Here is a 57671-nt window from a genome sequence, read left to right as displayed (position 1 = left end):
TACCAACGGGGCGCACTTCTGAGCCGCCACCGGATACGACGTGAACCAGGTCATCCCCATGGAATTGATTGTGCTGAAGGTCGTGCTCGTGCCCAGCTATATAAAGGTCCACGCCATGTTTGTGAAAAATGGGCTCTAATACGTCTCTAATAGCCTCTGTTTTGCCATAGCGTTTACCACTTGAATAAAGTGGATGATGTCCAATGACAACTTTCCACGTGTAATCATCTTTGGCCAACATAGTATTTATCCAAGCAAGTTGCTCAGACGCCCCTTGTAAATAGGCTGTCTGATATTTAGCTTCATCTGCATAGTCGGGGTTTAGCGGGGACGTATCGATAAACAACAAGAGTGCTAAGCTTCCGTCGTCAAGCTTTAAATTCTTACTGTAATACTGCGCCGGCATTTCCCATCGTCGACTTTTAGTGCTGTAGTCTATTTGTGCCTGCCAGTTTCCTCGATAGTCATGGTTACCCAGCACAGGGTACCAGTCGATAAATAGATGGGGTTGATGATAAATGTTTTCGTAAGAAGATAGCCAGTAAGGGTCGTCAATTGACGCAACGCCATTGTCGTAGAAGTTATCGCCAGTGGTTGCGATAAATTCGGCATCTAGTTGGTAGCTTGCAATATCTAGCCATTTAGCAACGTGTTTTTGATAAAAGTGACCGTTGCGGCCCCAGTCACCTAGCGTTAAAAAAGAAACAGCGTCATCCGGTACCGATAAACCTTCAATAATGGTATGCGCATAATAATTATGTGAATATTGCTCGTTGGTAGCCGTTGCATTATTAATAGCAGCATCAATTTTAGCCGCAGGATAAGTGGGGCTTGTCTGCTCTGCCTCTACAAGCTCTGAAGTAAGGCTGCAGGTGAAACAAAACACGACCGCAAACAAGGTTACGAATGTTGGCTTCGTGGTAGGGAGAAATGTGGGTAAACCGTGCATGAAAGACTCTCTAAGCAGGTGACGCAAGCGCCAAGTTAGACACCCGCGAACACCTGAACATTAACAACAAATAAAATTGACTAGTTTAGCTGCCAAGTAAAACCTAGCTCGAAGGTGCGACCATACTCTTCGTATTGTGCGTTTTGATTGCGCGTATCAAAGTAGTTATAGAAAGGCTCGTCACCTAAGTTAATGCCATTGAAATACACCTGCATACTATCGTTAATGTAATAACGGGCCATGAAATCAATCTGTACGTGGTCATCTTCAAATCTGAGCATGTCGCCATCAATCTCTTCGAAGTTTTCACTTTTATATGTGGTGGCTAGGCGGACACTGAAATCATTCGCTTCGTAACCAATGGTTAAGTTACCAATGCGGTCTGACTGATTCGGTAATTGGGTTTCAAATTTTTCGCCGTCTAGGAAGGTCGTCGCTTCAGAGTCGGTAAAAGTCGCGTTGGCAGACACAATAAAGCCATTATTGAAAGCTTTCACCCAAGAAAGTTCTAAGCCGGTTAAATCGGCAGAGTCGCCGTTAATCGGTTGTATAACTTCTTCAAAGCCTTCCCAACCGGTGGTACCTGCTACATCTGCGTATACAACAAAGTTGTCAATATTCTTGTAGAACAGTCCAGCTGAAATTACACCAATGTCACCCGGATAGTATTCAATTGATAAGTCAACGTTTTGCGCTTCATATGGCTGAAGCTCAGGGTTGCCAACTTCAGCTTCTCGTTCAGTTACAAACGTGCCGTCATCTTCCTCAGTTTTACTTTCAATAATTTGAAATGCCGCCACATCTTCAAATTTTGGACGTGAGATGGTTTGTGTGTAGGCGGCACGAAGCTGCAGCTTGTCAGAAAACGTGTATCGGGCATTTACACTGGGTAACCAATGATCGTAGTCACGCTCTGCTTCCCACGGCGTATTTACCACTTCTTCCACGTCAGTTTCTTCGTTTTCTACAAGCTCTACTCGCATACCCGATGTAGAAAAGTCAGTACGCTCATAGCGAACACCTGCTACAAGATGAAGTTTATTTATATCTACGCTGCCCATAATATAAGCGGCAAAGATGTCCTCTTCATTCACATAGGTCGCACCGCGAGATTCTACTTCAGAATTTAGGCTATCTAACTCCAGGCTCTCGCGATTATCGTTGAAGTAGTTACGCATTTCACTTCGATTAAGCCCAGGCCCAAAGTTATCAAGAGAATAATCTGGACTGGCAGCTTGGAACTGCGAAGCGTCTAAGTCATCGAAGTCTCCATCAAAAATAGCGATGCTGCTGTCGCGGTCTTTTTCTCGGCTTCGGTACTTCGAGCCAATTTTTAACTCACCGATATAGCCGCCAAGATTGATAGGGCGGGCCGCGTCGAATTTAATGCTGGTTTCGGTGTCTTTGGTGTAGTTATCTTCAAAGCTAATCTCATCAACCTCGTAAGTTGATAAATCCATGGCGTCAGCATTTTGTGCAACGGTTGGGCGTATAGTATTCAGGTCAGCGCTAATACTGTCATTTTCAGTCTTAAACACGTAATACAATGCATCCGGTTCGTCTTCGTCAGACTTTGCGTAGCCAAGCTGCCAGTTCGCTTTCCAGGTATCTAATTGGTGTTCACCACCTAACGCTATGGTAAAAATACTTTGGCTTTCAAAGCGGTCTTTACTTTCTCTTTCTATTTCTGAGTCTTCGCCATCGAACGTGAATATATTGCCTTGGCGGTATTCGTCGTCAGAAAACTCACTGTAAAGCGTTCGAAGAAAGTATTGGTTGTTGAAGTCAGGACGAAAATCGATATTTAACGCACTACCTAATCGCTCGCGAGTGATCGTGTAGTGACGTTGCTCAAGCTCATCGTCGCCGTTACTTTCAACATTGTCTGAACCAAAGTCTCTGTCAAAATAGGAGATGGCACCAGCCACGCCCCATTCGGAAGAAAGTTTCTTAGTAAACGTACCAGAAAGCTTTGGACTGGTTTGGTCTCGTAAATCATTTTGACTTGCCTGTACGGTAACGCTCGCGGTATCTCGAGCCTTGTCAAACGCACTCACGCTTTTCACCGCTACTGAACCACCAATGGCGTCGCCGTCCATATCGGGCGTAACAGATTTAGACACTTCTAACGTTTGGATGAGTTCAGAGGGAATAACATCAAGGGCTACTGAACGTACACCCGATTCTGGCGAGGGGATATTTAAGCCGTTAATAGTTACATTATTCAGATTGGGGTCGATACCGCGTATGCCGACGAAACGCCCTTCACCCTGATCTCGCTCAATCGACAAGCCTGGTAAGCGCTGTAGCGACTCTGCAGCATTTTGGTCTGGGAACTGTCCAATGGCATCTGCTGATACAATTGACGAGATACGATCTGAAGTTCGCTGCTGGTTTATGGCACTTGCCTGACCGCTTCGTTGACCACGCACTAAAATCTCATCGATAGTATCGCCGCTTCCAAACTCCACGGCTGCACGCGCAATACCATTGTCAGTTACTTTTATTGTTTGCGTGACGGTATCTTCACCAAGATAAGAGATTTCTAAGGTATAAGTGCCTTCAGGAATAGAAGGGAAGCGAAACGTACCGTCTCTGCCAGCTTCGGTTACAAGCCCTAGCTCGAGAAGTTTGATTTGAGCACCGGTATAGCTGCGTGCCTGTGCGGCATCTTTTACTGAACCGATAATTACGCCATCAGCAGCTGAAACAGGTGAAGCCACGCTAAGGCCTAATGCCGCAACGCAGGCAAGTGTAAGAGAAGAGTACGTGGTTTTAATTTTCATTTATTTTCCAATTAATTATGCAGTAAAAAATGCGAAGTAAATAAGTGCTAAACAAGTGAATGAGTACCCTAAGAATTCTGCATGACAGTTATATGACGATTTAAAGGAATAAGCGGGTCGCTTTCGGTAAATGTCGTCTGCTTGCAATTTGTTGAGCCAAATTGACCCTTGTTCAAGTTGCTGATTTTATTTGATATGTTCTTTGTTTTTTGCGTTTTTTGAGTGCATTGCCATCAAGGTGTCACATTACTGAGCCAAACTGACCCTCGACAATTTCATTAAATTTGGGCAAGACTCTCGTTTTGTTTTAAGCGTCGGCGGTCGCCGGGATAACGCGTGATGCTGCCATTACAAGAGATTTCCAAAGAGAACACTATGTTTACCTTCACAAATTCAACACAATTTAGACATCACAAACTTTGGTTAGTATTTACATTTTGCGTAGTAGCGTTGGCGATTTGTCTAGCGTTTATGTTTGGCAATGCAAAAGAAAGTGCGGTGATTTCAGGCCTTGATATTGTGGGGGAGGGAAGCATTGCGTTTTTAACTCTGGCGTGGATGCTAGCGGCACTTGCCAGCCGTCCTCCAGGTAAAGTGACTAGCCTTCTCACCGTAGGCCTTGGCTTCTTTTTATTTTCAGTTAGTTTAGATTTCTTAGACGAGTTTTTTCATTATCCCCAAGGGGCTTACTGGCTAAGCATGATAGAATCTTACCCTGCTGCTGTGGGTATGGTTGTGATGACCGCGGCACTTTATCTGTGGCACTTGGAGCAGCGTGCGCTAAATTTGCAATTACGGCGCAGAGAATGGGACTTTCGCGATCACGATGCCATCGATCCAATCACTCAACTTTATCGCGCAGAGTATTGGAAAGCACAAATCTATAAGTTACAGCAATCGGGTAAGCCGGCTGTCATCGCGATTATCGATATCAACAATTTCTCTCTGTTCAACCAAAGGCACGGGTATACAGAGGGTGATAGATACCTGCACGATATTGCGCAATTGGTGATCATGAATTTACGTCAGCAAGATTTAGCCTGTCGTTATGCCGGTGATAGGTTTGCTGTTTTGATGCCCGACGTCTCGCCCGTGCAGGCCGACGTTATCCTCAACGATATCAAAGTAAGTATTCAGCACCTTGCTTTTAGGCATAGCCAAAATGCAAACGCCATTTACACTACTGCTCGCAGTACTCAAGTGACTTTGTTACCTAACCAACGCCTTGCGACAGTGCTTAACACCATGCTGTTAGAACTTGAGCGCGCCCATGATAGCGCAGCGTAATTAGGCCGGTTTGGAGAGAGTAAACGGTGAAGACAAACGAAAATGCCTGCTTCGAGTAACTCATGGATTTAACGTTACCACGACTTAACGCACTACGAGATTCTGAGGACGAACCTACAACTGCAGGTGTCGAGCGCCGCTATTTAACACGTCTATCTGGTGAGGGTGTCTCTCAAATAGATGATGCTAATGAGCCTAGCTTGGGTGTCATCGATAGTGCTGGTAGTGATCATGTAGTGATGTCTAGCCAAGATAAAGTAATAGTTGGGTATTGGTTAGTGCAGGCGGTACTTAATGTAGCGCTCTCTCGTGGCGCTAATAAAAATAAGCTCTTGCGCGGTACAGGTATTTTTGAAGATGGGTTGCAACACCATTCACTATTAAGCACAAAACAATACTCATCGCTGTTAGTGAATGTTCAAAGCCAAGCGAGAGGAGGCGACGTTAGCTTTTTGCTGGGCGGCGCTTTAGTCTCACAATGGCGATCTAGTCCGCTCAATGTGCTTAAAACATGCGAAAATGTTGAACAGCTTCTTTTTCACCTCACTCAACTGCAAACATTCCGGTGGTGTAGCATACCGCTCTGCCAATTTCAGCGCTTTGAAAGCGTTAACAAAATAATGCTAGTGCCTCATTTTACTGGGGTAAGCAGCAAGCAATTTCAGTTCACCATTGAAGTAGCATTCGCAAGTGTAGTAGCACTTTTGAAAAGTATTGCGAATAAGCGAATACGTATGTCTTTTACTTTTACGGGAAGTCGGCCAAAAAATATCGCTGATTATGAAACCCACCTTGGGCTGAAGTTATCGTTTAATAGCCCTTTTAACAGTATTTGTATTGAAAAAGATGAATTACGCCACTCCTTGGAGCAAACAGTTCAATCTATACACACGATTGAATCGCAGTTTTCTTTGAAAGGTTTCTCAAGTTGCAGCGCAACGCTAACAAATGGAAAGACGTCTATTGAACTGCAAAACCGTATGCCCTTACCTGATTTTGTAAGGCGTTACGTTTATGTATCTTCCAACACCCAGGCAGCAAATATTGGCTTACCTGAATTAGCACAAATATTAGATGTCAGTGTGGCTACATTAAAGCGGAAACTAAAAGAGTACGGCACTAGCTATCGCGCGTTATCAGAAGAAGTACTGCGCAATCATGCACTCTTACTTCTGTCGGTACACAAAGTGAGTAACGAAACTGCGGCTAATGCGATGGGTATTAACGATTTGCCTAACTTCCGACGTACAGTAAAACGGCTTACCGGCAAAACCCCTAGCGAGCTTAGAATTTAACCAGAATTACTCAATAGTGCCTCTCTATGTAACTATGTTCACGTAGCGATGCAACATGAATTTGCAACAAGGCTATGCAGCAGAGCTATGCAAAATGACTAGGCGACGCACACCTCCAATCGCAGAATGGTTGAAATCTCACTCCTTCAAGAACTCCATATTCAATAGTGGCGTTTTGCGCAATCCGCATGGTACAAATCTTCATCGCTAATTGCTCACTCAGAAGGGCGAGCTTAACATGTCCGCATTCTTTGTTGCGTCACCTTGATGTAGTACCACTATATCTGCGGTAACACGCCGTGATAACAAACATTTTAGGTCTCGCTGATGGGGAAATATCAGCGCGTACTGTAATGAGTTGGTCATGGGAAAGTAAATCTCTTTTCAATACTGCAAAAACCTTTTATGCTTTTCAGCTTTAGCTTTTCACCGTTCAAGACCGACACAATATGGTTTCGTTGAAGCGTTTTTTTACGCACTTGCAACCAGTTGGTGGCTTTTGGCGTAGCTTTTAATCTTTTGCTAGTAGGCAATAAAACTCAAAAAGAGAGTGTTCTGTGCACGAAAATAATGACATTGCACCAAATTCTATTGCTCCCAACCCTTTAGGTTTAACACCCATTTTGCTCTTTGTGATCCTTGTTGTGGTCACCGGCGTTACCACAAACGACATCACCGCGATGCCTATTTTAGTGGCGTTTTTTATCAGCGCTGGCTATGGCTTATGTTTGAATCCGAAAGGGAAAAAGGTCAGCTTCTCTGACAAAGTACAAACGTTTTGCAAAGGCGGTGGCGATAAAAACATTATTCTTTTGGTGCTTATTTTCCTGTTAGCCGGTGCGTTTTATGCGGTGACGATTGATATTGGCGCTCGGGATGCTACGGTCAATATGGCACTACAATTTGTGCCTTCCGCACTTATCTTACCAGGCCTCTTTTTAATTTGCTGTTTCATATCATTTTCTATGGGTACGTCTATGGGCACCATCACTGCGCTTTCCCCAATAGGTGCAGGCCTTGCCACAAGCCTCGGGCTGCCGGTGGAAATGGCGCTGGGTATTGTGGTGGGGGGCGCTATGTTTGGTGACAACCTTTCGTTTGTTTCAGACACCACCATTGCAGCAACCCGTACACAAGGTGTACAGCTTAAAGACAAGTTCAAGGCAAATTTAATGGTGGCCGTGCCGGCCTGCATCGTTACCATGGCATTACTACTTATGGTCGATGTTGATACTTCTGGCATTGTTGAAGGCGGCAGTTACGATTTTTGGCGCATAGTGCCGTACCTGTGCATTATTGCTTTCGCGCTAACAGGGTTTAACGTCATCAGCGTACTTGCAGTGGGTATTGCCAGTGCCTGCGTAGTAGGGTTGCTACAAGGCAGCTTTACGCCACTTTCCATGATGCAAAGCATCCAAAAAGGGATGGGCTGGATGCAGGACTTGGCGATGATTGCCATCACCATAGGCGGCATTGTGGCGTTAATGCACGCTAACGGCGGTATAACCTGGTTAATCGAACGCTTAACCCGTAAAGTCACGTCTAAGAAAGGCGCGGAATTTAGTATTGCTGGCTTGGTCAGCTTTTTAGACATTACGACAGCGAACAATACCATTGCGATTGTTACCGCAGGCCCAATCGCTAAAGACCTAAACGAAAAATACGGCGTAGACCCACGCCGTACTGCCTCATTATTGGATATCTTTTCGTGCAGCTTTCAAGGCTTGGTTCCTTATGGCGCGCAGCTTTTAAGTGCAGCGGCCGTAGTGGGCATTTCACCTTTGGCGATTACGCCTTATTGCTGGTACCCCATGCTTATTTTTGTGTTTGGTGTGGCGGCCATTTGGTTCGGTTTTCCCCGTTTTAAAACGGCGCAAGGCGATGAATTAACCCAAAGCGCTTAAATTCTCGTAACGCTTAACACACTGGCTTTTTAGGGCGGTATCTTCTAGGATCACCGCCCGAATTTTATTGATGATTAGAAACTCGCTTTAGGATGTCACTTTGTCTTCACCACTTGCTATAAAACCTCTTTACAACAAATTAGACGATTGTTTAAGCGCAGATAAGTTTCGCTTAAAGCGGCGTATTACACAGCTTGCTCAAAAAGTGAATGATACATCTGGTGTTGAAGGAAAAGGCGCGGAGAAAAAGGTATCCAATCCAAGAGGTTCGAAACGGGACAACGTTGTTAGCGAAGACAGCTTAAGAATCCAGTTTGAAAAGCTCAATGGCGACATTGACGCATCAATAGAAAAGCGCAATTGGCGCAAGGAAAACCTTCCTAAGGTAGAGTATCCGCCGCTGCCGGTTAGCGATAAAAAAGAAGACATCAAAGAAGCAATAGCTAACAATCAGGTCGTGATTGTTGCCGGTGAAACCGGGTCGGGTAAAACGACACAGCTTCCTAAGATATGCTTAGAGTTAGGCCGCGGTGTAAACGGCATGATAGCCCACACCCAGCCAAGACGATTAGCGGCACGAAGCGTAGCTAACCGAATAGCCGAAGAGCTAAACACGCCGCTTGGTGAAAAGGTGGGTTTCAAGATTCGCTTTAGCGATCAGGTAAGCGAACGAAGCTATGTTAAGCTTATGACCGACGGTATGCTGCTAGCTGAAATGCAGCAAGATCGCTTCTTAAATCAGTATGATACTATCATCATCGATGAAGCCCACGAGCGAAGCCTTAATATCGACTTCTTGTTAGGCTATCTGCGCCAGCTTTTGGATAAGCGCCCTGATTTAAAACTTATCATCACCTCTGCCACCATCGACCCAGAGCGTTTTTCTAAGCATTTTAATAATGCACCGATTATCGAAGTGAGCGGACGTACCTATCCGGTAGAAATTCGTTACCATGCGCCAGAAGATAATGATGACGACATTGATCAAAGTGATGCCATCGTAAACGCCGTCGACGAGCTAATGCGCGAAGCGCCGGGCGATATCTTAGTGTTCCTAAGCGGGGAGCGCGAGATACGAGATACCCAAGATGCTTTGAGCAAACAACATTATCGCAATACTGAAATTGTTCCGCTTTACGCGAGGTTATCGGCCGCTGAGCAAAACCGCATATTTCAATCGCACAGCGGCAGACGTATTGTACTTGCCACCAACGTGGCAGAGACCTCGCTTACGGTACCTGGTATTAAATACGTCATAGATCCGGGGTTTGCCCGTATTTCACGTTACAGCGCTAGAAGTAAAGTGCAGCGTTTACCTATTGAGCCTATCTCTCAAGCCTCAGCGAATCAGCGGGCAGGGCGATGCGGCCGTGTGTCTGACGGTATTTGTATTCGCCTTTATAGTGAAGAAGACTATTTAGGCCGCCCAGAATTTACCGACCCAGAGATCCTTCGAACAAACCTTGCTTCGGTTATTTTGCAAATGCTTGCGTTAGGGTTAGGCGATATCGCCGCATTTCCTTTTGTACAGCCGCCTGATAACCGCAATATCAATGACGGTTTCCGCTTACTTGAAGAAATTCAAGCTATTGCGAAAGGCAAAGATAACCGAAAAACCAAGCAAAGCGGCAAAATGCAGCTTACTCCGCTGGGCCGCCAAGTAGCACGATTGCCTATCGACCCTCGTTATGCTCGCATGGTGGTTGAGGCCGAGCGCACAAACGCGCTCAGCGAAGTCATGGTAATTGCGGCAGGGCTTTCAATTCAAGACCCGCGAGAGCGCCCACAGGAAAAACGCCAGCAAGCAGACGAGAAGCACAGCGAATACCACGATAAAGATTCTGACTTTATCAGCCTTTACAACTTGTGGGTGGCTTTTAGAGAGCAGCAAAACGCGCTGAGCCAAAACCAATTACGTAAATGGTGTAAGCAGAATTTCATCAACTATTTACGTATGCGTGAATGGCAAGACATTGTTAGCCAGCTTAAAAAGTCTATTGCTGAGCTTGGCTTTGGCATTTCAAAGCAAGAAGCCGACTACCAGGCTATTCACCAAGCCATTGCCAGCGGCTTGCTGTCGCACATGGGCTTTAAAGATAAAGAGCGGGAGTATATGGGCTCGCGTAATTCGCGCTTTCTCATTTTCCCGGGTTCAGGGCTATCAAAATCTCAGCCAAAATGGGTAATGGCCGCCGAGCTTGTAGAAACCTCTAAGCTGTTTGCCCGTATGGTGGCAAAAATAGACCCGGCATGGGTTGAGCCTTTGGCGGAGCACGTTGTGCAACGAAGCTATTCAGAGCCACATTGGTCGAAAAAGCGTGGCGCGGTTATTGCCTTTGAAAAAGTGACCTTGTTCGGGCTACCTATAGTGATGAAGCGTGCGAAGGTTTATAGCCTTATCGACCCGCCAATTTGCCACGAGCTATTTATCCGCGAAGCGTTAGTAGAGGGCAATACTAAGCTCAATTACAGTTTCTTACAGGAAAATCAGGCGCTGCTTGAGCAGGCAGACGAATTTGAACAAAAGACCCGTCGTCGCGATTTGATTGTTGATGATGAAGAACTGATAAGCTTCTATGCCAAGCGCATTCCCGTTGAGGCAAACAATGATGCGGCGTTTAAAAAGTGGTTTAGACAGCACGGAAGTAACGACAGTTTAACCTTTAAAGAAGAAGACGTATATCGTCAGCAGCCTGGGCAGTCAGTAGCAAATGCGTTCCCTGATGTATGGCGCCAAGGCAATATTACGCTGCCGCTACGCTATAACTTTGAACCCAACGCTGAAGATGATGGCGTAACTGTAGTTATCCCGCTACCTGTGCTTAACCAAGTGGACAACATAGGTTTTGATTGGTTAGTGCCGGGGCTAAGGCACGATCTGATAGTAGGTTTAATTAAGACCTTGCCTAAACGTTTGCGTCGTAACTTTGTGCCTGCGCCCAACTTTGCTGAAGCGTGCCTTGCTGATATTAGCGAAACGGATAAAAACAACCGGCCAGTGCCGTTGCTTGAAGCCGTAACCGATAAGCTACGGAAAATGACGGGGGTTATTATTGAAAGCGAAGAGTGGAATTTAAACCAGCTTGATAAGCATTTAAAAATACACTTTGCGGTAGTCAATGATAATGGTAATGATATTGCCAAAGGTGACGACCTGCACGCGCTTAAACAGCAGTGTGCAGGGCAGGTCAAGCAAACCTTTGAGAAAGCCGCAACACCAGAGCTAGAGCGTAACAATATAGAACAGTGGGATTTCGATAGTTTGCCAGAAACCTTTGTGCAGAAAGTGGGCGGGTTTGAAGTTCAGGCATTTCCGGCACTGGTGCAAAAGGGCGATAAGGTAGATATTGCGTTAATTGAAGAAGCGGATAAAGCCCAAGTGCTGCATAAGCAAGGCGTGAATGTCTTAATTAAAAACGCCATGCCGTCGCCCCTTAATTATTTGCAAAGCAAATTACCTAACAAAGCCAAACTGGGTTTGTATTTCAATCCATTTGGGCAAGTGAGAGCGCTAATTGATGATTGTATTTTTGCGGGTATCGACGCCATTGTCAGTGATTACTGCAAAACCAATAACACCGACATTCGCAGCAAAGCCGATTTTGAAGCCTGTTTAGAGATTGCTCGTGCAGACATCAATGACAGGGTGTTAGAGATTGCCAAACAAGTGGAGCAGGGGCTTACCCTTGCGCACCAGTGCCAGAAGCAAATGAAAGGTAACGTGCCGCTGACGATGATTAACGCTTTAGGTGATTGTAAAGCTCACTTGGCATCGTTAGTCTTCCCTGGGTTTGTATCTGAAATTGGCGAAAGCAGGCTAGATGACTGGAACCGCTATATCAAAGGCTTGGCTCGTCGCCTAGAGAAACTGCCTATCGACCCTAACAAAGACAGGATGCATCAGGTAACGGTGGAAAAGTCGATTAAAGAATGGGAAAAAGCGTGCAGCAAGTACCCCAAAGGTAAAGTGCCTCAAGCTCTTATAGATGTGCGCTGGATGATAGAAGAATTGCGGGTTTCTTTGTTTGCTCAACAGTTGGGTACGGCCTATCCGATTTCAGCTAAACGTATTACGCTTCATTTAGCTGACTTTTAGTACAATACGTTGAGTACCAGCCCAATCGCTTGAGATAATTCGTTTAAAAGCGCGCTGACTACGCAGATTTTTATACGAATTAAAAGGGCTTGAAAGAAGTAGGTTTGTTATATTTTTAAGTTGTTAAGATAGCTGGGATTAGACCAAAGTACATTTTTGTGGATTGTTAGTTAAATATTAAACCGTTAGATTGACAAGTTATCGGCATGGTCCTATAACAACAGAAGAAGTCGTCAGCGTAGTGCTAAAAATCAGGAGAAGTAGACATGTTGGGATACGACGATAAACGAAATTTTTTCAGGATGATGGTAAATTCCCCCTGTCAGTTGCAAATTACTGATGATGAGTCGAGCCGCACCATGCAGGCAATGTGTAAAGATATTAGCGCAACGGGAATGTCGCTTGAAGTTGATGAGCCATCAATTGAAGTAGGCACGCAGGTCAGTGTTGCAATAGAATCATCTAGCTCACAGATCCCTTCTCTTGCAGCGCTAGCTACTGTGGTACGGTGTGAACCTGAATCTGATTCAAGCTGCATTATTGGGGTTGAAATTTCACAGATGAAATAAACCCTTCCATTATGTTTAGGCGAAGCCATTCCTTCGCCTTATACTGTGGCTAATTACAGAGCGGCTCGCGCAGTACACTCAATTAGTTCTATTTTGATATAGTGACCCTTCGACAGTTTACCGGTATTAACCCCCTTTCCTTACTATTGTCATTCATAAAATCGAATAAGCCGTTCATATTTTTTAATTTTCTATCGCGTCCTTCATTGATAATAATTCTCATTAATGCGCAAGCAAACTGATTTTATTTTTTGAGAGAGAGTTGATTATGAAAAAGACGATTACTTTTGCAGTAATGCACTTTTCAGTAGCCTTTACGGTTGCCTACCTGCTTACGGGGAGTCTGGTGGTTGGCGGTGCGGTGGCACTGGTTGAGCCTGCCATCAACACCGTGGCGTTTTATTTTCACGAGATGGTGTGGAAAAATGTTGAAAGCAAAGAAAACGCAGCGCAAACAGAGACAAATGAGCATTCGCAACATTTATCGAGCAGTTTCTCGAGTAATAATGTTACCTTTGCTTCATAAAAAAATTAAGTCGGTTCGACGTTTTAGATATGGAGCGTCACAATAGAAACACGTTAAGCGCCCTGATTATCATATGTAATAATCAGGGCGCTTTTTTTAATTAGTCATCGGTAACTTCACAAACTAACCCTTTCAAATAATAGCCTTCTGGGTAGCTACCAATGATAGGGTGGTCTGAGGCTTGATTAAGTCTTGCGATAATCTTAATGGTGCGACCTGCATCAAGTGCTGCATCAGCCACAACTTTCTGGAATAAATCGGCGGGCATAAGGCCAGAGCAGCTAAAAGTAAGCAGTAGCCCGCCAGACTTAACAGCATGAATACCATACATATTGATGTCTTTATAGCCACGTGCGGCGCGATTCAGCGTCGCTTTACTATCTACAAACTTTGGCGGGTCGAGTATCACCATATCAAACTGTTTGCCCTGTTCGTGATACTCCCTTAGCGCTTTGAATACATCTTGATTCACGTAGTTGGCTTTGTTTTCGTCTAAATCATTAATGGCAACATGATGTTTGGCCAAATCTAGCGCAGGCTGAGATACATCTACGTTAGTCACAGACTTAGCACCGCCAGCAAGTGCGTAGCAAGAAAATGTACCGGTATAGCTGAAACAGTTAAGTACGTCGGCATCTTTAGCATAGTGTGCCGCAGCTGCGCGGCTGTCTCGCTGATCCAAATAAAAACCGGTTTTATGACCGTTCTCTATATCGACAACGATGTTAATGCCGTTTTCTTTCACCGTTACTTGCGTGGGTGGCTCACCGTGAAGCACGCCTGTTACTGGCTCTAAACCCTCTTTCTTGCGTACGTCTACGTCACTTCGCTCGTATATGTGTACATTAGGCATAAGCTTAGTAATCGCCCATACAATCTTGTCTCTGTGTTTTTCACCGCCTGCGCTTAAAAGCTGAAGTACCGCAACGTTGTCGTATAGGTCTATAGTAATGCCGGGAAGGCCATCACTTTCAGACGCTATCCAGCGAAACGCATTTGTTTTGCTTGGGTCAAACAGGCGCTTACGCAGCGCTAGTGCAGTTTCTAGCCGGCGCAGGAAAAAGCCATTATCGATGCTTTCATCTTTTTTAAATGTCCACATACGAACGCGAATTTTTGAGTTTGGAGAGTAAGCGCCTCGTCCTAACCAGTCGCCCTCAGAGTCAAATACCTCTACCGTATCGCCAACCCGCGCACGGCCCTTTAGCTCAGCTACGGCGCTTTCAAATACCCAAGGGTGTTTGCGGCGAAGTGATTTGTCTCTGGATGGCTGTAATATGACCTGTGCTGACATGAGGGCTCTCGTACTAATTCAATAAATGTGGAACTGTGTTAAGCGGATTTGCTCGCTTACGATAATGGCCGCGATTATACGCAATTTCATAAGTTCTGTGTTAATAAACACAAAAGAATCCCAAACTGATTGATATAAAAGTACGTAGACAAATTAGGATTAAGATTTAACACTAGGGTTGGATGTAATTATGCAATATGTCGATTTTGAAAAAGGATGCAGTCCGAGCGAACTCATTGTAAAAGAATGTGAAGGGCTATCGTTAGCATCAGGGACAGTGAAGGTTGATGTAAAAGTATTTGGAGTGAATCGTGCAGATACATTACAGCGTCAGGGAAGCTATCCACCTCCACCAGGGGAGAGCAATATTCTTGGGTTAGAGGTCGCTGGGGTGATATCAGAGGTTGCCAGTGATGTCAGTGCATTCAAAGAAGGTGATAGGGTATTTGGTTTGGTTGCAGGTGGCGGCTATGCCACTGAAGTCATTGTTAATCCAGCGCACTTAATGCTCATCCCAAAAGGCATGCCGTTTTTTGAAGCTGCGGGTTTGGCCGAAGTATTTCTTACTGCTTTTCAGTGCTTACGTACAATCGCGCATATAAAACCGGCTGAACGAGCATTAATTCACGGCGGTGCAAGTGGCGTAGGGCTGGCTGCCACACAACTTTGTCGCTATTGGGGTGTGCATAGTGCGGTAACGGCTTCAAGCCCAGAGAAGCTTTCGTTGTGTGAAGACAATGGCGCAGAACACCTTATCAACTATAAGCAACAACAGTTTGATGATGTGCTTAAAAAAGTATGGCCTGAAGGGGTTGATATGGTGCTTGATATGGTAGGTGGCGACTACCTTAACCGAAACCTTAAAGTATTAAAGCAAGACGGAAAAGTGGTTTATTTAGCCATGCTGGCAGGGAGGTATGCTGATAACCTCGATATGGCTTTGCTGTTAGGTAAAAGGGCGTCTATTATTGGCACGACCCTTAGAAGTCGAAGCGACGCGTACAAAGCGGATTTAATTCGTGACTTTACTACCGTATGTTTGCCTGCTTTTGAGAATAAAGAGCTTAAGGGGAATATCGATACTCATTATAGCATTGAAGATATCAGCAAGCCCCACGTGCGTCTAGAAAACAACGACACACAGGGTAAGCTAGTGATCTCGTGGTAGCCGCTTTTGATAAAAGCGCTTTGCAGTAAGCTGATCTAATTGCCAACGAAGCCTTCGTCAGGTTTCGTTGGATTTGCTTCTGCCGCGCCGCGAGCAAGATCGTCACAGCGTTCGTTTTCAGGGTGCCCCGAATGGCCCTTCACCCAATGCCAGTTTACTTTGTGCTTTTTTACCGCTTCGTCTAATCGTTTCCACAAATCTGCGTTTTTTACCGGTTTTTTATCGGCCGTGCGCCAGCCATTTTTTCGCCAGTTGTGGATCCACTGATTTATACCGTTTTTTACGTACTGACTATCGGTGGTTAGTTCAACATTGCACGGTTCGTTCAAGCTATTAAGCGCTTCGATAGGGGCTAATAGTTCCATGCGGTTATTCGTCGTGTGGGCAAAGCCATCGCTCAACTCTTTTCTATGCTGCTTGTAAATTAGTACAGCACCATACCCACCCGGTCCAGGATTTCCCAGGCACGAGCCGTCGGTGTATATGTGAATGGTCTTCTGAGCCACAGCATTTCCTTTAATTTAACTAACGTAATTTATCTTGTCTTTTCCCTTAGCGGAATGCGAAGGGGTTGATATACTATCAAAAAATGAAAGTGTAATTATAGTAGAGGTTCCATGCGCCAAATTGTTCTCGATACTGAAACCACAGGTATTGACCCCAAAGAAGGCCACCGCATTATCGAAATAGGGTGTGTTGAAGTTGTTAACCGCCGTTTGACGGGAAATCACTTTCACGTTTACATCAACCCAGGCCGTCACATTGAACAAGAGGCAATTGAAGTTCACGGTATAACTAATGAATTTCTTGCCGATAAGCCTACCTTTTCTCAAGTGGCTCAGGAGTTTGTAAGTTTTATCAAAGGGGCGCAGTTGGTTATACACAATGCGCCTTTCGACGTCGGTTTTATGGATCACGAATTTGGTATGGAGGCTTCCACCAAAGGTGTCATTACCAACCAGATATGTGATGTTCTCGATACGCTTACCCTTGCTCGGCAAATGCACCCAGGTCAGAAAAACAACCTCGATGCATTGTGTAAGCGCTATGGTATAGACAATAGTCATCGTACCCTCCACGGCGCTTTGCTAGATGCGGAAATTCTGGCAGATGTTTACCTGTTGATGACCGGAGGGCAAACCAAGCTCAAACTTGCGTCTTCTGGAAGCAGCGACGCCGATTCTACAGCTATTCGTAGAGTTGAACGCAAAGCAAATAAATTAAAGGTTATTAATGCCACCGCCGATGAATTATCACAGCATGAGGCTCGCTTGGATATTGTTGAAAAGGCGGGAGGCAAATGCTTATGGCGTCCTCAATCCGAAGAGGTGTCTTAGCTAAACAGCTTTTAATAGAAATAAAAAAGCCAAACAGTGCAGGAGCAGCGTAGCGTGAGAGTGTGGTTTTATTGGGTAGTTTTTTTATCATTGTTGATACACTTGAGCGCTGGTGCCCAGTCGCAAGAAGATGAGCGCGACGCTGCCAGGCATCTCGCAGATAGCGCCGTACAAAACCCTCAATTAAATAATCAAAATGTCGATACCTCACCGCTTACCGACTTAGGCGATAGCTACACAAATTCAATTAAACTCTTACAAAACCGATTTCGCGTCGATTATAACGTCAAAGAAATCACCATGGTTTTTTTCAGAGAGTACGGTTCAGCTCCCGTAGTGCTTGTTAGACCCGATGGTTCAAAGTTGTTTCAAGGGCGCATCGATGAAGAGAAAGTACAATGGTATGACGCCGATACCTTTGACATGATCACTATTAAAGAGCCTGTCCCCGGGCCTTGGCAAGCTGTAGGCCAAGTGTTACCGCAAAGTCGGGTGATGGTTTTATCCAATGTTGAACTTCATGCTGAGCCGTTGCCGAATATGCTGTTTGCCGGAGAGATACTTAAATCTACAGCTTACTTAACCAACAACGGTCAGCCTGTAGAGAATAAGCAATTTAGGGATGTAGTGGATTTAGAGATTGAGTTTAAAAGTACTAATAACCCCAACTACGGCAATTTTGGGTCAAATGACCAGCGTATAGCGACATTTAAAGACGATGGACGTGGGATGGATGAGCGACCGGGAGATGGTGTTTTTACCGGTCAATTTAACTTAAAAGTACCGGCTGGTGAATGGAAGCCTATTTTTCGTGTGAACACGCCGATGTACACCCGAGAGCAAATAGGTGAACTTGTCGTCTTGCATAAAAACCCAGTGACTGTCGACGTTGAAATGGATGGTGGAGGTGAGGGTTACCACAAAATTTTCATTGATGTAGACCGCGAGTTGGTCGACATCGAGTCGTTGCTAGTAGACGGTAAAGTGAAGTTTCCTAATGCCGATATACAGAACTTCTCGCTAACCGAAGGGGGGAGCGAGCCTCGAGAGCACTTAATCATCGCCTACGAAGAAGGAATATTTAGGGTAAAATTGACTGCTTACGGCACGACTATGGACGGACGGGATTTTATACTAGACGTTCCTGAATATAGTTTTGTTGCAGAGGCACCAGCCGAGGCTGAGGTTGAAGACGAGTTCGTCACTGGTAATGATGTTAACGCTGAAGGTACTAGCCCTTTAATGAACTCACCAGAATTAACACCGGACAATTTGCAGCCAGATATGTTGGAAGATGAAATCGATAATGGGACGCTTACGCTAATTCTGGTAGCTGTAAATGGATCGATTGTGATCATTGGGATAATCGCTGCTGTAGTAATTATTATTACGCGTAAAAGGGCCTCAGCACCTAAGCAAGTAAATAGCACTGTTAAATCGTCGGGACAAACTACCGATTCCGAGCTTACTATGGAGTCTGAACCTAAAGGATTTAAAAAACTGCTGGGAATATTTAAAAAGCGCGAGAAATCAGAATAAGGTTAGTCAGGCGATTCACAGTAATGGTTAGGCCGTTGTTAATTTGCTCACTTTGAATTTTATTTCGACATTATGCCTATTTAACAGGCAAACAAACCGCAGATGACAATTTTATTAATAAAAAGCGTTGACTCCACATAGGGGAATACGTATTATCTGCGCCGCAGTCAGGGGACAGGGCAACAACAGCCAAGTCAACTTACTGATAACATTGAAGATGTGGAGCGGTAGTTCAGTTGGTTAGAATACCGGCCTGTCACGCCGGGGGTCGCGGGTTCGAGTCCCGTCCGCTCCGCCACTCTTTCAATGGTATAATTAAATGTCTTCGGAGCGGTAGTTCAGTTGGTTAGAATACCGGCCTGTCACGCCGGGGGTCGCGGGTTCGAGTCCCGTCCGCTCCGCCATTTAGTTATACAGCGCAATCTTGATTATGTGGAGCGGTAGTTCAGTTGGTTAGAATACCGGCCTGTCACGCCGGGGGTCGCGGGTTCGAGTCCCGTCCGCTCCGCCATTAATCGAATTATGCGCGCTTCCCATTATGCGGAGCGGTAGTTCAGTTGGTTAGAATACCGGCCTGTCACGCCGGGGGTCGCGGGTTCGAGTCCCGTCCGCTCCGCCATTAATACTAAGCTTTTCTTCTCATGTAATCCCCTTTAAGGGGAAAATCTCGCAAAACTCATTGTTTTCGTCTTCAATTTTAGTTCTGATTGTCAGATGGTCATTAAATACACCCGTTCATTTAGCTATTGTGCAATGTGAAGTAAAAAGCACAGCTTTTCCTCAATTTATCGTCTCTCGCTAAGAAAAAGTAAATATTAAACAGTAGCTTGGCCTAAAGTTGTAGTGCCTTTTTTCTAATTTGTACTAGAGTTAGTTCGTTTACGCTAATGTGCAACGGAAATTATGAATAAAAGCGACCAAAAACAGTACTTTCTGGCTGATAACTTAAAAGCAACTGGGGTGTCATTGCTAAGCGTCGTTGGCGTAACGTTGTTACTTGCTATCGTTATGTTCGTTTTCGTTCGAGAACAAGAGGAAAGCCGCGCTTCTGAAATACTGGACAATGTGCGCATGGTATTCAGAGATGCAGAAATTACTCTCGACTATCTTAATGCACTGCCTTATCAAACTTGCGAAATGAATAACTTGGTAGAAATGCGAAAAACCCTGTTTCGTTCTCGGTTCGTGAAAGAGATTGGTTTTTATCAAAATAACGAGCTCTTATGCAGTACTTATTTGGGGATGCTTAATGAGCCTGTTAAAGAAGCTAAGCCTGATTTTTATACGCAACTTGGTGATGCATTTTGGATAAACACACCGCTTCAGCTTTTTGATAAACAAGCTACCGGTACCATAGTGAAACGCGGGCGATACAACGCGGTGTTGGACATGGATAGCGTCATAGGCTACAGCTATACACAAGATTGGCAGCTTTTTTATAATGGCGATCAGTTTTATCATATGGCAGGCAACCCCAGCCTTGTCGGCGCTACCCTAAGCCAAGATGACATGGCCGCCCGCGCGGGTTACTTTTCCTTGCAATTTATACAGTGCGACGAACGCTATAATCATACGTGTTTAAAAGTGCAGTCAGATCATGGACGTGTTTTGGATATGCACATGGGTAAGCTAGTATTGTTTGTGTTTGCCATGTTAATGACAGCAGCTTTGACGCACATGCTTACTTTTAATTATTTAAGGCGACGACGTTCCCTTGAATCTCGCGTCAGCAAAGGGCTACGAGAACATAATTTCTACTGCCTGTATCAACCTTTTGTGAACTTGGCGTCGGGGAAGGTCATAGGGTGCGAAGTGTTAAGTCGTTTTGAGGATGAATTTGGCCCGATTTATCCTGACGAGTTTATTCCTCAGGTTAAAGAGCAGGATATGACTTGGGAGTTTACGGTTAATATGATAAAACGCGCCATGAGAGAGCTGAATGAAAACCCTGAGATCCCTGAAGGTTTTAAGGTCTCTTTTAATCTCTTCCCGTCTGATTTTACCCATGAAGGCTTTTTAGACCTAGACTTCGTTCTTAACATGAACGTGAAGAATTTTACGTTAGTTCTTGAAATCACCGAAGATGAGAAAATCGCTACTCACAGTGCTATAAAGCATATTAAATATTTAAAAGGTAAGGGCTTTTTGTTCGCTATTGACGATTTTGGCGTTGGCTACTCAAATTTAAGTCAGCTTAAAACACTAAATTGTGACTACCTTAAAATTGATCGCAGCTTCGTCATGGATATGGAAGATAATAGCATCCGTTCTTCGCTAATTCCTCATATTGTAAACATTGCCAAAGGGCTAAATGTAGACCTAATTGCAGAAGGCGTTGAAAATATTGATCAATGTAAGGAGCTGAAAGGGTTAACGATTGGTTTTGGTCAAGGTTGGCTGTTTGGCAAGCCTCAGTCTGTAGATGCACTTGCTAAAAGCGTTCAAGATACACAATAACGCGTTATAGCGCTGTTATTTTTCTGTTGGTGTTGGTAGTGTTTAACGCTACCATTCACCGCTTGGAAAATATAGAAGAATACTCGCATGCACGACGTGCTAATTTGCCGCAATATTAATAAAACTTATCAAGATGGCAGTAATGCTACCCCCGTTTTACACGATGTCTCTCTTGCAATAAAAGCTGGCGAACACGTTGCTATTTTAGGAAGCTCCGGCTCGGGTAAAAGTACGCTTTTACATATTCTTGGGGGGTTGGATAAACCTTCTAGCGGCGACGTTGAATTCAATGGTAAATCATTGGGTAAACTAAGTGGTAATGCGTTAGCTAAACTTCGTAATGACGAAATGGGCTTTATTTATCAGTTTCACCACCTACTTGGGGAATTCACAGCTTTAGAAAACGTAGCCATGCCGCTGAGAATAAGAGGATTGCCGCCAAAAGTAGCGCATGCTAAAGCTCAGGTAATGTTAGATGAAGTTGGGCTTTCCCATCGAGTGGATCATTTACCTTCAACGATGTCAGGTGGCGAGCGTCAGCGTGTGGCAATAGCTCGTGCGTTAGTTACTGAGCCTTCGGTAGTGCTTGCGGACGAACCTACAGGGAATCTAGACGATACCACTGGCGAGCAAATTTATAAGCTGTTAACAAATTTAAGTGAGAAAAAAGGCACAGCCTTTGTGGTCGTCACTCACGATATTTCATTAGCCGGTAAAATGGACAGGGTATTGAAAATCAAAGATGGCAGGTTAGCCAGCGAGGCAATGTCTGTGGAGGATCAAAATGCTCGCGCTTGAACTGGCTAAGCGGTTTAGAAAGACACGTTCTGAACAGCGCTTTATTTCCTTCATCTCTATGTCTTCTACTATTGGTATTGGGTTGGGCTGTTTTGTACTTATCGTACTGTTAAGTGTTATGAACGGTTTTGAAAAAGAGCTGACGAGTCGTATTTTAAGCGTGGTACCCCATGGTGAGCTTTACAGCAAAAGCGAAAGTGGAATCGATAATCTAGATGCCCAGCTATACCGTTTCTCACAGGATAGTCGTATCGCATCCGTGACGCCTTACACTGGATTAACGGGTATGCTGCAATCAAAAGGAGCGTTAAAAGCGATTAATGTAACCGGTATACCGGTGGATAAAGTCGCCGACAAATATGCCGAAAGAGTGGCTCCACAGGATTGGGAACGTTTTTCAGTGCAGAACAATGGTCTCATTGTAGGCAAGGGGATTATGTCGTCGATGGGCCTAGCCATTGGCGACACCGTGCAATTATTAATTCCTCAAACTACCCATGATCTTACCTTTAAAGCGCCTCGTTCTATCACATTAACTATCTCAGGAATTTTGTCTATTGGTGGAGAATTGGATAATCAACTTGGGCTGATGCATTTAAAGACTGCATCAGAATCTATCGGCATCACATCTAAAGCACAAGGTATTCAGTTTACCCTTAACGACCCTTTTTCCGCTTACGACACGATGCGGGATATTGGTTATAGTTACCCTCAAGCCGTTTATATGTCTGATTGGACACGTACTCAAGGACACCTGTACAACGACATTCAGCTGGTTAGGGCAGTAGTATATATTGCACTTACGCTTGTTATCGCCGTAGCGTGTTTTAACATAGTATCATCGTTAGTTATGGCCGTAAGAGATAAACAGGCTGCTATTGCGATATTAAAAACAATGGGGGCAACAGACCGTTTAATACGCAGGGCCTTTGTATTGCAAGGAGTTATAAACGGGTTTACCGGCATTGTGGTTGGTGTCGCGCTAGCCTTAATAGTTGCTCCGAATATATCCAATATTGTACTTTTTATCGAAACAGCGCTAGGCCTAGAAATTATGTCCGGAGATATTTATTTTATCGACTTTCTACCTTCAAGCTTACATTGGCAGGATGTGGTGGTTACGGTTGTTGTCGCCATGCTCTTAAGCGTTGGGGCTACTTTATATCCGGCGCAAAAAGCCGTAAAAGTGTCACCTTCTTCAGCGCTTCATTAGTGAAAAAAATAAATAATAGGCGCTTTGACAACTCGCTCAGGTTTTACGGCTCAAAGGAAATGAAGAGCTAAAAGGTTAGCTGATACAAGCAATGTATCGCGTGACTATAAATTATACGTTCGTCCACGCCTTCGACGATGGATATGTACATATTAAAACAAACAAGGCCAGCAGTGATGCTGGCCTTGATTACCCTAAATGCTGTACCTTTGTTCGTATTGAGCTAGACGGGCATCAAACAATCGCTATTCATTTTTCTCAAAGTGTTCGAAATCTACATCTTCTTGTTTCAAACCTGCTTTCGGGTCGTTATAGACATTCTCATCCAATACGCCCTCGCTCTTAGCAACAATGCACGACACCATACAGTCGCCCGTAATATTAACCGCTGTACGTGTCATATCCAGTAATCTGTCTACACCGATAATAAGCGCGATGCCTTCAACTGGTAAATTGACTTGCTGAAGCACCATTGCCAGCATAATAAGGCCGACGCCTGGAACTCCAGCGGTTCCAATGGAAGCTAGAGTAGCGGTGAGAACGACCATCATGTAGTCACCAAGGCTTAAATCAACAGCGTAAACCTGAGCGATGAATACCGTCGCTACGCCTTGCATAATAGCGGTACCGTCCATGTTAATTGTTGCGCCTAGAGGCAAGGTAAATGATGATACTGAGTTATCTACGCCGAGTTTGTTTTTCGCCGTCTCCATTGTGACAGGCAACGTTGCGCTGCTGCTCGATGTACTAAAGGCAAATAGCGCCGCGTCACGCATTTTCTTCATCAAGACAACGGGGTTTAACCCCGATAGTAATTTTAGCAGTACGGAATAGGTTACTAGGCCGTGAAGAATTAACACACCAAATACCAAGAAGAAATATTTAGCTAGGCTCAGTATAGTCTCGCCACCAATCGTAGAGAAGAGTTTTGCCATCAACACGTAAACACCATATGGCGCCAAGTTCATAATAATAGTAACAAGCCTCATGATGACCGTATTGATATCTTCAAAAATAGCGGTGAGACGCTTTCCAGCATCACCGGTCATTGCCATTGCTATACCAAATAGTACAGCAAAAACAATAATTTGAAGCATGTTACCCTGCGCCATTGAGTTAATTGGATTGCTAGGAAACATGTTAACGATAACGTCTGAGAGGCTAGGGGCCTCTTTCGCTTGGAACGTGGTTTCCGTGGTTAAATTTAGCCCTTCACCCGGCGATACAACTAAAGCCATACTCATGGCTAGTGTTATGGCTATTGCGGTTGTGACAACATATAATCCCACTGACTTTGCGCCCAGCCTTCCCAACTTGCTTGGGTCAGACAATGTGCTGGTTCCGCAAATAAGGGAAACAAAAACAAGGGGAACCACTAGCATTTTTAAGCTAGCGATAAAAATTTGGCCGAGAGTGGAAAATATACCTTCGACAAGAATGTTATACGTTGAGAACTCTAAACCGAATATCGAAAAAGTAAAATCTCCGCTATCATCAAACAATAATTGGAGAAAGACACCAGTCAAGATACCGGCAGCCATGCCGATAAAGATTCGGGCGGTTAAACTATATTTATGTGCAGATGAAGACATTAATGTTCCCTGTGCATTTTTATATTTTTAATCTCCCGTAGTGTGCCAGATTCAGTTGATTTTTAAACATAAAAAACGACGCAATTGTCAATAAAAGAGGTTCAGGAACGAATTATGTCGACATTAGCGAAAGCGCTAAGCCTAATTAGCGCAATATTTATGCTAACAGCATGTGGTGGGGGCGGCTCTTCAGTCTCTCGAGATAACACGGATAACGGTGGCGGAGACGGAGACGGCGGTACAACCACACCAACCTATACGATCGCTTTGGCATTAGAAAATGAAAGTGGCGTGGGGGATAACAACCTTTCTTCTAGCAATGCCTTAACAGCAATAGCGACAGTAACTAATTCACAGGGTGAGCCTCAAGCTGACCTTTTGCTTTCCTTTACATTGAGTAACGATGAACTTGCCACCTTCTCAAACGACACTGCAACGGCATTAACCAATGCTGACGGGGTTGCAACCATAGGACTGTCGGTGGGAAGCGCATCAGGAGATGGTGAGGTAACGGCTACATTGCCAACTGGCGAGAAAGACTCGACAACCTTTAGCTCTGAAGGCAGCTCCACGGTGAGTGAAGAGCCTGCATCGCTTGAGCTTTTTGCTAATAGTATTCAATTGGCCTCAAGCGGCACTGATGATATCGAGCTTATCGCATTGGTCAAAAATGAGCAGAGCGTATTGATGGAAGGCGTTGATGTAAGCTTTTCCGCAGCGACAGGTGATGGTGTTGAGCTTCAGTTGACCCAGCCCGAAACAGCGGCAGATGGTACTGCTCGCGCAATATTAACATCTCGAAACGATAAATCTAATCGCACTATTACCATTACCGCAGGTGCAGGGAGCCTCTCTCAAACCGTTGACATAACTATTGCTGGAACCGAAGTGACGATAAACGGTTCGTCATCAGTTATTTTAAATGACACAGTGAACTACACCATTCGCGTGCAAGACTCAGATGGGACATCAATCTTGAACCAAAATGTAGTGCTAAGTGCTGTCAACGGAACATTGAATACAACAGCTGTAAATACGGGCGCTAACGGGCAAGCCACTGTATCGTACACAGCATCTAATTCCGGCGAAGATACTATTACTGCAGCAGCACTTAACGCTGAGACAAGCTTTACAGTGCAAGTTCAGCAAGACGAATTTAATTTTATTAACTTGCCTACAGAAGAAGTACCGTTAGGCCAGAATCAAACCATAACGGTTCAATGGCGTCAAAATAACACACCAGTAGTAGGGCAAAATGTAACCTTTAGTGCGTCACGAGGAGAAATGGTAGGTGACGCTACAGTAGCGACCGATGCAGAAGGGCGAGCAAGTATCGATATCAGTGCCGATAATGCAGGGATCTCTTCAATTACAGCGACAGCTAGAGATGGAAGCGGTAACGTGTTGGTTTCGGCGCTAACTCAGATAGAGTTTGTCGCTACCACGCCATATACGCTTATTGCAGACGCATCACTCGATATTTTAGGCCCTGATGGGCAAACCAGCACAATTAGTGCAGTGGTTCGCGACGTTGACGGAAACTTGGTGAAAAACAGCGTGGTAAACTTCAGTGTATCTGACGTATCTACCGGTTTTGTATCACCGTCTCAGGCAACAACAGACAGCAAAGGCATAGCTACAACTGTTTTTACTTCTGGATCGGTTTCTACCCTGGAGTCTGTGGTTATTACTGCATTCGTCGCTGATGACTCAGCGATTGATGATCAAGTTACATTAACGGTAGGCGCTCGCGCATTTGATATCTCTTTGGGAACGGGTAACGAACTTGAAGAGCCGACTTCTACATCATATTTGAAACGTTTCGGTGTATTTGTATCTGACGCTGCTGGACAGCCAGTTAGCGGTGTGAGTCTCACTGCATCAGTAGCACCGACAAAATATGTTGATAATGGAGAATATCGTACAGGATTCTGGAGATTCGATGACGAAGAGTCGCAATGGGTCGCGATAATAAATCAGAACTGCTTAACAGAAGATGTGAATGATAATGGCATGTTGGACGAAATTCCAACGGATGAAGACACTAACGACGACGATATGCTTACGCCAGGATTGGTAGGAACGATAACATTTGCTAATGGCAACGCTGAAACCGATGAAAATGGTTATGCAGAGTTAGAGTACCGTTATCCAAGTAGTTATGCGGTTTGGTATGATGCTGCTATTACTGTTTATGGGCAGTCTACGGGAAGCGAGGCTCGAGCTTCTATGAACTATACGTTAAGCATTTCAGCTGACGATCTTACCAATGAAGGTGCGTCTCCGCCGGCCAACCCGTTTGGCGTGACCGATCAATGTACGCTTGTTACACCGTAAAATGGAGCTAATTACTAAGCGTTAGAAAGCCGGCACATAGCCGGCTTCTCTTTGTATTTAACCCTAAAGTAACTTATGCCTGCTGGAACGGATAAACCGACCCAATCTTAAGGATCTGCGTAAGCTCATCAAGCGCAGTACGAGATTCAATTAATAACTGCGGATCGCGCAAGTCATCTTCACCTAATTCATCGCGATAGTGCTTATCAACCCAAGCGTTTAAGCGTGCGAACTGTGTGTCGTTAATTAACGTATTTTGATTAACTGCGGCAAGCTCTTGGTCGTTCATCGCAACGCGCAAACGCAAACACGCCGGGCCACCGCCATTACGCATGCTTTGTTTAACATCAAAATAATTAACCGACTTAATGGGAGTGCCCAGTGTTACCAGCTTATCTAAATAACGCTTAACGGCTTCGTTCTCCTGGCACTCAGTTGGTGCGATGATGGTCATTTCGCCGCTTGGAAGGGTGATAATTTGGGTATTAAACAAGTACGTTTTAACTGCGTCTTGAACAGACACTTCGGCAGTTGGCACTTCAATAAAGTGAAGTGGTTCACTGCCAAATTTGGCTTGCAGCTCTTTGAACCCCGCATCTTTTTGATAAAACGCTTGTTCATGGAAAAACAACACGTTTTGGTTACCAACAGCGATCACATCGTTGTGGAATACACCCTGGTCGATAACATCTGGGTTTTGTTGCATATAAACCACGCCATCGTCGTCTAGACCATGTAATCGCGCTACGGCTTGGCATGCTTCAAGCGTTTGGCGAGCCGGATATCTCTTCGGCGCTGGTTTGCTAGTATCAAATGCGTGACGACCGTAAACAAACAACTCTACGCCAGCCCGACCATAATTACTGCAAAGTCGCGTGTGGTTGGCTGCGCCTTCGTCACCAAAATGTTCGTTGTCTGGCAGGTGTTGGTGATGAGCAAAGTGCTTTTCGTTGGCGAAAGTACCGCGCAGAATGTTGCCTGTAACCTCAGGCTCTAGTGAACGATGAAACTTATTCGTTAAGTTTGCAGGGGTAAAGTGAATGCGACCATCAGCGGTATCGGCACTAGGAGACACAGTGGCGGCATTTGCGGTCCACATACTACTAGCAGAGCAACATGCAAGGAAAATCGCGCGAGATTGCTTTGCAGCGCTTTCTAGCACCCGAGCATCAGAGCCCGTGAAGCCTAATCGGCGTAGTGCCGCGATGTCAGGACGTTCTTGTGGGGCTAACACTCCCTGAACCATTCCCATGTCGGCCAGCGCTTTGGCTTTTGCCAGACCTTGCTTTGCCGCTTGTTTAGGGCTACTTTTCGCATTTGCATTGTTCAATGAAGCAACATTACCAAAAGACAAACCGGCATAGTTATGGGTAGGTCCAACAAGACCATCAAAGTTTACTTCAAACTGCTTCATACTTTCCCTCATTCTTGGAGTTTTGGCGCTTGGCCCCATATGCTACTTTTACATACTCACTGCGATTAAAAGAACAGCAGCGGCAGGGGTTTCGTTTTTCTAAAGGGCAAACGAGGCACTTCTTTAAACCTGAACTCGTCATCAGGCTAAGTTGGAATGGCTGGCATTATACGGCTTTTAAAGCCAATGCCAATCGCGCTGCTCAATTATCATACAGTTTTTGTGTGTGTTTAAAGCAATGAAAAGAATAAGTATGAAGAAGATCTTGTTTTCCATTCACTTTGTAGATATATGTTAAAAAAGAGCGGGTATCCTATATATAGTGCAAGGTTGCTCCAATTTTCAGAATTTGACGTAAATAGTCATTTAAAATCAATAGGTTTAGTTCAATTATATGGCAAAATCACTGGTCATAGTCGAGTCACCAGCCAAAGCGAAAACGATAAATAAATATCTTGGTAAAAATTTTATCGTAAAAAGTTCGGTTGGCCACGTGCGAGATCTTCCGACGAAGGCATTAGGTAAAGTAGAGCCTAAAAAACCGGCTAAAGAACTCAAAACTTTAAGCGAAGAAGCGCGTCAAGAATATCTTCGCCGTCACGAATATTTGAAGCTTGTAGACAGAATGGGGGTCGATCCAGAGAAAGACTGGAAGGCACACTATCAAGTGCTGCAAGGTAAAGAAAAAGTCGTTAACGAACTTAAAAAGCTTGCCAAAGATGCAGACACTATCTATCTCGCGACCGATTTGGACCGTGAAGGAGAAGCGATTGCATGGCACTTACAAGAACTACTCGGTAAAAAAGATAAGACCTACCAGCGAGTAGTGTTTAATGAAATTACCAAAAACGCGATTCAAGATGCATTCTCCGATCCGGGAGAGTTAAATATCTCTCGCGTCAACGCACAGCAAGCTCGCCGATTCCTAGACCGTGTTGTAGGGTTCATGGTATCACCACTTCTGTGGAAAAAGATTGCTCGAGGCCTATCAGCGGGGCGTGTTCAATCGGTAGCGGTAAGGCTTGTAGTAGAGCGTGAGCGAGAAATTAAAGCATTTGTACCTGAAGAGTTTTGGGACGTACATGCAGATTTAACCAGTCAGCAAAAAGCAGCACTTCGCATGTTGGTGGCGAAGCACCAAGGCAACGCGTTCAAGCCTAAAAATAAGGCAGAAACAGATAAAGCACTTGCTGACTTAGAAGGGGCTAGCTACACGGTAGAAAGCCGCGAGTCTAAGCCTACGCAAAGTCGTCCTTCAGCGCCGTTTATTACCTCTACGCTGCAACAAGCGGCAAGTACTCGATTGGGCTTTGGGGTTAAGAAAACCATGATGATGGCTCAGCGTCTTTACGAGGCAGGCTACATCACTTATATGCGTACGGATTCAACCAATCTAAGCCAAGAAGCGTTAGACAGTGCCCGTGCGTATATTTCAGATAATTTTGGCGATAAGTACCTACCGGATTCGCCAAATCGTTACGGCAGTAAAGAGGGCGCGCAAGAGGCGCACGAAGCGATCCGTCCTTCAAATGTGAGCATTAGTGCCGCGAACTTAGGTGATATGGAACGCGACGCACAGCGTCTTTATGAACTTATTTGGCGCCAGTTTGTAGCCTGTCAAATGACACCAGCTAAGTACGATGCAACTACCATCAAAGTAGCGGCAGGTGATTACGAGCTGACGGCAAAAGGCCGCGTACTTAAGTTCGACGGTTGGACACGCGTACAGCCACAGTTGCGCAAGAAAGGCGAAGAAGAGCTTATGTTGCCTGATGTGCAAAAAGGCGATGTGCTTGACTTAAAAGCACTTGATCCTAAGCAGCACTTTACTAAGCCTGTCGCGCGATTTAATGAAGCTTCTTTGGTAAAAGAGCTTGAAAAACGCGGCATTGGTCGTCCGTCAACCTACGCCAGTATTATTTCAACCATTCAAGACCGCGGCTATGTGCGTTTAGAAAATAAGCGTTTTTATGCCGAGAAAATGGGTGAAATCGTAAACGACCGCCTGATGGAAAATTTTGATGATTTGATGAGCTATGACTTTACTGCCAATATGGAGCAACATCTTGATGATATTGCTGAAGGCAAAAAAGACTGGAAAGACGTGCTCAATGACTTTTACAGCGGCTTCTACGGTAAATTGTTAAACGCTGAGAAAGATCCTGAAGAGGGCGGTATGCGCCTTAATCAGGCAATACCAGCCGGTATTGAGTGCGATAAATGCGGCCGTGAAATGAACGTAAGAACTGCGTCAACCGGCGTATTTCTAGGTTGTTCAGGTTATAATTTACCGCCGAAAGAGCGCTGCACGAACACCATGAATTTAACGCCTGGTGATGAAGTCGTGAAAGTGGACGATGAAGAAGAGCTTGAAACAGAAGCGCTTCGCTCTAAAAAGCGTTGTCCCAAATGCGGCACTGCCATGGACAGCTATTTGGTTGACGAAACCCGTAAACTTCATGTGTGCGGTAATACACCAACATGTGATGGCACTTTAGTTGAAACGGGTACATTCAAAATTAAAGGCTATGACGGCCCCATTATCGAGTGCGATAAATGCGGTAGCGATATGGAGCTTAAAAACGGTCGATTCGGTAAATACTTCGGCTGTACCAACGAAGAATGTAAAAATACCCGTAAGCTTCTTAGAAACGGCGAAGCGGCGCCACCAAAAGAAGACCCGGTAGATTTACCTGAGCTTCCTTGTGAGAAGTCGGACGCTCACTTTATGTTGCGCGACGGCGCTTCGGGTATTTTCTTGGCAGCGCATAACTTTCCGAAATCGCGTGAAACTCGTGCACCGAAAGTGGAAGAGCTTGCTCGCTTTAGAGACAGAATTTCGCCGAAATTCTATTATCTTGCTGATGCGCCAAAAACAGACCCTGATGGTAATCCTGCAATAGTCAGATACAGCCGGAAGACCAAACAGCAATACGTGATGTCTGAAAATGACAACGGTAAAGCAACAGGATGGTCTGCGTGGTACGACAATGGCAAATGGCAGGAGCAGGCCGCTAAAAAGCCAGCAACTAAAGCCAAGAAGAAGTAACGCCTTTAAATCGGAAGAAGGTAAAATAGACCTTTAATTGAAATTCACAAGCCCGACATTGCTCGGGCTTGTTACGTAGTTAAAAGACGGTAGACGTCTGCAAAGCGTATCAATAGATTCAGAAAAACAGAGAGTAATTATGGCCTCCTTACAAGACCAACTACTTAAAGCCGGTTTGGCCGATAAAGCAACTGCAAAACAAGCGCGTGCGGATAAACGCAAAAAACAAAAGAAAAATAATAAGCAAAAACAACCTGTTGTCGATGAAGCGACGATTGCTGCTCAACAAGCGGCAGAAGAGAAAAAAGCCCGCTCACGAGAACTGAATCAGCTTCAACAGCAAGAGCGTGAAAAGCGCTCAATTGTGGCGCAGATAAGGCAGCTTATTACTGTAAATAAGCAACCTCGCAACGGCGAAACATTGCTTAACTTTACACACGACAACGTCGTAAAACGTATGTACGTAAGTGAAGAAATACACAAGCAGGTGACGAAAGGTCGCCTAGCGATTGTACTGTTAGATGATGCCTATGAACTGGTTCCAATGCCGGTAGCTGACAAAATCGCGCAGCGCGACGAGGCTTCTGTTATTTATCGTGCTGATCTGGATAAAAGTGGTACCGATGGTAAAGACGAAGAAGAGGACGATTGGTATGCTGACTACGAAATTCCAGACGATTTAACCTGGTAGTCATTTTGAACTCTCTACCTTTTTGCGGCTACTTACCAACTTCTGGTAAAACAAATGCTTAGCACGCTTACTTATCAGGTGTGCCATTACTAGAATAATGATAGACGTTCTCTACCATGGCTAAGGAACTTTACTTCGGGTATTTGTAAGCTCCGTTTTTGGGTCGCATTAGGCGAGACGCAGTATTTTGTTAAAGCCGCCAATTCGTGCAAGATAATACAACACACGCTGTATTTACGTCGTTACAATTTAAAAAATTAAGCTTGGCTTCTGGTGGGTAGTACATAAACACGGATGCCAAGGTTTTGCACCAGAAGGTGAAAACATCTTGGTATAGGCAAAAGTGAGCTGATTTCTGTTATTGCTAAGCAATATTTTGATTTGTTAAAGGAAGTGAGGAAATATTAAAAAGGGAGGCGTGTGCTGTGAGTAAGGTGAATACAACACTCATCGGTTTGGTGCTTGCGGGCGGTCAATCGCGCAGAATGGGGCAAGATAAAGCGCTAATGCGTTATCACGGCCGCACTCTCATTGATAACGCTTCGTCACTTTTACAGGCTGCAAATTGTGATGAAGTGTTAGTTAGCCGCAACGCGCCAGGCTTTTTGAATGACAAAATTGTAGATGCCGGTCCGCTTAGCGGAGTCCACGCTGCAGTAGAGGTATTATCTAAATCTGATATTCACAACGACAATCATTGTGAACTGCTTGTTCTTCCCGTTGATATGCCGCAAATGGCGCCAGAGCTTTTGAGAAATTTGGTTTCATTGGGGCGGGAAGCTAAACGGGCATGTTATGTGGAAAATCGCTTTTTGCCTTTTTATTTGCCTGTTACGCAGAATACCAAAGCCATTTTAACTCACTATTTGGTTGAGCAAGGTAAAAGACGCGTTGTAGGTTTTTTGGAAAGTCTTAGTGTTGTTTCTCTTAATGAAATTGATCTTAAAAACGCACCGCGTACCGATGAAGGCGATAACGAAAAGCTTCTTGAAAATACGTCAAATGAAGACGACGCTCATTGGCTAAATGTTAATTCTCCAAGTGATTGGCCACATGAAAAGTAACATTGAACACCACGCATTAGTGTTAGATGCTGAGCCCTATAGTCAAACGTTTGCCCTTGCTGAAGAAGTGGCTTTAAGTATTAGTTATAACGGTGTTAATTATGCCGTGATGTTGATAACCCCCAACGACATTGAAGATTTCATTGTGGGCTTCAGTTTGAGCAACGACATTATCGAACACCCCCGTCAGCTTTACGGTATTGAATTAACGCATCACAAAGAACACATTATTGCCGAAGTTGAAATTTCCAATCAGACGTTTTGGAAGTTAAAGGAAAACAAACGTCAATTGGCAGGAGCGTCGGGCTGCGGACTTTGCGGTGTAGAGGCGTTGAACAACGCCTTGCCTCAATTAATGCCCGTTGAAGCATCGCCTTTGCCAGAAGTTAGCTGGTTTGAAGGATTGCGAAGCCTTATATCTAATGCGCAAGCATTAGCACAGCAGAGCGGTGCCGTGCACGGTGCGCTTTATGTGGATGCTAAGCGCAATGTACTCGCGTGCCGAGAAGATATAGGAAGACATAACGCATTTGATAAGTTAATTGGGGCAATCGCGGCTAATAAACTTTATCAGAAGGATTGCCTTGTAGTACTAACTAGTCGCTGTAGCTTAGAACTAGTACAAAAAGCGATAAGAGCAAAGCTACCCGTGGTAGTAACACTTTCAGCACCTACTGCATTATCAGTTAAATGGGCTAATCGCTATGGTGTTACCCTTATCCACGTGCCTAAATATGATCCGCCAAGGGCTTATTCACCACAATTTTAGAAAGGCGAGAGCTTAAAGAGATTTTAAATGGCCCCGTAATCGGGCCCAAATTGGATAAGCTCAGACTGAAGAGACCGCTATTCGTCCATCAGACTCAGATTTTGAAAGTTTTATTGCGATAAATTTCGACGTTGGCGTAAACGTGCCATCACCATAGCTTTCTAGCGGTACCAGTGGATTGGTTTCGGGGTAATAGGCTGCTGCTTGGCCTTGTGGGATGTCGTAAGCCACCAACATAAACTGTTTAACTTGGCGTATTATGCCGTCGTTCCACATTGACGTAATATCAACTTTGTCGCCATTGCTAAACCCCAGTTTCTCGATATCCCGTTCATTGACGAACAGCACGTTACGCGCGCCAAACACGTTTCTGTAACGGTCATCCATACCATAAATGGTTGTGTTGTACTGATCGTGTGAGCGCAATGTCTGTAAAATAAGATCTGGTTTTTCACCTCTTGTAACCAAGTCTGCATTTAACAGTGAATCAGGCAGAGCATTAGTGGCAAACTCAGCCTTTCCCGATGGTGTTAACCAGCGTCTTTCACTTGCCGCATTGCCTAAGTGAAAACCACCTGGTTGATTGAGTTTGGTATTAAAGCCTTTAAAACCGTCAATCGTGTCGGCAATGAGATCGCGAATATTGTCGTAGTCGCTTATTAAGAAGTCCCAGTCTACCGGCGTGTTGCCAAGCGTTGCCTTAGCAATACCGGCAATAATAGCGGGCTCAGAACGAAGTTCGGGCGAGCTTGGCGGAAGTTGACCATAAGAAATATGGACCATTGAAAACGTATCTTCAACGGTTACACCTTGCTGACCGTTAGTTTGCATGTCGATTTCCGTGCGCCCCAAGCAGGGTAAAATAAGCGCGTCTCTACCTGTAGTGAGATGAGAGCGATTTAACTTGGTAGCAATATGTACCGTTAAGTCGCATTGTGACAGCGCGGCATGGGTACGCGGCGTATCTGGCGTCGCTTGAGCGAAATTACCGCCCAAGCCGATGAAAACTCTAGAATCACCACTTTCCATAGCCTGAATAGCTTGAACCGTATTGTGACCTCTTTCCCGAGGTGCGGCGAAGTTAAACTTGTTCTCTAGCGCATCGAGCAAGGCTTTAGGCGGCACTTCGTTAATACCGACGGTTCTGTCACCCTGCACATTGCTGTGACCCCGAACCGGAGAAAGCCCTGCACCAGGCTTACCCACGTTTCCTCGTAATAGCTGAACGTTTACTATTTCCTGAACCGTAGCGACAGAGTGCTTGTGCTGTGTAATTCCCATTGCCCAGCACATGATAACCCGTTCTCCACGTTTGTACATGGTTGCTGCGTGACGTATTTCGTCTTTTGATAAGCCGCTCTGCGTTTCAATATGCTCCCAGCTCGTCGCTTCAACTTCACTTAAATAGTCGTCCATACCATTTGTATGTGCATTAATAAAGTCGTGGTCGAATACGGGAGGAGCATTGTTCGCTTTGGCTTCTTGTTCCCAGATTAGTAACCATTTAGCGATGCCGCGCATAACCGCCATGTCACCACCAAGAGCAGGCCTGAAATAGGCTGTATTGGTGGGGGTTGAGCCATTAGTTAGCATTTCTATGGGATGTTGAGGGTGCTGGAACTTTTCTAACCCGCGCTCTTTTAGCGGGTTAAAGCAAACTACCTGAGCGCCCCTTCGTACAGCATCGCGTAGAGGCTCTAGCATACGAGGATGATTAGTCCCTGGGTTTTGACCTATAACGAATATGGTGTCGGCCTTTTCGAAATCGTCAAATGTGACCGTACCTTTACCCACACCTATAGTTGGCTTCATCCCCTGGCCAGACGCTTCGTGGCACATATTCGAACAATCGGGAAAATTGTTGGTGCCAAATGCGCGTACGAATAACTGATATAAATAGGCGGCTTCGTTGCTCGCGCGCCCGGAGGTGTAAAACTCCGCTTGATGAGGGGAATTCAGGCCATTCAAGTGTTTGGCGATAAGGGCAAAGGCATCGTCCCATGATACTGGCTCGTAGTGGTCAGTCTGAGCATTGAAGCGCATAGGGTGTGTGAGTCTACCTTGTGATTCTAACCAATAGTCAGTGTGCTTCTTTAGCGAACTTACTGAATGGTTTGAGAAAAACGCTGGGTCGACATAACGGCCGGTAGATTCCCAATTCACCGCTTTAGCACCGTTTTCACAAAACTTTACTAAACCGCTTTCTGGTGATTCACCCCACGCACAACCCGGGCAGTCAAATCCTTTGTCTTGGTTCGTCTTAAGCATGGCCCGTAAATTTTTAAGCGGCTTTTCGCTTTGGATCCAGCTTTGGGTTACACTTTTTAGTGCCCCCCATCCGCCAGCGGGTTTGTTATACGTTTTGATGTTACGCTTATCACTCATATTCTGCCCCTTTGCCTGCGCGGGTGCTTGCTGATGTATACAAGACCTAGTAATAAAGCACCTTAACTATTTTTAAATGGTGTTCCAATTAATTACGCCGACTAAATTATAGGGTTCATCAATTAAACGCTTATTTCCAGTCGCCAGTCTGAAGTGCATAGGGAGACATGTCTGTTATTTCATGGGAGTACGGGTATATTCCTGCAATGTGTGTAACCGATATTACCGATAAGGACACAAAACGCTCTGCGCCTTTAAACATAGCGGCTTTAGAGTCAGTCGATTCGACCTTAGCTTTTGCTTTGACGAAGAGAAGGTCACCTGTTTCATTATCCCAAAATAATATACCTACACGAGGGTCTAATAAGATGTTACCCAAAGTATTGAAGAACTTATTACCGCTGAAGTCAGGAAAGGTTATCGTATTTCCCTTCACGTTAATAAAGCCGGCTTTCCCCCCTCTGTGAGAAACATCCAACCCTTCATTTGCCTCTAGGCTCAGAGAACTATGTCGTGAAGCAATAAAAAAGGTTTCGGCACTTTCTATTATTAAGCGTGCTCTAGCGTTAATTGTATCTGTCATGGTAGTAATCAAATTGACGTTGTCAGACGAGTTATTCTTTGACTGTCCATCTATGGCAAGCCATCGCTTTTTTGCCGTGTTTCGTTTATGAATATACTGAGGGCAGTTTCCGAAACTTTGATCTACCAATACTGAAAGGTTCCCATCGGCTGCGTGGCTTATCGTACCGTTTAGTCGATTTCTGCGCCTTGTAGCATATTCAATCCCGACTATGCCGATTTTGCTGCCTGCCATCATATCTAAGTTCAATGCGTTTTGTATCATGTTTAGGACTTCATCGGGCAGGTGAAACCTTAGCTGAGTGGGAGAGGGGCTTTCAATTAAGTTATCCTCTCCCCAAATTGGCATGGCTACAGGGTAGCCTTCGTCATCTACCAAGGCTAAGACAGTGAACGGACTTGAAGTAAAGAATTGTCTGTGTTGCTCTGGCATGTAGCTACGGATAAAACCATTGGTTCGCTCGCCTATTTCCTTATCAATACCCAGCGTTTTTTGCAAAGCGATTTCACCGTGGTGAAACGCAGGGTTTTTTGACGATAGCCTAGGTAATGACATAACGACCTCTTAATTTCGAGCTGGGGCAATATCTGATGATGGCATGGGAACAAAACCGTTTAAGCTTTCGATAGCCCTTAGCCACTCAGTAATGTGAGTGTAGTTATCCAGCGATATGCCACCTTCAGGGGCGTGAGCCATGTACGAATACATAGCGATGTCTGCAGCGGTGACGTGATCACCGACTAAAAAAGTACTTTTCGAATTTGATAAATGCGCTTCCATGTTTTCTAGCAATGTAGCGCTGGTGGCAAGAACTGTAGGAACATGAATGGTTGTGCCAAATACGTATTCTAATCGGGCAGCGGCGGGCCCTTTAGCAAGTTCACCTGCTGAAACAGAGAGCCAGCGTTGAATAAGCGCTTTTTCTTTAGCGTCCTTCCCTAGCCAATAGTCACTGTCTGCGTATGCGTGGATCAAATAAATTAAAATGGCATTAGAGTCAGCCAAAGTGATATCGCCGTCTGTTATCACAGGGACTTGATTGAACACGTTAAGTACACTAAAGCGCTCACTTTTGTGCTCGCCACTGGCCATATCAGGTTCAAGGGTTGTGTAGGGAATGGCGTTAAGCGCCATAAATAGCGAAACTTTATGACAGTGGCCAGACTTAGGGTTTTGAATCAAAGTAATACGGCTTTTAGGCATAACTTTACTTGTTGGGTTCATCACAAATTTTTCCTCACTGTAAAAATGTTTAAATGATTGGTGTTATTAACATTGCTTAAAGTTCAAGATCGGAAAGAGAGGGGAAGTCGTCTGGACGTCGGTTTCCATCCCAAGTGAACTTTCGGTCACTCTCTGCGATAGGGTGTTCGTTAATACTGGCAATACGTTTTTCCATAAGACCCTCAGAGTTGAACTGCCAATTTTCATTACCGTAAGCTCTATACCATTGACCGGAATCGTCTTTGTACTCGTAGGCAAAGCGCACTGCTATGCGATTTTCACTAAACGCCCATAGCTCTTTCACCAATTTATAATTGAGCTCTTTGTTCCACTTTATTGTTAAAAAACTCACTATTTGAGCGCGTCCGTCAATGAACTCTGCGCGGTTGCGCCAACGGCAGTCAAAGGTATAAGCACCTGCAACTTTTAGCGCATCTTTAGTGTTCCATGCGTCTTCAGCAAGGCGCACCTTTTGCGCTGCTGTTTCAGGTGAAAATGGGGGAAGCGGCGGTCTCATAACTAACTCCTGTTAATGTTTGGCCGCCTTTAAAACGACAGCCATAAAAATTGTAAAAGCTGACAGCGATACTAAAGCTTTCCTTTTGTTTAATAATTGGATATTTTTGAAATTTATAATTTCATAAAGTGTAATAATATGGACAAGCTTTTGTGTATGAGAGTGTTTGCGGCGGCTGCTAAGTCGGGAAGTTTTGTAGGTGCTGCAGACGCTATGTCAATGTCAGCACCCGCGATTACTCGGTGTATTGCACATTTAGAGGCACAATTAAATACTCGGCTTTTTCATCGCACAACAAGACAAGTGAAGTTGAGTGAGGTTGGTGAACATTACCTTATACACGTTTCACGCATATTGGCAGATATTGAACAAAGTGAAGCTGCTGTGTCCGGAATTGACTTAGTGCCCAAAGGTGAGCTTAATATCACGGCGCCTATTTTGTTCGGTGAACGTTACGTAACACCAATAATATCCCAATTCCTTAAGGACTATCCCGAAATCAGAGTTAACGGTCATTTTCACGACGATGTGGTAAATTTAATCGATACCAATATTGATGTAGCAATACGTATTGGTAACCCTAAAGACTCCTCACTTTACGGTGTTACAGTGGGGTACGTAAGGCGAGTAACCTGTGCGGCTCCTAGCTATTTAGCAAGTAATCCGGCCATTAACAAACCAGAAGATTTAAAACAGCATAGCGTGCTGTATCCTACGCGCTTTAATGAGCCAGCGGTATGGACTTATCACAAAAACGGCAGACCTATTGCCATTAAGCTCACGCCTCGTTTTCAATCTAACCAAAATAGAGCTGCAATTAACGCCGCGATAGCAGGCGTTGGCGTTGTTCGGCTGATGTCCTATCAGGTTGCTGAAGCACTTAAAAGTGGCGAGTTGGTGAGCCTGTTAGAAGATGTAGAAGACAAAAAACTGCCTATACAGGTGGTAAGTGTTGAAGGGCGTAAAAACCTGACTAAGGTCAAAATGTTCATCGACTATGTAAGGGCTGGGTTAATGAACGACGAATATCTTAACCCTATCTGAGGGTGGAGAGCAATGCACTGTGTACATCAGGTTTTTGCTATTCTTATACTTTTAGTTCAGCTAACGCCGTAATGCCTAACTAACTTAGAAAACAATGGCCTTTGAGTTTGGCGTTCAGGTAGGTTATCTGAATAGTGCAAGCTCAAAGCGTCATTTCACGGCACATTACAAGTTAATTGACTTGCGTTGCACTAAACCAACCGTTATCGTCGCAAAGATCCTAAAATTAGCATTTTGAAATTGGCAGCTTAAATCACGATCTTTAAACCACCCCGTTAGCGGCGCTGCTCAAACGTTAAAAGAAAAATTCATCGAGGCAACATGGTTTCTTGGCAATCACTCACATTTAATGAACTGACTAATCACCAACTCTTCGACTTGCTCAAGCTGCGTGTCGATGTTTTTGTCGTTGAGCAAAACTGTGCCTATCCGGAGCTTGACGAAAAAGACCGTCATTCAGAAACTCGCCATTTAATGGGAGTTCAAGATAATAAATTGGTGGCGTGTGCACGGTTGCTTGGCAAAGGGGTAAGTTATCCATCGGTAAGTATTGGACGAGTGGCTACCAGCGAAGCGTTCAGAGGGAAGGGGGCCGGTAAAGCGCTTATGCGTGAAGCCCTTGATCATTGCGAGGCGCTATGGCCTGGCTGTGATATAGAAATTGGCGCGCAAGAATATTTAAAAGGCTTTTATGAAAGCTTTGGGTTTGAAGCCACTTCGACTATGTACTTGGAAGACGGGATTCCCCACATCGATATGAAAAGAGCAGGTACGGTAAAAGCCTAGCTCGAAAAATCGGTTGGCATAATTTTATACCAGTTCGCTTATGTGTGCCAACCGATAAGCTGTGCTTTTGAGTGTACCTTGATACTACCTAGAAACCATCATCTCTGACGCTTATATTGCATCGGGTAATTGGGATACTAATTCATCTAATCCGCTTACTACAGTGTCAGGCACTATTGCTAACGGATAAAGTACCTTGCCTGGGCGTGCAATAAATGCGGCTTGCCAGCCAGCTTGTTTAGCACCAGCAATATCCCAGCCGTGTGCCGCCACTAACATAGCGTCTTCTGCTGTTATCCCCATTTTTTCAATAGCCCACTCGTATGTTCGTGTATCGGGCTTGTAGAGGTTAATGTCTTCGACACTAAGTCGTTCGTCGAAATAAGACAAGAGATCAGCATTCTTAAATTGTGTATATACGCCTTGATTTGACGAGTTGGTTAGGCTTACAAGTTTATAGCCTTTGTCTTTAAGTGCCTGCAAGCCATTGCGCACGTCAGGATGGGGTGGAAGGTTTTGCAATGGTCTGACAATTGCCGTTTTGGCTTGCGCTTTGGTTAATTCGATACCTTCAATTTCAGCGACCATAAGCAGTGAGGCAACGCCAATTTCTCCAAAGGTATGGAAGCGACCTGTTGTTGAATCGACCAGTGAATGATGCAGCATGGTAGAAAACCACAGCGGCAATAAATCATCTCGACCACCCAAGGCTTCACCTACCGAGCTGCGCATGGCCGTAAGGTCAAGTAAAGTCTCATTAACATCGAAAAAGATAACTTTTGGTGCTCTTAATTCGCTCGTAGACATTGCCATGGTTTTAGCCGACTGAACTGCTTCAGTGGTGTCTGTCTGAGAGAAGACAGGTGAAGACACTAGGCTAAGGCCTACAGCGGTTGAGCAACATAGTCTTGAGAGTAATGAAGAAGATGAGCGAGCCATAATTATCCTTTTTAAAATCTTGAACGAGTGTTCAAGTTAGGCGAGGTAACACACGAATGCAATAGCTAATGAGACGAAACGACTATTTTCTGGTGGTCAACCGATAGCCATTACCTCTCAGAGTTTCAATGAATATGGCATCACTGCTATAAAGCTTTTGTCGCAGCCTACTGATATACACATCAACAACATTGGTTAGTGGATCGCTGTGGCTTCGCCATACTCGACTTAATATGCGTTCTCGAGACAGCACTTTTTCAGCATTTTCGGCGAAGTAGTAGAGCATGTCGTATTCTAGTTTGGTGAGTGAAATCTCTTGCCCAGATAATGTCGCAATGCGTGACTCGTCATCGATGTTTAGTGGTCCGATAGAGAGGCCTAATTGGGTAACCGGCGTATTTGTCACTCTTCGGCTTAGGGCCGTTATGCGTGCAAGTAGTTCGTCAAAGTCAAATGGCTTGCACAAGTAGTCATCCGCGCCTTGTTTTAAACCATTCACGCGCTCACGTACTTCGTCCACCGCGGTTAGCAACAAAATCATAGGGGCATGGGGAAGCGACTTGATTGCGGGCAGAAGCTCTACGCTATCTTCATATCCAAACATGCGATCAAGAACAACAATAGCAGGACTTTCATGGCGAATGCGCGTGACTAAATTGTGTAAAGCCGACTCTTCGATACACTCAAAACCTTCAGCAATTAAGCCTCGCGATAAAAACCGCAGTAAGGGGGCTTCGTCATCAGCAATAAGAATTTTCATTGTTGTTATGATCCTAGTCGTTTGATGTTACTTAACGTTAGTTTTCAATCTGAGGGTATCGCTTGGTCTTCTAACACTGGCAGCGTCAACGTGAACTGCGAGCCTTTACCTAATGTAGAGCGCGCACTTAATGTACCGTGGTGGGCTTCTGCGATGGCTTTAGCGATGGACAAACCTAGCCCCATTCCATTGCCTTTGCGCTTCAGCCTAACAAAGCGTTCAAAGACGTGCTGTAAATCACTTGAAGAAATGCCTTCACCGCTATCAATCACCGATACGTTGATATTTAGGCCTTCGCTTTCAATGCGCAGCACAATGGGCGTATCCGGAAAAGAATATTTGTGCGCGTTTTCAATAAGGATGGTCAATACCTGTGCAATTCTGTCTTTGTCGATGAGCACTTGTACGTCATTTTTGGCAAGCCATTCATGGTTTAAAACTCTTGGCTTTGTGAGCTTTTGCCATAACGCCATATTTTGTGTAAGCAGGTCATGTAAGTCCGATTTAACTAAATCTACTGTAAATTCGTGCATCTCGGCACGGGCTAGCAGCAGTAAATCATCAACTAACTTACTTAAGTTCACGGCTTGATCAAGTATGGTTTCTAGCGTTTCTTTATAAATTTCGTTGCTTGCCGCAGCTTGCCTGAGGGTTACCTGCGCTTCGCCACGAATAATGGTTAACGGCGTGCGCAATTCGTGACTTACATCAGCCATGAATTGACGGCGCTTTGCGTCTAGCTGAGTGAGTTTATTGTTGGCTTCCTTTAACGCCCGGGTTCGGCTCTCCACTTCAAACTCTAAGTGCTTGCGATGGGCATCAGCTTGATCTTCGTGTTCCTGTAATCGCGCAATCATGGAATTAAGCGCTTTTACCAAGTCAGTGAATTCGCTATCTAAGGTTTCAGGCAATCGATAGTGGTAGTTACCTGATGCTATGGCATCGGTACCCGTGCGAATGACTGTAAGCGGCTGATACAATGCATTAAATAGCCAATAGCAACCGAGTAAAATGAAAGGGCAGGTGATAAGGCCTAAACTTATAGTAAACCATACAATACTGGTATTAAGCGTTTTGATACTGGCATTAATGCGCGATACAACGCCTGTCTGCCGGTTTACGGCAGCGTTGATGGCTTCCCTGAACTGGTTGTCGATAGTGACTTCTAGTAATGTTTGAAGGCGCTGCTGTTGGTTAAGTGGGGTACTGTCGTTACTAAGGGCTATCGCTCTAAACTCTTTTACAATGCTTTGTATAAGCGCTTCAAGTTCATCGGTATCTTCAACACTTCCTAGCGTTGCCTCAAGCCCTAGTGCTTCGCGTTGGTCAAGTTCCAGCGACTTTATTCGGTTTAGCGAGTTTTCTATTTGTTGTTGCTTATTTCGTACTTTCGCTTGGTTCGCATTCTTACCAAAAATAAGCTCGTCGGTTAGCTGCTTAAAAAGTCGGTAGGAAATGCTTGATAACTGTTGGTGCTCTGAAAGCAGTGATTGAGCGAGCTGCGCTTGGGCTAAGTTTGTACGTGTTAAATGGGCCGAAATGGCTGCGCTGGCCAATGCAATTAACAAGATAAATGTGGACAGTAACCCAAACAGGTAAAGCTTACGTTTGTACATGGCAACGGCATTATGGTTGTTTCAAACTATATACGCTAAGTTTTATGTAATGGCGCAGTTTCATAATGATTAAAAACGGCAAGCGCGAGCGAAGTAAGTAATAAGCGGCTAGCCGTTGCGCGCTAACATAGACAAGGCAATATCTGTTTGATATCGAAGCTCTTCATCTATTTTCCAGTGATCCGGGCTCCACCCCGCTAAGAACCGATAAAAATCAGCGCAGGCGAAGGGGTACAAGTACTTCCATTCAGCGATGATTAGCGCAATATCAGCACGCTTGAAATAAGCTGAATTATCATTATTAGACAGTCGAACGTGTAGCGCATCTTCGAGCGCTTGAAAGTAGGTATTAAGCAATGCGTCCCGGTGGGACATATGAATTTCGGTTGTTAATGCACTGCCCAAAAAGTACGCCACGTCCTTTATGCCTGCGCCATAACCCACATACTGAAAGTCGACGGCTGCACAGTTTGAAAAATCGTTAGTAAAACAAAAGTTAGCCACTTTAGCATCGCCGTGGACCAAAGTGTGATAGTTAGCGTCGCCTAATGTGGTAGCTATAGCGACAGCATGTTGCTTTAGTAATCCATCCGACATGGCGTGGAACTCGTCTTCGCGGGTTGCCAAGTTCCAATACGTGCCCTCAGTCCATAATTGTATATTTCGGCTATTAAATTCATCTCTTACATTCAGAAAACGCGCATGAAAGTTGGCGAGCCATTTTAGAACGGTATTGCATTGCGCAGCGGTAAGCGAAGATGCGGTGCGAGAGTAGCCGCCGTGTGCCAAGTCTTCCATAACAAGAAGGGAGGCTTCACCCTGTTGACTATGCCCTAGGTACCTAGCTGTACGACAGGAGGCGTCAGTTTGCTTTTGGAGGTTGCTATAAAAACAGTTCTCCACCTTAAAAGATTGACACTTGCGGTTGTGGCTAGCCTCACCATTCCAACCTTTAGGGTGCGAAAGTTTGCTTGGCGGAGTGGCGCATTTCACGACTACTTTTAGCGCTGTTTTGTCTCCACCTTGTTGCGTGCTAGGTAGGTTTTGTTTAGCTTGGTGATGCTGGCTTTCTTGGGAAGAACTGCTCTCATCGTAGTGCTTTAAAACAGCATTACTTGAATAGTGCAAAGTGGCACGAAAGCAAGCACCGTAGCCGCTCCAAAGAGGCTGGATAAGTTGTGCATCTGATACCTGCACGTTACATACTTGGCTTAACCAATCAATATATTGTTGGTTTATCGTGTCTGACATTTCACTTTTAACTCGGACTCGATTTTAAACGTACATTAGCAAACAAAAAAGCCGCTCGAAAGCGGCTTTTACGTCAAGTTGCCAGTAGCTGAAAACTAGTCAGCTACTGCTTCGACTTCGACAACTTCATCAACTGACTGAGGAAGCGTAGTTGCTGCTGAAGCTCGCGAAGTAACGTGCGACACTGCCGCAGTTTTACCCGATACTACAAGTGCAGGTCGCGCTTCGTCGGCTTTAGCGGTAAGTGCTACATCAACAAACGCGTCGTTTACCGTTGCTGGCAATGCCATAGGGTGCGATGCACCGCGCTTTCCTTTGCCACTTGCTGCCAAGCTAGTATAAGACGTTGCTGTTTTTACCGCTTTTTCTTTAGCCACTGGCGTTTCAGTTTTAGTTTCTTGCACCGGTGCTCCAGGTTCAGCATCAACAGGTGCGTCAGCCAAGTTTATTTCAACTTGCTCTGGCGATGCTGTTGCCTCGTCTTCAGCTTCTGGCGCTTTGGCTGCTTGCGTTGATTTAGCTTCAACTGCAGGTTCTGCTTGAGCTTTTTCTTCAGCGCTGCTTTCTTGCACAGAAGTTTCGGTTGCTTTAGCAGGTTCGGCTTCAGTCGTCGCGTTGTCGCCCTCTGACGTTACCTTTTCAGTTGAATCAACAGGTTCTGCTAACGTTGCTTCTTCCGCTGAAGGCTTTTCGTCCGCTGAGGGCTCAGTACCCGCTGAGGGCTCATTACCCGCTGAGGGCTCTGCATCAAACTGAAGTTCGTCTTGAACAGCTTCAACATCAAGCTTAGCTTTTTCTTGCTTATCTTGTTTAGAAACAGGTTGCTCGTCGGCTGGCGCTAGTTGTCCAGGCTCTTGTGCTTGTGTTTCTTCAACGACAGGTGCCTCTGTTTTAGCTGTCGCTCCAACTTCAGCTTCTGCCTGTTGTGGTGACAGCTCACCAGGTTGCTTAGCTTGCGTGTCTGCATCGTCAACTTGCTGCGCTTCTTTCTTACGACGTTGACCTGCTGCGCGAACGTGACGTGGAGAACGGCGTGAGCGGCCACGGCCTTCACGTTTTTGACCCTGCTCTTCACTGTTAGCGTCGGTATTTGCATCAGTACCTTCAACAGCATCGCTAGTGACTAAAGATGAATCATCTTCAGTCTTTACAGCGTCGGTAGCTGGCTTCACTTCAACAGGTTTTTCAGCTGACTTTTTCTCTGCTTTCACTGTTGGCTTTTGCGCATACTGCTTCGGCTCAGCTGTGTTTTCAACCGGAGCCTCCGCTTTCGGCGCTTTAGGCTTGGCGTCTGCCTTAGCTTTGTGCTGTGATGGCGCTTCTTTGACTACTGACGCGGCCTGAGCTTCGTTTTGCTCTGCTGTATTTACTACATTGTCATCTTTCTTCACACGAACGCTTCGACGCTTGTCACGACGTTTTCTGCGCTCAGCAACTTCGCGTTTCTTCTGCGCTTGGTTTTCTTGCTGTTCGCCATCTTGCTTCTCGTGCTTAGGCTTTTGTTGCTCATCGCGTGGTTGCTGTGCCTTACGAGGCTTGCGACCTTTGTTATTGCGCTTTTCATCTTGATCTTGACGCTGGTCTCTTCGCTGGTCTTGATTCTGATCGCTGCGCGGCTTGCGATTATCTTGCTGCTCATTGTCACGATTTTGGTCTTTACCTTGGTCTCTGTTTTGAGACTGATTGCCACGACGGTTGTTCTTATTGCGTGGCTTACGACGACGATCGTCATTGTTTCGGCTGCGGTTGTTTCTATTTTTATTACCAGACTGTGGCTTCTTATCTTTATTGGTTTCTTCTTCGCTTTCGCTACCAAATAAATCACTAATCCACTTACCGAATCGGGCAAATAGCGAAGGCACATCGTTGGCTTTCTTCGCAGACTCTTCTATTGGCGCTACAACAGGTGCAGCTGTCGGCGCAACAAGGCCTTTAAGCGCGGGTTCTTCACGCTTAACAGGGGCTGAAGTCGTCGTTTCTGTCTCAGCTTCTACCGCAGGCATTAGCTCTACGTCGTAGCTTGCTTCAGATACAACGTCATCTGGACGTCGACGTAACACTTGGTAATGAGGTGTATCTAAATTTGCGTTAGGAATAAGCAGTAAATCAACGCCGTGACGCTTTTCTAATAGCTGAATAGACTTACGCTTTTCGTTAAGTAAGTACGTCGCTACTGGAACAGGTAATTGCGCTTCAATTTGGCCCGTATTCTCTTTAATGCTCTCTTCTTCCAGAATACGAAGAATAGACAGCGCCAAAGATTCGGTGCCGCGAATGGTTCCGTGACCAGAACAGCGAGGGCACACATGGTGCGCAGATTCACCCAGTGAAGGTCGTAAACGCTGACGGGACATTTCAAGAAGACCAAAGCGAGAAATACGACCCAGTTGAACTCGTGCTCTGTCGCTTCTTACCGCGTCTTTCATACGGTTCTCAACTTCGCGTTGGTGACGTACTGGCGTCATATCAATGAAGTCGATAACAACCAATCCGCCTAGGTCGCGAAGGCGCAGCTGGCGAGCAATTTCGTCTGCCGCTTCCAAGTTAGTGTTTAGTGCAGTTTCTTCAATATCACCACCCTTTGTCGCGCGAGCAGAGTTGATATCAATAGAGGTTAGTGCTTCTGTTGGATCGATAACAATTGAGCCGCCAGACGGTAAACGCACTTCGCGTTGGAAAGCAGACTCAATTTGGCTTTCGATTTGGTAGTGGCTAAATAATGGTACCTCACCACGATAAAGTTTTACGCGGTTAGCAAAGTCAGGGCGTACTAGTTGAATGTGCTGTAACGCTTGCTCGTAAATACTGGTTTTATCGATAAGTATTTCGCCAATATCGCGACGTAGGTAGTCACGAATAGCACGTACAATAACGTTACTTTCTTGGTGAATTAAGAAAGGTGCTTCTCGCTCTTCAGCTACCTCTGAAATCGCTTCCCAGTGTTTAAGCAAGACTTTTAAATCCCACTCTAACTCTTCGTAAGATTTACCCACACCGGCAGTACGAACAATCAGGCCCATACCTTCAGGAAGGTCTAATTTGCTCAGTGATTCTTTTAGCTCTGTGCGTTCATCGCCTTCAATACGGCGAGAGATGCCGCCAGCGCGAGGATTATTTGGCATAAGTACCAAGTAGCTACCCGCAAGCGAGAGGAATGTGGTTAACGCAGCGCCTTTTTGGCCACGTTCTTCTTTGTCAATTTGAACAATAACTTCTTGGCCTTCTTTAATCACATCTTTGATGTTTGGGCGGCCTTCGAATTTGTAACCTTTAGGGAAGTAAGTGCGGGCAATTTCTTTAAGGGGTAGGAAACCGTGACGTTCTGCTCCGTAGTCAACAAAAGCAGCTTCTAAGCTTGGTTCAACGCGGGTGATTTTACCTTTGTAAATATTCGCCTTTTTCTGTTCGTGCCCTGGGCTTTCAATATCTAAATCGTACAACCGTTGCCCATCAACAAGGGCAACGCGCAACTCTTCTTGCTGAGTTGCATTAATTAACATTCTTTTCATTGTATCTAACTCTGTTTTAGTACAACCGTTAAGACACAAAATTAAAGTGACATGTGCAAACCCTCACCGCGCAACCTCACGGCTGGACGGGGACCTTGTTGTTTCGTCGCATTATCCTTGATGGTTGGCCATGTTAACGCCGCTTCTAGCGCACAATTTCAATGATATTCACTTGTGTCTAATTTTAGACAAACTCGCAAGCGAACTATAAATGGCCACACTGCTTTAAGGATGTCGGGAGCGACTAGCCCTTGTTACTGTATTCTTTTGTACAAGCAATTCTGTATGCTTGCGTGTCATTTAATTCTGTTAGTTAACGGCAAACTTATTTTATGTTCGCAAGCAATGGCGGTTGCTTTATCACGGCAGTGTAGTCGTTGCCTCTCTAGCTTGGTTGGCCTGAAAAATAATTTTCATTGCGGATGCTACCAACGCGAACGCCATACTTTTTCGTTTTACAAGTTTGAGCAGCATCGTCATTCTTTATAGATTGCTGTCTCTTTCTTGATTGCTGTTTTTATAACGCTGAGTTTCACGTTTTTGAAAGGGGCTTTGTTTTACCACTTATCTTCAAAAACTAATATGTGAATTATACCGTCCAAAAAACGTCGTTAATTATCGCACCAAAACTGCAATTTTAGCAAGGAAAGCAAGTGAATAATTGTGTATATCTTTACATGTAGGCAGACAAAAGAGTTTGGGTACATTAAAGAAAAATTGCCTTTGACCAAAATTTCAGCGATAAGCGCTTTTTTCAAATATTTATCACTTTCAATTAGCCCAGAGAATTACCAATGGGGTATACTCTCGACATGAAAGAAGAAGCTCCTAAAAAAGTACGTTTTGTAACGGTTGAAGCCGACTTGGCGGGTCAACGTATCGATAATTTTTTGCGCACCCAATTAAAAGGCGTGCCGAAAAGCATGATTTATCGCATTTTACGCAAAGGCGAAGTGCGAGTGAATAAAGGTCGTGTTAAGCCTGAATACAAGTTACAAGCCGACGATTTAATCAGAATTCCACCGGTTCGCGTGTCGGAAGGTGCGCCCGCACCCTCGGCTAAGCTCGACAAAATAGCATCCCTTGAATCGCATATCCTTTTCGAGGATGACCGTATACTTGTGATAAACAAGCCATCGGGAATGGCAGTTCACGGTGGAAGTGGTCTAAGCTTTGGTTTAATTGAAGGCTTAAGAGCGTTGCGTCCCGATGCCAAGTTCATGGAGTTGGTTCATCGATTAGACCGTGACACTTCTGGCTGTATTTTAATTGCTAAGAAGCGTTCTGCCCTTCGTCACATGCACGAGCAACTTCGCACGGGTAAAATGGACAAGCGTTATAATGCGCTTGTTGCAGGTGAGTGGCCTAAAACTCGGTTCAAAGTTAAGGCACCGCTTCGTAAGAATGTGCTGCAATCGGGAGAACGGATGGTGAGTGTAAGTGACGATGGTAAACCGTCAGAAACCCGCTATCGCATATTAGAAGAGTACGCCGGTGCAACTTTGGTTGAAGCGTCGCCTATTACAGGCAGGACCCACCAAATTCGCGTTCATTGTTTGCATGCGGGCCATCCTATTGCTTGTGACCCAAAATACGGTGATGCGGATTTTGACGCGGCAATGCGCCATAAAGGGCTTAACAGACTGTTCCTTCACGCTCGCAGTATTTCGCTGCTGCACCCAGGAACTGAAGAGCGCGTAACATTCACCGCGCCATTAGACGACACTCTCTCAAATACACTTAAAGCGCTGTAAGTTATGCATTCAAAGAATCAGGCTGTGGAAACACAGCCCTTCACTTCGTTAGATGAAAAGCTATCTAAGTACAAACTTGTTATCTTTGATTGGGACGGCACGCTCATGGATTCAGCGGCGAAGATTGTTAGCTGCATGCAGCTTGCCGCAAAGCAGTGTGATATGCCTGTTCCTACCTACGACGAAGTAGGCCACATTATTGGTATAAGTTTAAAGCCCGCCATTAAACAGCTTTTTAATATTGAAGATGATGCGTTAGCCGAGCGTTTAGTCGCAGCGTATAAAGAAGCATTTGTCACTCGCGATACAACGCCGTGTCCATTGTTTGACGGCGTTGAGCAGTTACTGGATACTTTAAAAAAAGCGGGATGTACCTTAGCCGTTGCGACAGGTAAAGCGCGCCGCGGTCTTGATAGAGCGTGGGCACAAACAGGAACGGGCGGCTTTTTTAGTGCATCACGTACGGCTGACGAGGCTGAATCTAAACCCTCACCAGATATGCTGCTCCAGTTGCTTGATGAACTTGGCGTAAAAATAGAAGATGCCGTGATGATCGGTGATACGACTTACGACATGCAAATGGCGAAAACGATTGGTATGGATAGGATAGGGGTGTCATATGGCGTGCATGCGCAGGTTCATTTAGAAGCGTTGTCACCCGTGGCACTTGTACACTCCATAAGCGAGCTGGAGACAGCGCTACTTAAATAGCGCTGCTCTTACAGAATTAGTGGCTTACTGTGCAGCCATTGCCAATAAATCGACATCGAAGTGTGAGCCCAGTAATTCATTTAGCAGCATTATAGGAAGACCTATTAAACTGTTAGGGTCGCGGCTTTCTATTTTATCAAACAGTAATACACCCAATCCTTCGCTTTTAAAGCTGCCGGCGCAATCAAGTGGTTGCTCTTTATCTACGTAGGCGCGAATGGCAGCTTCACTGTTATGGCGAAAGAAAACTCGCGTTTCATCTACCTGCGTTATCGTTTTACTGGCGCTAGGCTGGTGAAGGCAAAGTGCAGTATAAAATGACACTTGTTGACATTGGCATGCCATCAGTTGGTTTACTGCATTATCAAATGTACCTGGCTTTCCAAGTAGCTGCGGGCCCGCGTCGGTTTGTACCAAAGCCACTTGATCGCTACCAATAATAATGGTGTCGCTATTTATTTTTTCTAATTCAGTGCCAACCTTGCGCGCCTTTTGTTCGGCCAAACGTAAACTCAAAGCAGTAGGGCTTTCGTTTTCACGAGGCGATTCATCAATATCAGGGGCGTGTGTATCCGCTTGAATTCCAATATTGGCAAGCAGCATTTTTCGGTACTGTGATGATGAAGCGAGGATAAGATGAGCCACAAATACTCCTTTTTGTAAAATCAATATGTTGCGATGTAGCCAAAGAACAGGCAATGTTACAATATCACTATATAAGACACACGGTCTTTTATTCTGTTCTTAAACACAATTTTGCTTTGACAGGAAGGGGTTGACCCTATATCATGCGCGCCCTATGCAGAAAGTGAAACTCCCTCATTCGGTTGAACCGACTAAAAGTGCCATGAAACGTTCCGATTACCGGGGCGTGATTGCGTCTAAAGATATGGAACGATTGAGTGAAGCAGTTGTCCGATGCAATGACTATGTGGACGCAGAAGTACAGTTCGAAAAAGACGCGCAGGGTCTTACTGTCTTTCACGGCCATCTAGCAACGCAGGTAACACTTATCTGTCAAAGGTGTAATGGTGAACTCGATTATCCCGTGGAAGCGGAATTCTGTTTTACTCCAGTGCAGGGAGAAGAACAGGAAAGCGATGACATCATTCCCGAGGCTTACGAACCGGTAGAGGTCAACGACCACGGAGAAGTTAATCTGCTTCAAATTTTTGAAGACGAGCTACTGTTATCTTTGCCAATTGTGCCCCTTCATGCAGAGTCGGAGTGTACAGTGAAGCAAGACGATATGTCGTTTGGAAAGATTGAACCGGAACAAGAGCGACAAAACCCTTTCGCGGTTTTGAAAGAACTTAAGCGAGACCAGGAGTAAGTTATGGCAGTACAACAAAATCGTAAAACGCGTTCTAAGCGCGGTATGCGTCGCTCTCACGATGCATTGACAGGCGCGACTTTGTCTGTCGATTCAACGTCGGGCGAAACTCACCGTCGTCACCACGTGACCGCTGACGGTTATTACAAAGGCAAAAAAGTAATCGGCGCGTAATACGGCGACTACATTTTGTCTACACTAACCATCGCGTTAGATATCATGGGGGGCGATCATGGTCCCCCTGTTATCCTTCCCGCAGCCGTAAAGGCTATTCAACTTCACCCCGATGTTCATTTCACATTATGTGGTGATGAAGATACCATTAAAGCAGGTATACAGCCTCTTACCGACTCTGAGCGCAACCGCGTTACTATTGTGCATTGCTCACAAGTAGTTGAGATGGGTGAAGCGCCAACGTCAGCGCTACGAAATAAAAAAGATTCTTCTATGCGTCGCGTTATTGAACTTGTCGAAAGTGGTAAGGCTGACGCGTGCGTGAGCGCAGGTAATACTGGTGCACTGCTTACCTTATCGTTCTATTTGCTTAAAACCTTATCAGGTATTGATAGGCCAGCACTAATTAATATGATGCCTACGACAGGGCACCATAATGTTTTTCTTCTAGATTTAGGTGCAAACGTAAACTGTACGCCCGAGATCCTGTTTCAGTATGGCGTTATGGGCTCAGTGCTTGCTCAGGAAGTGGCAGGAATTGAGTCACCACGGGTTGCTTTATTGAACGTAGGCGAAGAGGATATCAAAGGAAACGCGCAGGTAAAGTCTGCCGACCAGCTCTTTAAAGACGCGCCAGGCATAAACTATATTGGTTATGTTGAAGGTGATGACATTTTCACCGACCATGCCGATGTAGTGGTAACAGACGGTTTTACCGGAAACGTAGCACTTAAATCGAGCGAAGGGCTGGCTAAGTTAGTGATAAACGAAGTAAAACGCCAGTCACAGAAGAACTTTTATACTCGATTACTGGCAAAAATTGCCTTCCCATTACTGAAATCTATCTATAACAGCGTGAACCCCGACCAGTATAACGGTGCGAGTCTGATAGGATTGCGCGGCATTGTTATCAAGAGTCACGGAAATGCACAAAAAGACGCCTTTTATTACGCTATCGTGCAAGCAATGAAAGAAGCAAAAATGCATTTACCTGAAAAGATAAAGACTAAGATAGAAACGGTATTGTTGGAGCAGCTTTGAGCAAATATTCACGCTTTATAGGAACAGGTAGCTATTATCCCAGTGACGTGCGTACAAACGCAGATTTAGAGCAAATGGTGGACACCAGTGACGAATGGATCACTGACCGTACCGGGATAAAAGAGCGACGTATTATTGGAGCAGATGAAACCGCTGCTACCATGGGAGCAGAAGCCAGTAAGAAAGCCATTGAAATGGCTGGCATTGACCCAAAATCAATTGACATGATTGTGTGCGCTACCACCAGTGGTCGCTATGCGCTTCCAAGCACGGCATGTGAAATTCAACGTCTTCTTGATTTAGACGGCATTCCTGCATTTGATGTGGCAGCTGCGTGTGCAGGCTATTGTTACGCATTAAGTGTTGCCGACCAATATATTAAGTCGGGAATGGCAAAACGCATTCTTGTCGTCGGTACCGATTGTTTAAGTCGTCTGATAAACCCAGAAGACAGAACCATGGTCATTCTGTTTGGTGATGCGGCAGGCGCGACTATTATTGAGGCCAGTGATGAACCTGGTATTTTATCTACACATATCCATGCCGCAGGTTCATATGGCGATTTGTTGTATGTAGGTAATCCAACCCGTGGTGACGAGCAGTCGGTTCACGATAACTGGGGTGTGATGCGCGGTAATGAAGTGTTTAAAGTGGCAGTGACCAAGCTTTCAGAAGTGGTTGAACAAACCCTTGCCGCCAACGGCATGCAAAAATCTGATCTTGACTGGTTAGTACCTCACCAAGCAAACTTTAGAATTATTAAAGCGACAGCTAAAAAGTTAAATATGTCTCTTGATCAAGTTGTGCTTACGTTAGAGCAATATGGTAATACCTCTGCTGCTACCGTGCCCACAGCACTTGATACCGCTATCAGAGACGGACGCATTCAACGCGGACAGCATTTATTACTAGAGGCATTCGGAGGCGGATTTGCTTGGGCATCGGCGCTTGTGCGCTATTAACCTTGCTGCTATATGCCTTGTTACAGGGCATTCCAACTTCGACGTTTTCTCGTTTCTAGTAAATTAAAAATAATAAGGAATCGACATGACAAAGACAGCCTGTGTATTTCCGGGACAAGGTTCTCAAAGCGTAGGTATGCTTAAAGAACTCGCGGAGACTTCTCCTATTATCGAAGCGACGTTCAAAGAAGCTTCTGACGCACTCGGCTACGACCTGTGGAATTTAGTCCAAAACGATGCAGACGGTAAACTTAACGAAACCCATATCACTCAGCCAGCGCTACTAGCTGCTAGTGTTGCAATTTGGCGTGTTATTCGCGAGCAGGGCATAGACGTAGATTACTTAGCAGGTCATAGTCTTGGTGAGTACTCAGCACTAGTGTGTGGCGGCGCCATGGATTTTGCTGATGCCATTAAGCTTGTTGAAGCCCGTGGTAAATATATGCAAGAAGCCGTGCCAGCAGGCGCAGGTGCTATGTATGCCATCATTGGGTTAGATGACGCTGCAATCGCTGATATTTGTCAGCAAACTGCCATCGCGACAGGCGACGTAGTAGCGCCAGTTAACTTTAATTCTCCGGGCCAAGTGGTTATTGCGGGGGAAAAGCAGGCCGCAGAGCAAGCCGCTAATGCGTGTAAAGAAGCGGGCGCAAAGCGCGCACTTCCGCTTGCCGTAAGCGTTCCTTCACACTGTGAGTTAATGCGTCCTGCCGCAGACAAGTTAGAAGACGCGTTATCGTCATTGAACGTTAATGAGCCTGCAATCAATATCGTGAATAATGTTGATGTCACTATTGAAACGCAAGGTGATGCCATCAAAAACGCTTTAGTGAGACAACTATATTGCCCCGTTCAATGGACTCGCACTGTTGAATACTTAGCGGCAGCGGGTATTGAGCGCGTTATTGAGGTGGGTCCAGGTAAAGTTCTTACCGGATTAAACAAACGTATTGATAAGAGCCTAGCGTCTCTTGCAGTTAATACACCAGATGGTGTTGAAGCATTAAAACAATAAGGAATCGCAATGAGTCAATTAGACGGTAAAATTGCGCTTGTTACCGGCGCAAGCCGAGGTATAGGCAAAGCGATTGCCACGCAGCTTGCTCAGCAAGGTGCTACGGTTATCGGAACCGCTACCAGTGAAAACGGTGCACAAGCGATCAGCGATTATCTTTCTGAATTCGGCGGCAAGGGCTATGCGCTCAATGTCACTGATAAGGAAAGTGTTGATACAACATTAAAAGCCATTAACGAAAATTTTGGTAGCGTTGATATATTGGTCAACAATGCAGGTATTACGCGTGATAATCTGCTAATGCGCATGAAAGATGACGAGTGGCAGGATATTATCGCCACCAATTTAACTTCAATTTTTACGCTGTCAAAAGCGGTACTTCGAGGTATGATGAAGAAGCGCTCAGGCCGTATTGTGAATATTGGCTCAGTGGTGGGCAGTGCGGGTAATGCCGGACAAGCAAACTATGCGGCAGCGAAAGCAGGCGTCATTGGTTTCTCTAAATCCATGGCTCGTGAAGTCGCGTCTCGGGGTATTACCATCAACGTTGTTGCCCCCGGTTTTATTGATACCGATATGACAAAAGCGCTGACGGATGATCAAAAAGAAGCCATTTTCAAAGATATTCCGGCTAACCGTTTAGGTGCGCCTGATGAAATTGCAGCCACTGTTGCTTTTTTAGTGAGCGATGGTGCTGCCTATATTACAGGCGAAACTATCCACGTAAATGGTGGTATGTATATGGGGTAAATTCGCAAAAATTGCGAATTTTCCCTAGTTTGGGGTGGTATTTACCCGAACTTGGATGTAAAAATAGTATTTTACGAATTTCGAATGTCGCTGGTTTGACCAGAAAATTTGTTTAAACTGGTGCTTGCAAGGATGCACCTTGCAAAATAAACTAGCGGCACTTTTATTATCTAGTGACGTTTAAGGGAAACCTAGAATTATGAGTAACATTGAAGAACGCGTTAAGAAAATCATCGTTGAACAACTTGGCGTGAAAGAAGAAGAAGTAAAAGCAGAAGCTTCATTCGTTGACGACTTAGGCGCTGATTCACTTGACACAGTCGAACTAGTAATGGCTTTGGAAGAAGAATTCGACACTGAAATTCCTGACGAAGAAGCAGAAAAAATTACTACTGTTCAGTCTGCAATTGACTACATCAACGCTAACAAAGACGCTTAAGTCTTAAGTAGCGACGAAGCGGCTCTTCTTACAGAGCCGTTTTTGTATCTCCTACCTTAGTTCCAAAGCGAGGGCTTTTTGTGACAAAACGTCGCGTAGTGGTTACTGGTCTTGGAATGCTTTCACCATTAGGTCTTAATAGCGAAGACACATGGCGCAAATTGCTCGCGGGCGAAAGCGGCATTGGTGAAATCACCCATTTCGATTGCAGTAACTATCCAACCCGTTTCGCAGGTCAAATTAACGATTTTGATCCGCAGGAATATATTGAAAAGAAAGAAACCAAGAAAATGGACCGCTTTATCCAACTGGGTATTGCTGCGGGCAAACAAGCCTTGGTCGATTCTGGTTTAACTATTTCACAAGATAATGCGCACCGTGTAGGTGTAGCTATTGGTTCAGGTATTGGTGGTTTAGAACAAATTGAACAAAACCATTTAAAACTGACAAATAGCGGTCCAAAGCGCGTATCGCCATTTTTTGTACCTTCAACCATTACCAACATGATCTCAGGCTTCTTGTCTATCATGGAAGGGTTGAAAGGACCAAATTTAAACGTTGTGACTGCGTGCACGACAGGCGTTCACAACATTGGAATTGCCGCTAGAACGATTGCTTATGGCGATGCTGATGCCATGTTAGCTGGGGGCGCAGAAGCGTCGATTACGCCGTTAGGTATGGCAGGCTTTGCCGCAGCACGTGCGTTATCATCTCGCAATGACGATCCAAAAGCAGCAAGCCGCC

45 protein-coding genes and 4 tRNA genes (2 of these 49 cut by a window edge) are annotated in these 57671 nt (G+C 45.0%); 33 read left to right on the top strand and 16 right to left on the bottom strand.

Annotated features, from left to right (window positions below):
- A protein-coding gene (locus V7R42_RS01205) for a metallophosphoesterase (RefSeq protein ID WP_334018423.1) crosses the window boundary here: on the bottom strand, window positions 1-949 show its 5' portion. The gene continues 167 nt to the left of window position 1, outside the view; the window shows 949 of its 1116 coding nt (coding positions 1-949); it begins with the start codon at window positions 947-949; its stop codon lies off the left edge, out of view.
- A gap of 80 nt (window positions 950-1029) precedes the next feature.
- Window positions 1030-3735, bottom strand: coding sequence for a TonB-dependent receptor (locus tag V7R42_RS01200; RefSeq protein WP_334018422.1), 2706 nt, complete (start codon window positions 3733-3735; stop codon window positions 1030-1032).
- Window positions 3736-4110: 375 nt separating this feature from the next.
- On the opposite strand from V7R42_RS01200, the gene V7R42_RS01195 reads away from it, so the two are divergent.
- The 6 genes from V7R42_RS01195 (at window position 4111) to V7R42_RS01170 (ending at window position 13412) form a co-directional block, all read left to right on the top strand.
- Window positions 4111-5022: a diguanylate cyclase domain-containing protein gene (locus V7R42_RS01195; RefSeq protein WP_334018421.1), complete on the top strand. Its 912-nt coding sequence runs from the start codon at window positions 4111-4113 to the stop codon at window positions 5020-5022.
- Between the two features lie 62 nt (window positions 5023-5084).
- Entirely contained in the window at window positions 5085-6317 is a 1233-nt protein-coding gene (locus V7R42_RS01190; RefSeq protein WP_334018420.1) for a helix-turn-helix domain-containing protein, read from the top strand.
- A gap of 557 nt (window positions 6318-6874) precedes the next feature.
- Window positions 6875-8221 (top strand): Na+/H+ antiporter NhaC family protein, encoded by a 1347-nt coding sequence (locus V7R42_RS01185; protein ID WP_334018419.1) that lies wholly within the window; start codon window positions 6875-6877, stop codon window positions 8219-8221.
- Between the two features lie 100 nt (window positions 8222-8321).
- A complete protein-coding gene (hrpA, locus tag V7R42_RS01180) occupies window positions 8322-12317 on the top strand; it encodes an ATP-dependent RNA helicase HrpA (RefSeq protein ID WP_334018418.1) in 3996 nt (1331 codons plus the stop codon).
- Between the two features lie 266 nt (window positions 12318-12583).
- Window positions 12584-12886, top strand: coding sequence for a PilZ domain-containing protein (locus V7R42_RS01175; protein ID WP_118495239.1), 303 nt, complete (start codon window positions 12584-12586; stop codon window positions 12884-12886).
- Window positions 12887-13154: 268 nt separating this feature from the next.
- Window positions 13155-13412, top strand: a complete 258-nt coding sequence (locus V7R42_RS01170; RefSeq protein ID WP_334018417.1) for a DUF2061 domain-containing protein — start codon at window positions 13155-13157, stop codon at window positions 13410-13412.
- Window positions 13413-13512: 100 nt separating this feature from the next.
- On the opposite strand, the gene V7R42_RS01165 is transcribed toward V7R42_RS01170, so the two are convergent.
- Window positions 13513-14706, bottom strand: a complete 1194-nt coding sequence (locus V7R42_RS01165; protein WP_334018416.1) for a class I SAM-dependent rRNA methyltransferase — start codon at window positions 14704-14706, stop codon at window positions 13513-13515.
- A gap of 190 nt (window positions 14707-14896) precedes the next feature.
- On the opposite strand from V7R42_RS01165, the gene V7R42_RS01160 reads away from it, so the two are divergent.
- The gene (locus V7R42_RS01160; protein ID WP_334018415.1) at window positions 14897-15874 is read left to right on the top strand and encodes an NAD(P)H-quinone oxidoreductase; all 978 of its coding nucleotides are present in this window, start codon (window positions 14897-14899) and stop codon (window positions 15872-15874) included.
- 35 nt (window positions 15875-15909) lie between these two features.
- On the opposite strand, the gene rnhA is transcribed toward V7R42_RS01160, so the two are convergent.
- A complete protein-coding gene (rnhA, locus tag V7R42_RS01155; RefSeq protein WP_334018414.1) occupies window positions 15910-16380 on the bottom strand; it encodes a ribonuclease HI in 471 nt (156 codons plus the stop codon).
- A gap of 111 nt (window positions 16381-16491) precedes the next feature.
- On the opposite strand from rnhA, the gene dnaQ reads away from it, so the two are divergent.
- The 9 genes from dnaQ to V7R42_RS01110 all read left to right on the top strand — a co-directional run bounded on the left by dnaQ (window position 16492) and on the right by V7R42_RS01110 (window position 23218).
- Complete coding sequence (gene dnaQ, locus V7R42_RS01150; RefSeq protein ID WP_334018413.1) at window positions 16492-17211, top strand: DNA polymerase III subunit epsilon; 720 nt, start codon at window positions 16492-16494, stop codon at window positions 17209-17211.
- Between the two features lie 54 nt (window positions 17212-17265).
- Window positions 17266-18750 carry a TIGR03503 family protein gene (locus tag V7R42_RS01145; RefSeq protein WP_334018412.1) on the top strand — a complete coding sequence of 495 codons (1485 nt, stop codon included), beginning with the start codon at window positions 17266-17268 and terminating at the stop codon, window positions 18748-18750.
- A gap of 221 nt (window positions 18751-18971) precedes the next feature.
- Window positions 18972-19048, top strand: a tRNA-Asp gene (locus V7R42_RS01140).
- 29 nt (window positions 19049-19077) lie between these two features.
- Window positions 19078-19154 (top strand) — tRNA-Asp (locus tag V7R42_RS01135).
- 30 nt (window positions 19155-19184) lie between these two features.
- Window positions 19185-19261: transfer RNA gene (locus V7R42_RS01130), tRNA-Asp, on the top strand.
- 31 nt (window positions 19262-19292) lie between these two features.
- A tRNA-Asp gene (locus tag V7R42_RS01125) sits at window positions 19293-19369 on the top strand.
- Window positions 19370-19653: 284 nt separating this feature from the next.
- Window positions 19654-21207, top strand: coding sequence for an EAL domain-containing protein (locus V7R42_RS01120; RefSeq protein ID WP_334018411.1), 1554 nt, complete (start codon window positions 19654-19656; stop codon window positions 21205-21207).
- A gap of 87 nt (window positions 21208-21294) precedes the next feature.
- Window positions 21295-22005, top strand: coding sequence for a lipoprotein-releasing ABC transporter ATP-binding protein LolD (gene lolD / locus V7R42_RS01115; RefSeq protein ID WP_334018410.1), 711 nt, complete (start codon window positions 21295-21297; stop codon window positions 22003-22005).
- A complete protein-coding gene (locus V7R42_RS01110) occupies window positions 21992-23218 on the top strand; it encodes a lipoprotein-releasing ABC transporter permease subunit (RefSeq protein ID WP_334018409.1) in 1227 nt (408 codons plus the stop codon). The genes lolD and V7R42_RS01110 overlap by 14 nt, the downstream gene beginning before the upstream one ends.
- Before the next feature lie 245 nt (window positions 23219-23463).
- Here V7R42_RS01110 and V7R42_RS01105 read toward each other — a convergent pair whose 3' ends face one another.
- Window positions 23464-24810 (bottom strand): dicarboxylate/amino acid:cation symporter, encoded by a 1347-nt coding sequence (locus V7R42_RS01105; protein ID WP_334018408.1) that lies wholly within the window; start codon window positions 24808-24810, stop codon window positions 23464-23466.
- A gap of 114 nt (window positions 24811-24924) precedes the next feature.
- Between V7R42_RS01105 and V7R42_RS01100 the strand changes: the two genes are divergently transcribed.
- Complete coding sequence (locus tag V7R42_RS01100) at window positions 24925-27147, top strand: Ig-like domain-containing protein (protein WP_334018407.1); 2223 nt, start codon at window positions 24925-24927, stop codon at window positions 27145-27147.
- A gap of 73 nt (window positions 27148-27220) precedes the next feature.
- Here V7R42_RS01100 and astB read toward each other — a convergent pair whose 3' ends face one another.
- Entirely contained in the window at window positions 27221-28561 is a 1341-nt protein-coding gene (gene astB, locus V7R42_RS01095) for an N-succinylarginine dihydrolase (protein ID WP_334018406.1), read from the bottom strand.
- A gap of 394 nt (window positions 28562-28955) precedes the next feature.
- Here astB and topA point away from each other — a divergent pair, with 394 nt between their 5' ends.
- From topA to fdhD, 4 genes are all read left to right on the top strand, one after another.
- Complete coding sequence (topA, locus tag V7R42_RS01090; RefSeq protein ID WP_334018405.1) at window positions 28956-31610, top strand: type I DNA topoisomerase; 2655 nt, start codon at window positions 28956-28958, stop codon at window positions 31608-31610.
- A 139-nt stretch (window positions 31611-31749) separates the two neighbouring features.
- A complete protein-coding gene (locus V7R42_RS01085; RefSeq protein ID WP_334018404.1) occupies window positions 31750-32301 on the top strand; it encodes a DUF2058 domain-containing protein in 552 nt (183 codons plus the stop codon).
- 425 nt (window positions 32302-32726) lie between these two features.
- Entirely contained in the window at window positions 32727-33365 is a 639-nt protein-coding gene (gene mobA / locus V7R42_RS01080) for a molybdenum cofactor guanylyltransferase (RefSeq protein ID WP_334018403.1), read from the top strand.
- Window positions 33355-34134, top strand: coding sequence for a formate dehydrogenase accessory sulfurtransferase FdhD (gene fdhD / locus V7R42_RS01075; protein WP_334018402.1), 780 nt, complete (start codon window positions 33355-33357; stop codon window positions 34132-34134). Before mobA ends, fdhD begins: the two co-directional genes overlap by 11 nt.
- Window positions 34135-34194: 60 nt before the next feature.
- Here the strand turns inward: fdhD and V7R42_RS01070 are convergent, their stop codons facing one another.
- From V7R42_RS01070 to V7R42_RS01055, 4 genes are all read right to left on the bottom strand, one after another.
- Window positions 34195-36519, bottom strand: a complete 2325-nt coding sequence (locus V7R42_RS01070) for an FdhF/YdeP family oxidoreductase (protein WP_334018401.1) — start codon at window positions 36517-36519, stop codon at window positions 34195-34197.
- 130 nt (window positions 36520-36649) lie between these two features.
- Window positions 36650-37657 carry a pyridoxamine 5'-phosphate oxidase family protein gene (locus V7R42_RS01065; protein WP_334018400.1) on the bottom strand — a complete coding sequence of 336 codons (1008 nt, stop codon included), beginning with the start codon at window positions 37655-37657 and terminating at the stop codon, window positions 36650-36652.
- 9 nt (window positions 37658-37666) lie between these two features.
- A complete protein-coding gene (locus V7R42_RS01060; RefSeq protein WP_334018939.1) occupies window positions 37667-38326 on the bottom strand; it encodes a glutathione S-transferase family protein in 660 nt (219 codons plus the stop codon).
- Between the two features lie 55 nt (window positions 38327-38381).
- The gene (locus V7R42_RS01055; RefSeq protein ID WP_334018399.1) at window positions 38382-38843 is read right to left on the bottom strand and encodes a nuclear transport factor 2 family protein; all 462 of its coding nucleotides are present in this window, start codon (window positions 38841-38843) and stop codon (window positions 38382-38384) included.
- A 138-nt stretch (window positions 38844-38981) separates the two neighbouring features.
- On the opposite strand from V7R42_RS01055, the gene V7R42_RS01050 reads away from it, so the two are divergent.
- The gene (locus V7R42_RS01050) at window positions 38982-39887 is read left to right on the top strand and encodes a LysR family transcriptional regulator (RefSeq protein WP_334018398.1); all 906 of its coding nucleotides are present in this window, start codon (window positions 38982-38984) and stop codon (window positions 39885-39887) included.
- Between the two features lie 321 nt (window positions 39888-40208).
- Window positions 40209-40673, top strand: coding sequence for a GNAT family N-acetyltransferase (locus V7R42_RS01045; RefSeq protein ID WP_334018397.1), 465 nt, complete (start codon window positions 40209-40211; stop codon window positions 40671-40673).
- Window positions 40674-40784: 111 nt separating this feature from the next.
- On the opposite strand, the gene V7R42_RS01040 is transcribed toward V7R42_RS01045, so the two are convergent.
- From V7R42_RS01040 to rne, 5 genes are all read right to left on the bottom strand, one after another.
- On the bottom strand, window positions 40785-41612 hold the full coding sequence (locus V7R42_RS01040) for a haloacid dehalogenase type II (RefSeq protein WP_334018396.1): 828 nt from the start codon (window positions 41610-41612) through the stop codon (window positions 40785-40787).
- Between the two features lie 82 nt (window positions 41613-41694).
- Window positions 41695-42372, bottom strand: a complete 678-nt coding sequence (locus V7R42_RS01035; RefSeq protein ID WP_334018395.1) for a response regulator transcription factor — start codon at window positions 42370-42372, stop codon at window positions 41695-41697.
- A 44-nt stretch (window positions 42373-42416) separates the two neighbouring features.
- The gene (locus V7R42_RS01030) at window positions 42417-43988 is read right to left on the bottom strand and encodes a sensor histidine kinase (RefSeq protein WP_334018394.1); all 1572 of its coding nucleotides are present in this window, start codon (window positions 43986-43988) and stop codon (window positions 42417-42419) included.
- Between the two features lie 108 nt (window positions 43989-44096).
- Window positions 44097-45239: a phosphotransferase gene (locus V7R42_RS01025; protein ID WP_334018393.1), complete on the bottom strand. Its 1143-nt coding sequence runs from the start codon at window positions 45237-45239 to the stop codon at window positions 44097-44099.
- Window positions 45240-45334: 95 nt separating this feature from the next.
- The gene (gene rne / locus V7R42_RS01020; RefSeq protein WP_334018392.1) at window positions 45335-48748 is read right to left on the bottom strand and encodes a ribonuclease E; all 3414 of its coding nucleotides are present in this window, start codon (window positions 48746-48748) and stop codon (window positions 45335-45337) included.
- 812 nt (window positions 48749-49560) lie between these two features.
- Between rne and rluC the strand changes: the two genes are divergently transcribed.
- On the top strand, window positions 49561-50502 hold the full coding sequence (gene rluC / locus V7R42_RS01015; protein WP_334018938.1) for a 23S rRNA pseudouridine(955/2504/2580) synthase RluC: 942 nt from the start codon (window positions 49561-49563) through the stop codon (window positions 50500-50502).
- A gap of 3 nt (window positions 50503-50505) precedes the next feature.
- On the top strand, window positions 50506-51213 hold the full coding sequence (locus V7R42_RS01010) for an HAD-IA family hydrolase (RefSeq protein ID WP_334018391.1): 708 nt from the start codon (window positions 50506-50508) through the stop codon (window positions 51211-51213).
- A 24-nt stretch (window positions 51214-51237) separates the two neighbouring features.
- Here the strand turns inward: V7R42_RS01010 and V7R42_RS01005 are convergent, their stop codons facing one another.
- Entirely contained in the window at window positions 51238-51858 is a 621-nt protein-coding gene (locus tag V7R42_RS01005; protein WP_334018390.1) for a Maf family protein, read from the bottom strand.
- 154 nt (window positions 51859-52012) lie between these two features.
- Here V7R42_RS01005 and yceD point away from each other — a divergent pair, with 154 nt between their 5' ends.
- The 8 genes from yceD to fabF all read left to right on the top strand — a co-directional run.
- Window positions 52013-52546 (top strand): 23S rRNA accumulation protein YceD, encoded by a 534-nt coding sequence (gene yceD, locus V7R42_RS01000; protein WP_014976324.1) that lies wholly within the window; start codon window positions 52013-52015, stop codon window positions 52544-52546.
- 3 nt (window positions 52547-52549) lie between these two features.
- Window positions 52550-52720 carry a 50S ribosomal protein L32 gene (gene rpmF, locus V7R42_RS00995; protein WP_012518206.1) on the top strand — a complete coding sequence of 57 codons (171 nt, stop codon included), beginning with the start codon at window positions 52550-52552 and terminating at the stop codon, window positions 52718-52720.
- Between the two features lie 15 nt (window positions 52721-52735).
- A complete protein-coding gene (gene plsX, locus V7R42_RS00990; RefSeq protein ID WP_334018389.1) occupies window positions 52736-53761 on the top strand; it encodes a phosphate acyltransferase PlsX in 1026 nt (341 codons plus the stop codon).
- On the top strand, window positions 53758-54723 hold the full coding sequence (locus V7R42_RS00985) for a beta-ketoacyl-ACP synthase III (RefSeq protein ID WP_334018388.1): 966 nt from the start codon (window positions 53758-53760) through the stop codon (window positions 54721-54723). Before plsX ends, V7R42_RS00985 begins: the two co-directional genes overlap by 4 nt.
- Window positions 54724-54808: 85 nt before the next feature.
- Entirely contained in the window at window positions 54809-55738 is a 930-nt protein-coding gene (gene fabD / locus V7R42_RS00980; protein WP_334018387.1) for an ACP S-malonyltransferase, read from the top strand.
- 9 nt (window positions 55739-55747) lie between these two features.
- Window positions 55748-56488 (top strand): 3-oxoacyl-ACP reductase FabG, encoded by a 741-nt coding sequence (gene fabG / locus V7R42_RS00975; RefSeq protein ID WP_334018386.1) that lies wholly within the window; start codon window positions 55748-55750, stop codon window positions 56486-56488.
- Window positions 56489-56687: 199 nt separating this feature from the next.
- A complete protein-coding gene (acpP, locus tag V7R42_RS00970) occupies window positions 56688-56927 on the top strand; it encodes an acyl carrier protein (RefSeq protein ID WP_012518211.1) in 240 nt (79 codons plus the stop codon).
- Window positions 56928-57007: 80 nt separating this feature from the next.
- Window positions 57008-57671, top strand: the 5' portion of a protein-coding gene (fabF, locus tag V7R42_RS00965; RefSeq protein ID WP_334018385.1) for a beta-ketoacyl-ACP synthase II. The gene runs 575 nt beyond the window's last position; 664 of the gene's 1239 nt are visible here — the first part of the coding sequence; it begins with the start codon at window positions 57008-57010; its stop codon lies off the right edge, out of view.

Source organism: Alteromonas sp. S015, assembly GCF_036864485.1.
GTDB lineage: Bacteria > Pseudomonadota > Gammaproteobacteria > Enterobacterales > Alteromonadaceae > Alteromonas.
The sequence above is the reverse complement of the archived record's forward strand: the minus strand, read 5'-3'. Positions and strand labels throughout refer to the sequence as shown.

Excerpts from the sequence above, each read along its gene's own strand:
- V7R42_RS01045 (WP_334018397.1), top strand. The coding sequence starts at position 40,209 with ATGGTTTCTTGGCAATCACTCACATTTAATGAACTGACTAATCACCAA.
- yceD (WP_014976324.1), top strand. The coding sequence starts at position 52,013 with ATGCAGAAAGTGAAACTCCCTCATTCGGTTGAACCGACTAAAAGTGCC.
- dnaQ (WP_334018413.1), top strand. The coding sequence starts at position 16,492 with ATGCGCCAAATTGTTCTCGATACTGAAACCACAGGTATTGACCCCAAA.
- V7R42_RS01100 (WP_334018407.1), top strand. The coding sequence starts at position 24,925 with ATGTCGACATTAGCGAAAGCGCTAAGCCTAATTAGCGCAATATTTATG.
- V7R42_RS01070 (WP_334018401.1), bottom strand. The coding sequence starts at position 36,519 with ATGAGTGATAAGCGTAACATCAAAACGTATAACAAACCCGCTGGCGGA.
- V7R42_RS01025 (WP_334018393.1), bottom strand. The coding sequence starts at position 45,239 with ATGTCAGACACGATAAACCAACAATATATTGATTGGTTAAGCCAAGTA.
- V7R42_RS01055 (WP_334018399.1), bottom strand. The coding sequence starts at position 38,843 with ATGAGACCGCCGCTTCCCCCATTTTCACCTGAAACAGCAGCGCAAAAG.
- rpmF (WP_012518206.1), top strand. The coding sequence starts at position 52,550 with ATGGCAGTACAACAAAATCGTAAAACGCGTTCTAAGCGCGGTATGCGT.
- V7R42_RS01195 (WP_334018421.1), top strand. The coding sequence starts at position 4,111 with ATGTTTACCTTCACAAATTCAACACAATTTAGACATCACAAACTTTGG.
- V7R42_RS01175 (WP_118495239.1), top strand. The coding sequence starts at position 12,584 with ATGTTGGGATACGACGATAAACGAAATTTTTTCAGGATGATGGTAAAT.
- V7R42_RS01060 (WP_334018939.1), bottom strand. The coding sequence starts at position 38,326 with ATGAACCCAACAAGTAAAGTTATGCCTAAAAGCCGTATTACTTTGATT.
- topA (WP_334018405.1), top strand. The coding sequence starts at position 28,956 with ATGGCAAAATCACTGGTCATAGTCGAGTCACCAGCCAAAGCGAAAACG.
- fdhD (WP_334018402.1), top strand. The coding sequence starts at position 33,355 with ATGAAAAGTAACATTGAACACCACGCATTAGTGTTAGATGCTGAGCCC.
- fabG (WP_334018386.1), top strand. The coding sequence starts at position 55,748 with ATGAGTCAATTAGACGGTAAAATTGCGCTTGTTACCGGCGCAAGCCGA.
- V7R42_RS01165 (WP_334018416.1), bottom strand. The coding sequence starts at position 14,706 with ATGTCAGCACAGGTCATATTACAGCCATCCAGAGACAAATCACTTCGC.
- V7R42_RS01030 (WP_334018394.1), bottom strand. The coding sequence starts at position 43,988 with ATGTACAAACGTAAGCTTTACCTGTTTGGGTTACTGTCCACATTTATC.
- V7R42_RS01200 (WP_334018422.1), bottom strand. The coding sequence starts at position 3,735 with ATGAAAATTAAAACCACGTACTCTTCTCTTACACTTGCCTGCGTTGCG.
- V7R42_RS01190 (WP_334018420.1), top strand. The coding sequence starts at position 5,085 with ATGGATTTAACGTTACCACGACTTAACGCACTACGAGATTCTGAGGAC.
- V7R42_RS01120 (WP_334018411.1), top strand. The coding sequence starts at position 19,654 with ATGAATAAAAGCGACCAAAAACAGTACTTTCTGGCTGATAACTTAAAA.
- V7R42_RS01105 (WP_334018408.1), bottom strand. The coding sequence starts at position 24,810 with ATGTCTTCATCTGCACATAAATATAGTTTAACCGCCCGAATCTTTATC.
- V7R42_RS01085 (WP_334018404.1), top strand. The coding sequence starts at position 31,750 with ATGGCCTCCTTACAAGACCAACTACTTAAAGCCGGTTTGGCCGATAAA.
- rluC (WP_334018938.1), top strand. The coding sequence starts at position 49,561 with ATGAAAGAAGAAGCTCCTAAAAAAGTACGTTTTGTAACGGTTGAAGCC.
- V7R42_RS01170 (WP_334018417.1), top strand. The coding sequence starts at position 13,155 with ATGAAAAAGACGATTACTTTTGCAGTAATGCACTTTTCAGTAGCCTTT.
- rne (WP_334018392.1), bottom strand. The coding sequence starts at position 48,748 with ATGAAAAGAATGTTAATTAATGCAACTCAGCAAGAAGAGTTGCGCGTT.
- V7R42_RS01160 (WP_334018415.1), top strand. The coding sequence starts at position 14,897 with ATGCAATATGTCGATTTTGAAAAAGGATGCAGTCCGAGCGAACTCATT.
- acpP (WP_012518211.1), top strand. The coding sequence starts at position 56,688 with ATGAGTAACATTGAAGAACGCGTTAAGAAAATCATCGTTGAACAACTT.
- lolD (WP_334018410.1), top strand. The coding sequence starts at position 21,295 with ATGCACGACGTGCTAATTTGCCGCAATATTAATAAAACTTATCAAGAT.
- V7R42_RS01065 (WP_334018400.1), bottom strand. The coding sequence starts at position 37,657 with ATGTCATTACCTAGGCTATCGTCAAAAAACCCTGCGTTTCACCACGGT.
- V7R42_RS01035 (WP_334018395.1), bottom strand. The coding sequence starts at position 42,372 with ATGAAAATTCTTATTGCTGATGACGAAGCCCCCTTACTGCGGTTTTTA.
- V7R42_RS01050 (WP_334018398.1), top strand. The coding sequence starts at position 38,982 with ATGGACAAGCTTTTGTGTATGAGAGTGTTTGCGGCGGCTGCTAAGTCG.
- V7R42_RS01010 (WP_334018391.1), top strand. The coding sequence starts at position 50,506 with ATGCATTCAAAGAATCAGGCTGTGGAAACACAGCCCTTCACTTCGTTA.
- V7R42_RS01040 (WP_334018396.1), bottom strand. The coding sequence starts at position 41,612 with ATGGCTCGCTCATCTTCTTCATTACTCTCAAGACTATGTTGCTCAACC.
- V7R42_RS01110 (WP_334018409.1), top strand. The coding sequence starts at position 21,992 with ATGCTCGCGCTTGAACTGGCTAAGCGGTTTAGAAAGACACGTTCTGAA.
- fabD (WP_334018387.1), top strand. The coding sequence starts at position 54,809 with ATGACAAAGACAGCCTGTGTATTTCCGGGACAAGGTTCTCAAAGCGTA.
- astB (WP_334018406.1), bottom strand. The coding sequence starts at position 28,561 with ATGAAGCAGTTTGAAGTAAACTTTGATGGTCTTGTTGGACCTACCCAT.